Origin of the sequence: Streptomyces sp. NPDC002044, from assembly GCF_040296725.1 — a bacterium.
Taxonomy (GTDB): Bacteria; Actinomycetota; Actinomycetes; order Streptomycetales; family Streptomycetaceae; genus Streptomyces; species Streptomyces antarcticus.
The window spans coordinates 1-51,275 of sequence record NZ_JBEOXU010000038.1 but is presented as its reverse complement, the minus strand read 5'-3'; the positions used below and the strand labels follow the sequence as shown (position 1 = coordinate 51,275).

General features: G+C 73.7%; 39 protein-coding genes and 1 pseudogene. 24 read left to right on the top strand and 16 right to left on the bottom strand.

Annotated elements, in window-relative coordinates; all coding sequences use genetic code 11:
• Positions 1–47: 47 nt before the first annotated feature.
• Both ABT106_RS13010 and ABT106_RS13005 read right to left on the bottom strand, forming a co-directional pair.
• The gene (locus ABT106_RS13010; RefSeq protein ID WP_351276001.1) at positions 48–1,631 is read right to left on the bottom strand and encodes a PepSY-associated TM helix domain-containing protein; all 1,584 of its coding nucleotides are present in this window, start codon (positions 1,629–1,631) and stop codon (positions 48–50) included.
• Positions 1,632–1,715: 84 nt separating this feature from the next.
• Entirely contained in the window at positions 1,716–2,510 is a 795-nt protein-coding gene (locus ABT106_RS13005; protein ID WP_351275999.1) for a hypothetical protein, read from the bottom strand.
• Between the two features lie 87 nt (positions 2,511–2,597).
• Here ABT106_RS13005 and ABT106_RS13000 point away from each other — a divergent pair, with 87 nt between their 5' ends.
• The 8 genes from ABT106_RS13000 to ABT106_RS12965 all read left to right on the top strand — a co-directional run bounded on the left by ABT106_RS13000 (position 2,598) and on the right by ABT106_RS12965 (position 11,184).
• Positions 2,598–3,974, top strand: coding sequence for a tetratricopeptide repeat protein (locus ABT106_RS13000; RefSeq protein WP_351275997.1), 1,377 nt, complete (start codon positions 2,598–2,600; stop codon positions 3,972–3,974).
• A 111-nt stretch (positions 3,975–4,085) separates the two neighbouring features.
• Positions 4,086–4,694 (top strand): rhomboid-like protein, encoded by a 609-nt coding sequence (locus ABT106_RS12995; RefSeq protein WP_351275995.1) that lies wholly within the window; start codon positions 4,086–4,088, stop codon positions 4,692–4,694.
• 77 nt (positions 4,695–4,771) lie between these two features.
• Positions 4,772–5,566 (top strand): tyrosine-protein phosphatase, encoded by a 795-nt coding sequence (locus ABT106_RS12990; RefSeq protein ID WP_351275993.1) that lies wholly within the window; start codon positions 4,772–4,774, stop codon positions 5,564–5,566.
• 134 nt (positions 5,567–5,700) lie between these two features.
• The gene (locus tag ABT106_RS12985) at positions 5,701–7,617 is read left to right on the top strand and encodes a hypothetical protein (RefSeq protein ID WP_502979339.1); all 1,917 of its coding nucleotides are present in this window, start codon (positions 5,701–5,703) and stop codon (positions 7,615–7,617) included.
• 93 nt (positions 7,618–7,710) lie between these two features.
• Positions 7,711–8,607, top strand: coding sequence for a metal-dependent hydrolase (locus ABT106_RS12980; RefSeq protein WP_351275991.1), 897 nt, complete (start codon positions 7,711–7,713; stop codon positions 8,605–8,607).
• Positions 8,604–9,650 (top strand): PDR/VanB family oxidoreductase, encoded by a 1,047-nt coding sequence (locus ABT106_RS12975; protein ID WP_351275989.1) that lies wholly within the window; start codon positions 8,604–8,606, stop codon positions 9,648–9,650. The genes ABT106_RS12980 and ABT106_RS12975 overlap by 4 nt, the downstream gene beginning before the upstream one ends.
• A gap of 97 nt (positions 9,651–9,747) precedes the next feature.
• On the top strand, positions 9,748–10,491 hold the full coding sequence (locus ABT106_RS12970; protein WP_351275987.1) for a TetR/AcrR family transcriptional regulator: 744 nt from the start codon (positions 9,748–9,750) through the stop codon (positions 10,489–10,491).
• A 156-nt stretch (positions 10,492–10,647) separates the two neighbouring features.
• A complete protein-coding gene (locus ABT106_RS12965; RefSeq protein WP_351275985.1) occupies positions 10,648–11,184 on the top strand; it encodes a GNAT family N-acetyltransferase in 537 nt (178 codons plus the stop codon).
• 39 nt (positions 11,185–11,223) lie between these two features.
• Here ABT106_RS12965 and pulA read toward each other — a convergent pair whose 3' ends face one another.
• A complete protein-coding gene (gene pulA / locus ABT106_RS12960; RefSeq protein ID WP_351275983.1) occupies positions 11,224–16,581 on the bottom strand; it encodes a pullulanase-type alpha-1,6-glucosidase in 5,358 nt (1,785 codons plus the stop codon).
• An 89-nt stretch (positions 16,582–16,670) separates the two neighbouring features.
• Entirely contained in the window at positions 16,671–18,401 is a 1,731-nt protein-coding gene (locus ABT106_RS12955; protein WP_351275981.1) for a carbohydrate-binding module family 20 domain-containing protein, read from the bottom strand.
• Between the two features lie 230 nt (positions 18,402–18,631).
• Between ABT106_RS12955 and ABT106_RS12950 the strand changes: the two genes are divergently transcribed.
• Positions 18,632–19,087 carry a VOC family protein gene (locus ABT106_RS12950; RefSeq protein WP_502979340.1) on the top strand — a complete coding sequence of 152 codons (456 nt, stop codon included), beginning with the start codon at positions 18,632–18,634 and terminating at the stop codon, positions 19,085–19,087.
• On the opposite strand, the gene ABT106_RS12945 is transcribed toward ABT106_RS12950, so the two are convergent.
• Genes ABT106_RS12945 through ABT106_RS12930 form a run of 4 tightly spaced genes read right to left on the bottom strand, consistent with a single transcriptional unit; the run spans position 19,036 to position 23,682 of the window.
• Positions 19,036–20,163: a LacI family DNA-binding transcriptional regulator gene (locus ABT106_RS12945; RefSeq protein WP_351275977.1), complete on the bottom strand. Its 1,128-nt coding sequence runs from the start codon at positions 20,161–20,163 to the stop codon at positions 19,036–19,038. The two genes, ABT106_RS12950 and ABT106_RS12945, sit on opposite strands and share 52 nt — an antisense overlap.
• The gene (locus ABT106_RS12940) at positions 20,151–21,752 is read right to left on the bottom strand and encodes a glycoside hydrolase family 13 protein (protein ID WP_351275975.1); all 1,602 of its coding nucleotides are present in this window, start codon (positions 21,750–21,752) and stop codon (positions 20,151–20,153) included. Before ABT106_RS12940 ends, ABT106_RS12945 begins: the two co-directional genes overlap by 13 nt.
• Before the next feature lie 47 nt (positions 21,753–21,799).
• On the bottom strand, positions 21,800–22,639 hold the full coding sequence (locus ABT106_RS12935) for a sugar ABC transporter permease (RefSeq protein WP_351275973.1): 840 nt from the start codon (positions 22,637–22,639) through the stop codon (positions 21,800–21,802).
• A 2-nt stretch (positions 22,640–22,641) separates the two neighbouring features.
• The gene (locus ABT106_RS12930) at positions 22,642–23,682 is read right to left on the bottom strand and encodes a carbohydrate ABC transporter permease (protein WP_351275971.1); all 1,041 of its coding nucleotides are present in this window, start codon (positions 23,680–23,682) and stop codon (positions 22,642–22,644) included.
• Positions 23,683–23,824: 142 nt separating this feature from the next.
• Here ABT106_RS12930 and ABT106_RS12925 point away from each other — a divergent pair, with 142 nt between their 5' ends.
• On the top strand, positions 23,825–25,081 hold the full coding sequence (locus tag ABT106_RS12925) for an RNA-guided endonuclease InsQ/TnpB family protein (RefSeq protein WP_351275969.1): 1,257 nt from the start codon (positions 23,825–23,827) through the stop codon (positions 25,079–25,081).
• Here ABT106_RS12925 and ABT106_RS12920 read toward each other — a convergent pair.
• On the bottom strand, positions 25,065–26,345 hold the full coding sequence (locus tag ABT106_RS12920; protein WP_351275967.1) for an extracellular solute-binding protein: 1,281 nt from the start codon (positions 26,343–26,345) through the stop codon (positions 25,065–25,067). The genes ABT106_RS12925 and ABT106_RS12920 overlap by 17 nt on opposite strands.
• Before the next feature lie 222 nt (positions 26,346–26,567).
• Between ABT106_RS12920 and ABT106_RS12915 the strand changes: the two genes are divergently transcribed.
• From ABT106_RS12915 to ABT106_RS12905, 3 genes are all read left to right on the top strand, one after another.
• Entirely contained in the window at positions 26,568–28,265 is a 1,698-nt protein-coding gene (locus ABT106_RS12915; RefSeq protein WP_351275965.1) for a glycoside hydrolase family 13 protein, read from the top strand.
• 25 nt (positions 28,266–28,290) lie between these two features.
• Positions 28,291–29,322: a LacI family DNA-binding transcriptional regulator gene (locus ABT106_RS12910; protein WP_351275963.1), complete on the top strand. Its 1,032-nt coding sequence runs from the start codon at positions 28,291–28,293 to the stop codon at positions 29,320–29,322.
• Positions 29,323–29,429: 107 nt separating this feature from the next.
• Positions 29,430–30,320, top strand: coding sequence for a phosphatase PAP2 family protein (locus ABT106_RS12905; protein ID WP_351275961.1), 891 nt, complete (start codon positions 29,430–29,432; stop codon positions 30,318–30,320).
• Between the two features lie 49 nt (positions 30,321–30,369).
• Here the strand turns inward: ABT106_RS12905 and ABT106_RS12900 are convergent, their stop codons facing one another.
• Positions 30,370–31,959, bottom strand: coding sequence for an amidohydrolase (locus tag ABT106_RS12900; RefSeq protein WP_351275959.1), 1,590 nt, complete (start codon positions 31,957–31,959; stop codon positions 30,370–30,372).
• Positions 31,881–33,503: an APC family permease gene (locus ABT106_RS12895; protein ID WP_351275957.1), complete on the bottom strand. Its 1,623-nt coding sequence runs from the start codon at positions 33,501–33,503 to the stop codon at positions 31,881–31,883. The genes ABT106_RS12900 and ABT106_RS12895 overlap by 79 nt, the downstream gene beginning before the upstream one ends.
• A 120-nt stretch (positions 33,504–33,623) precedes the next feature.
• On the opposite strand from ABT106_RS12895, the gene ABT106_RS12890 reads away from it, so the two are divergent.
• The 3 genes from ABT106_RS12890 to ABT106_RS12880 all read left to right on the top strand — a co-directional run bounded on the left by ABT106_RS12890 (position 33,624) and on the right by ABT106_RS12880 (position 37,652).
• A complete protein-coding gene (locus tag ABT106_RS12890) occupies positions 33,624–34,241 on the top strand; it encodes a TetR/AcrR family transcriptional regulator (protein ID WP_351275955.1) in 618 nt (205 codons plus the stop codon).
• A 151-nt stretch (positions 34,242–34,392) separates the two neighbouring features.
• Positions 34,393–36,270 carry a serine/threonine-protein kinase gene (locus tag ABT106_RS12885; RefSeq protein WP_351275953.1) on the top strand — a complete coding sequence of 626 codons (1,878 nt, stop codon included), beginning with the start codon at positions 34,393–34,395 and terminating at the stop codon, positions 36,268–36,270.
• A 371-nt stretch (positions 36,271–36,641) separates the two neighbouring features.
• Positions 36,642–37,652: a helix-turn-helix domain-containing protein gene (locus ABT106_RS12880; RefSeq protein ID WP_351275951.1), complete on the top strand. Its 1,011-nt coding sequence runs from the start codon at positions 36,642–36,644 to the stop codon at positions 37,650–37,652.
• 26 nt (positions 37,653–37,678) lie between these two features.
• Here the strand turns inward: ABT106_RS12880 and ABT106_RS12875 are convergent, their stop codons facing one another.
• On the bottom strand, positions 37,679–40,666 hold the full coding sequence (locus tag ABT106_RS12875) for a bifunctional [glutamine synthetase] adenylyltransferase/[glutamine synthetase]-adenylyl-L-tyrosine phosphorylase (RefSeq protein ID WP_351275949.1): 2,988 nt from the start codon (positions 40,664–40,666) through the stop codon (positions 37,679–37,681).
• Positions 40,667–41,422: 756 nt separating this feature from the next.
• Between ABT106_RS12875 and ABT106_RS12870 the strand changes: the two genes are divergently transcribed.
• The gene (locus ABT106_RS12870) at positions 41,423–43,543 is read left to right on the top strand and encodes a PIG-L family deacetylase (RefSeq protein ID WP_351275947.1); all 2,121 of its coding nucleotides are present in this window, start codon (positions 41,423–41,425) and stop codon (positions 43,541–43,543) included.
• Positions 43,544–43,569: 26 nt separating this feature from the next.
• Here ABT106_RS12870 and ABT106_RS12865 read toward each other — a convergent pair whose 3' ends face one another.
• The gene (locus ABT106_RS12865; RefSeq protein WP_351275945.1) at positions 43,570–44,274 is read right to left on the bottom strand and encodes a class F sortase; all 705 of its coding nucleotides are present in this window, start codon (positions 44,272–44,274) and stop codon (positions 43,570–43,572) included.
• A 273-nt stretch (positions 44,275–44,547) separates the two neighbouring features.
• Entirely contained in the window at positions 44,548–45,909 is a 1,362-nt protein-coding gene (glnA2, locus tag ABT106_RS12860; RefSeq protein ID WP_073914665.1) for a gamma-glutamylpolyamine synthetase GlnA2, read from the bottom strand.
• 173 nt (positions 45,910–46,082) lie between these two features.
• Between glnA2 and ABT106_RS12855 the strand changes: the two genes are divergently transcribed.
• The 4 genes from ABT106_RS12855 to ABT106_RS12840 all read left to right on the top strand — a co-directional run bounded on the left by ABT106_RS12855 (position 46,083) and on the right by ABT106_RS12840 (position 48,472).
• Entirely contained in the window at positions 46,083–46,454 is a 372-nt protein-coding gene (locus tag ABT106_RS12855) for a hypothetical protein (protein ID WP_351275943.1), read from the top strand.
• A gap of 56 nt (positions 46,455–46,510) precedes the next feature.
• Positions 46,511–47,191 carry a thioredoxin-like domain-containing protein gene (locus ABT106_RS12850; RefSeq protein WP_351275941.1) on the top strand — a complete coding sequence of 227 codons (681 nt, stop codon included), beginning with the start codon at positions 46,511–46,513 and terminating at the stop codon, positions 47,189–47,191.
• Positions 47,188–47,904, top strand: coding sequence for a DUF305 domain-containing protein (locus tag ABT106_RS12845; protein ID WP_351275939.1), 717 nt, complete (start codon positions 47,188–47,190; stop codon positions 47,902–47,904). Before ABT106_RS12850 ends, ABT106_RS12845 begins: the two co-directional genes overlap by 4 nt.
• A gap of 148 nt (positions 47,905–48,052) precedes the next feature.
• Positions 48,053–48,472: a CBS domain-containing protein gene (locus ABT106_RS12840; RefSeq protein ID WP_351275937.1), complete on the top strand. Its 420-nt coding sequence runs from the start codon at positions 48,053–48,055 to the stop codon at positions 48,470–48,472.
• On the opposite strand, the gene ABT106_RS12835 is transcribed toward ABT106_RS12840, so the two are convergent.
• A complete protein-coding gene (locus ABT106_RS12835; protein WP_351275935.1) occupies positions 48,457–49,329 on the bottom strand; it encodes an alpha/beta fold hydrolase in 873 nt (290 codons plus the stop codon). The two genes, ABT106_RS12840 and ABT106_RS12835, sit on opposite strands and share 16 nt — an antisense overlap.
• Positions 49,326–50,027 carry a DUF998 domain-containing protein gene (locus ABT106_RS12830; RefSeq protein WP_351275933.1) on the bottom strand — a complete coding sequence of 234 codons (702 nt, stop codon included), beginning with the start codon at positions 50,025–50,027 and terminating at the stop codon, positions 49,326–49,328. Before ABT106_RS12830 ends, ABT106_RS12835 begins: the two co-directional genes overlap by 4 nt.
• A 77-nt stretch (positions 50,028–50,104) precedes the next feature.
• Between ABT106_RS12830 and ABT106_RS12825 the strand changes: the two genes are divergently transcribed.
• The 3 genes and pseudogenes from ABT106_RS12825 to ABT106_RS12815 all read left to right on the top strand — a co-directional run.
• Complete coding sequence (locus ABT106_RS12825) at positions 50,105–50,362, top strand: hypothetical protein (RefSeq protein WP_351275931.1); 258 nt, start codon at positions 50,105–50,107, stop codon at positions 50,360–50,362.
• A 62-nt stretch (positions 50,363–50,424) separates the two neighbouring features.
• The gene (locus ABT106_RS12820) at positions 50,425–50,736 is read left to right on the top strand and encodes a multicopper oxidase domain-containing protein (RefSeq protein WP_502979336.1); all 312 of its coding nucleotides are present in this window, start codon (positions 50,425–50,427) and stop codon (positions 50,734–50,736) included.
• A gap of 156 nt (positions 50,737–50,892) precedes the next feature.
• Positions 50,893–51,275 (top strand): annotated as a pseudogene (locus tag ABT106_RS12815) (hypothetical protein); the annotation flags it as partial.

Here is a 51,275-nt window from a genome sequence, read left to right as displayed (position 1 = left end):
CCTTCGGCCGTTCCGGGGCCCCCGCCCGCCGGCCGGGCCCCGGTCCGCTAGACCGTGCTCGGGGCGGCCTCCGCACCGGTGCCGGTGCCGGTGTCCGCTGCGGTCCTCGCCCGGCGTCCGGCCACGAAGCCGAGGGCCGCGTCGAGCACGAGGAAGACCAGCAGGCTGATCCCGAGCATCGGCACGAACCAGCCGACGACGGCGGTCACCGCGGCCAGCGGCAGCAGCAGGGTCACCGGCAGCTTCCGCCAGGCCCCGCGCGGCTGGGCGCGGCCCACGGACAGCGCGCGGTCCTTCGTCGGCCTGCGCAGCCACCACATCCGGTAACCCCAGAAGACCAGGAACATCACCGCGACGGCGAGCGCGGCCAGCGCGAGCTGGTTGGCGAGGCCGAAGGTCATGCCCATGTGCAGGTCGATGCCGAAGCGGGTCAGCTGGGCGAGCAGGGGATAGTCGGCGAAGCGGAGTTCGTCCATGACGCGGGCGTCGGCGGGGTCGACGGAGACGGCGTCCAGGTGCACCGGCACCAGCTTGTCCTTCTCCTTGACCACGTACCCCTTGCCCTGGGAGGGAAGCGTCACCTGGAGGGACTCGGTGACCCCGGCGGCCCGGGCGGCCTCCACCGCGCGGTCGATGCCGAGGTCCGCGGTGGGAGCGGGCGGCGCCATCTGCGTGCCGTCGGGCATGACGTGCCCCGCGTGCTCGTCGGCGCCGCCGTCCGGGCCGCCGTTCACCGAGGCGGAGACCGCGGGGGTGGCGCCGCCGAGGCGGTCCTGAAGCTGCCCGATGTTCTCGCCCGCGTACCGCGACCAGGTCAGGCCGGTGGCGGAGAGCACCACGAGGCCGGCGACGGCCCAGAGCCCGACGGCGCCGTGCCAGGACAGGGTGCGGCGGCGGCCGGTGGCCTTGCGGTCGGGTACGACCAGTTCGGACGCGCGCTTGCGGCGGCGGCCGATCCACAGGGCGAGGCCGCCGAGGGCGACCACCCACAGCCAGCTCGCGGCGAGTTCGCTGTAGTTCCGGCCGAACTCACCGAGGTGGAGGCTGGAGTGGAACTCGCTCAGCCAGGCCCGCAGCGGCAGCGCGTCACCCACGGTGGTGAGCTGCCCGCGCACCTCGGCCGTATACGGGTCGATGAAAACGGTCAGGGTCTCGCCCTCGGGCAGACCCGGGCTCTCCATGATCACGCGGGTGGTCGCCTCGGCGTCGGGCGCGGGCCAGACGGACACGACCTCCCCCCGGGGCGCGGCGTCCCGGGCCGCGGCGACCTGGGCGCTGAGGGCCAGCGGGGTGTCGCCGACGCGGTCGACGGTCAGCTCGTCGGCGTAGACGATCGCCTCGGCCTGCCAGGAGGCGGCGTAGAGCAGCCCGGTGGCGGCGGCCACGAACAGCAGCGGGGCGATGAGCAGGCCCGCGTAGAAGTGCGTGCGCAGGAGCAGCGGGCGCAGGGCGGCCCAGCCGCTGCCGGGGCGCCTGCGCGCGGCGTCGGCGGTGGCGGACTCGGTGGCGGTGGCGGACTCGGTGGCGGTGGCGGACTCGGTGGTGCTGCCGGTGGTGGCGCTGCCGGTGGTTCTGCCGGCGGCGGGGTCGGCGTCCGGGGTGCGGACGTCCTGAACCTCTTCAAGGGACATGGGGGTCCTAGGTGGTGGCGGAGACATGGGGAAACCGGCCCCAGGTCTCGCCCTCCGCCGGCGCGGGGCCGGGAGGTGCGCCGGTCAGGCGCGGGCAGGACGGCCGGGGGCCGCGGTACGCAAGGCCCGGATCCCCGGCGGCCCGCGCCGGACCACGGTGTGGGCGTGTACGGCTCCGCGCAGGCGGCGCGGTCGTATGGCCGCGGGGCGCGGCGCGGGCGGAGCCGGCACCGGCACCACCCGTGTCCGCACCAGCGCGACCGCGCGGGCGAGCGGCCGGGCGGTGTGCAGCGCGGCGGAGCCCAGGACGCGGGCCAGCCGGAACACGGCCGCCTCGCCCCGGGCCAGCCAGAGGGCGCAGAACAGCCCGGCGAGCACGTGCGCGGCCAGCATCCCGGCCCCGCCGTGCCCGGCCATCGCGACCACGCCGGCGACGGCGTCGATCGCGCCCGGGCCGTCGATCGCGCCCGGACCGGCGGCGGAGCCCCTGTGCGCCGCGCCCGCCATGTCCGCCATGCCCGCCATGTCCGCCATGCCGTCCGCAGAGCCGGCGCCGGCCACGCCGGCCGCCCCGTGGTGGCCGTGACCGCGGCCATGGGGCGCGGTCGCGGGCGGTGTCCGTGCGGCCTGGGCGGCGGTGAAGGCGAGGTGCAGGACCCCTTGCAGGGCGAGGAGCGAGGCGGTGATCCCCAGCGGGCCCCGCCGCCGCCCGGCCCCGAGCCAGGCCAGTCCGGCGGTCGCGCCGAAGGCCCCGAGGAGCCCCGCGAGCGGCACGTCCGCACCGGACATGTGCGCGTGCCCCACCGCGCCGAGGGCCACGCACACCGCCGCGAACAGCGCGGCTCGGGTGGCGCGCATCGGCGCGGGGTTCTCTGACATGGCCGGGCCATGTTCCCATGTCGTGCGCAGGGTTATGACAGTGGAGACGCAGGTTCCGTGTCAGTAGGTGCGCCTACGCTCCTGTCCATGCACATGGATGATCTTGCCTGGCAGGCGAGGAACTTCGGGGGGCTTGCACCGCGAACCGTGAACCTGCTGTTGGAGCACGGGCACCTTGAACAGGTGATCCAGGCCGCGGTGGAGCGCGGCGAGTGGTTCTGCGCGGACGGCGCGGTGAAGGAGCTGTGCCGGACAGGGGAATTCGAGCGGGCGCTGACGATCATCGAGCCATTCGCCGTGACCGGGTGGCCGACCGCCCTGTGGGCGAAGGCCGACATCCTGCTCGCGGCAGGACGGTCGCAAGAAGCGTTGGATCTGGCCTGTCCGGACCCAGCCGACGGGACCTCGAAGCACGAGGTCCACGACTTCGCCGGGCTGCTCGCCAAGGCAGGCCGCGTAGACGAGGCTGTCGAGCTGCTCGTCCCATACATCGACGGATGGTGGACCCTGTCCGTCCTGGTGGAGATCACCGAAGGCCGGGACCGTGACGAGCAGGTGCTGGAACTCATCGCCCCGCACGCCGACAGCGCACGCCACGCTCAGGGCGCACAGCGGTGGAACCATTCGTTCCCCAACGCGCAGGAACTGCAGGCCCAGGTGCTGGAGCGCGCGGGCCGTCCCGACGAAGCGATCCGGATCCTCGGTCAGGACATAGCCGCACACCGCTACCTCACCCAGAACACGCTCACGGCCTACGCCGAACTCCTCGCACGTCATCGTCGGCTCGAAGACCTGCGCGAGCTGGCCACCGGGCAGAACGCACACACGGTCCTGGGTGTCTACACCGACGCCCTTCGCGAGCGCGGCAGGGCCGATGAGGCCGAGACCGTGATGCGCGAGGCCATCGCCGCCGACGACTGGGTCGGGTACCGGGCCTGGCTCTCCGCGACCTTGCTGCAGGACGGCCGGCTGGACGACGCGATCGCCGTAGCCGAACCCGGATTCGGCTGGAGCGACTGCTCCAACCTCCTGGCGCCCTTGGCCCACTCGCTTCTCCACCACCCCGAAAAGCTGCTGTACCTGCTGGAGCACCCCAGTGTCGTACCCCACCACGACCACGAGGACTTCCGGCACTGGTGGCGGTCCCTGGCCCTGGCTGACGCCGGCCGGGTCGACGAAGCGATCGCCTTCGCCGAGGCACACCCGGACCCGTGGAGCGACCCCCGTATCGTCAAGGCCAACCTTCTCAGCGCGGCCGGCCACCTCGACGCCGCCGCTGCCGAACTGCGAGACCTCGGCACGATTGAGGCACGCAAGGAACTATGCGAGGTTCTGGTCCGGCAAGGGCTCGCGGCCGCGGCCATCGCCATCCACCCCACCGCGGCCGAACAGCAAGCTGTGCAACTGAACCCCGAGCCCCCCTCCCTGGACGAAAACGGGTACTCCTTGGAGCCCCCCTTCTAGGACGAGCGTCCCCGCTGACACAACTCTGCGCGCCACTGACATCTGCTCTGCGCACGACATCCCACGGGGCCCGGTGATGCTCGCGCGAGGGAGGTATCCGATCATGGAAGGGTGAATCCATTGCCATGGCCGTCGCCCCTGAGCACGGTGTACGCGGCCGGTGTCCAGCTCGGGGCGTACGCCGTGGAGCGCAGGGGGCCGGCCGCGCGGGAACAGCTGCTGCGCGGCTGCTCGACCAACGTCGACAACCTCGACGCCGGCCGCTGGGAAACGCTGCTGACCAGCGCCTTCGTGGTCGAGGAACCGATGCCCCTGCCGTACGCGCTGCTGCTCGTCGCCGTCCTGGGGTACGCCGAGTACGCGTACGGGGCCTGGTGGACCGCCGGGGTGTTCCTGCTCGGGCACGCCTCGGCGACGCTGCTCGTGTACGGCGTCCTGCGCAGGACGGCCGGACCGCCGACCCGGCGGGCCCTGGACGTGGGGACCAGCTACGGCTTCAACGCCGTCCTCGGGGCGCTGACCTCGGCCCTGCCGCGCGGGGCGGTGCGCACGGCGGCCCGGGCGGGGCTCCTGGTGCTCGGCGCGGCCCCGGTGGTCAAGCGGGGGCGGACCTTCACCGACGCCGGGCACCTGGCGGCGCTCGGGGTGGGGATCGGGATCTCCCTGGCCGTCGATTGTCTTTCCGCGCCGAGTCGTCGGAAAATTGCCCGAACCGCATGACACGAGTAACCCAGACCCTTCGCACCCCGCGCCGCTCATACCGCCCGCATCCCTCGCAGACCGCTGGAGCCGACACGATGACCGCCACCCCCTCCACCACCGTCGCCAACTTCCGCGACCTCGGCGGCACCCCGCTCTCCGGCGGCCGCACCGTCCGTCCCGGCCTGCTCCTGCGCTCCGGCCAGCTCGACCGGCTCGACCTCGGCGCCGACCCGGTGGTGGCCGCGCTGGGTCTGCGCACGGTCATCGACTTCCGCACCGATGCCGAGCGCGCCGACCATCCGGACCGCCTCCCGGCCGGTGCCCGGCTGCTGGTCGGCGACGTGCTCGCGGACAAGGTGAACTCCGGCGAGATGCCCGCCGCCGCGCAGCTCAAGGACCTGCTGTCCGACCCGGTGGTCGCCGAGGAGCACCTGGGCGGCGGCAAGGCGCAGGCCCTGTTCGGGGACGTCTACCGGTCCTTCGTGCGCTCCGGGTCCGCGCAGGCCGCGTACCGGATGCTGCTCACCGAGGCGGCCGACCCCGCGTCCGGCCCCCTCCTCTTCCACTGCACGGCGGGCAAGGACCGCACCGGCTGGGGCGCGACGGTGATCCTGTCGCTGCTCGGCGCGGACGACGACACCCTGATGGCCGAGTACCTTTCGGTGAACCCGGCGGTCAAGCGGGCCTTCGCCCCGATGATCGAGGGATTCACGGCGGCGGGCGGCGACCCGGACATCGCGCTCGCGCTGATCGGGGTCTTCCCCTCGTACCTGGAGGCCGCGGTGAACGAGGTCGAGACGCGCTACGGCTCCATGGAGAAGTACGTGCGCGAGGGCCTCGGCGTCTCCGACGAGACGGTCGAGGCCCTGCGGGCCCGCCTGGTGGCCTGACGGCCGGTCCGCCCCGGCGCCCCGGCGTACGCCACCCGGCCCAGCGCGGCCGCCGCGGTGCGCGACCCCCGGAGGGCCCGAACGTGTGCGCTGGGGGCGGGTGACCATCCGACGATTCGCTCGTTCTGCTGAACGTGACTGCGCCGGATACCGCCACCCGCCCCCTGTCTCCCGACGTCGAACAGGCCGAGGCCGCCATCGTCGAGCACTACCCGCGGCTGGTGCGGCTCGCCTACCTGGTGCTGCCGCCCGCCCTGGGCCGCAACCGGCGGGTGCTCACCGCCCATTCGCTCACCCAGCGGGCACTGCCCCGGGGCCGGCGGGAGACGACGGCCGCCGCCCGCGGCGGTGTCCCGGGCCAGCGCGGCGGCGGCATGGCGGACTCCGGTTACGCGTACGTACGGCTGCGCGTGCTGCGCGCCGCCCTGGAGGCCGGGGTTCCGCTGACCTTCCGCGCGTTCCCCCGGCGCGCGCAGCTGCCGCCGGCCCTCCCCCAGGTGTGGGGGCTGCGGCTGTTCCCCCGCTCGGGCGGGGCCGAGGAACTCGCCCTCGACCAGTGGCTGGCCACCCTCGGCGGGCCCGGCCGGGCCGCCTGCGTGCTGCGCGCCCTGGAGCGGCTGTCGGAGCCCGAGGTGCTCCGGGTGCTGGACGACGCCGGGGTCGCCGACCCGGCCGCCGCCGTCGCGGAGTCCGGTGACGCGGCGAACGACGCGCTGTTCGCCTCCCCCGAGTTCGACCCGTGCGTCCTCCAGGCCCGGCCCACCGACCTGCTGCGCCGGCGCCGGCTCACCCGGGCCGCCCTCGCCGCCGGGGCCGCCCTCGCCGTCTGCGGGGCGCTGCTCGCGCTGCCCGGCGGGGGCTGGGGGTCGGACGGGCCCGCCGCGCCGCCGTACGCGCTGAACGCCGCGGCCGAGCAGGCCCTGGACCCCGGCAAGCTGGTCCGGGCCGCGCCGACGCTGTGGCGGACGTCCTCCCGTACGGGCTTCTCCACCTGGCCGGCGCGCGGCGACCGCGCCGGTGACGCGGAGCTGCTGCGCCGGGCCCTGGCCGTGTGGGCCCGGCCGGGGTCCTCGGTGGTCGTCTCGGCCACCCCCGGCACCCCCACCGGGCCCGCGATGGGACCGGCCCAGCTGCTGTACGCGGGCGCCGTCGACCAGGCGGTGGTGGTCCTGCTGTACGACGGCCTGCGCGTGGTCCGGTACGCCGAACCGCGCGCCGGGACCACCGGCGCCGCCCTCGACTTCGCCCGGACCGACGGGGCGTCGGCGGACACCGCGGCGGCCCTGGTGCTGAGCCGGGTCGACAGCAACGTCCGCTATCTCACCGCCCCCTGGGTCACCGGGGCGGCGCTGCGGGACCTGCTGAAGGCGGGCGCGGCCCCGGCGGCCCTGAAACTGACCCCGCAGGGGGTGACCCCGCCGGTCGCCGGTCCCGCGCCCGGGGGCAACTGCACCGGCTGGAACGCGCTGGCCCTGACCGGCGCGGGCGCCACCCGGCTGATCACCGACCTCGGCGAACTGACCCCGGCCCGGCTGACGTCGGGCGCTCCGGGCGCCGAGCGCGACGTGACGGAGGCGGCGGAGCTCGGGGACTGGCAGCGGATCGCCTGCCTGCTGCCGTCCGTGCGCTCGCACGGGGTCCGTACGGTCAACGCCTGGACGTACGCCAAGCAGCCGCTCCCCGAGGGCGGTGGGACGGCGGCCTGGCTGTGCACCCGGGCCGAGACCTGGCAGGGCGCGGCGGACCGGGTCCAGGCGCAGTTCCTGGCCCCCGGCGCCCCGCTGGCCGCGCAGGCGGCCCGGGCGGAGGGGACCGCGGCGTGCGGGCCCCGGGAGCCCCGGGTGCTGGCGGGCGTGCTGTGGCAGTCGCGGGCGGGGCAGTGGTACGTACTCGCCGCGGGCAGCGCGCAGTTCGCCTCCCTGTCGGCGTCGGGCGGCGGGGTCAGCGGTTCGGCGAACGGCAACCGGCTGGCGGTCAAGGCGCCGGCCGGGGCACAGGTGGACCTGTCGGGCAAGCTCACGGACGGATCGAAGGCGGAGTCGCTGCGCTGATCCCGCGGGCGGCCCCGCCGTCGCGGCGGGGCCGCGTCAGGAAGTGCGTGCAGAGGGGTTCTCCTGGCTCCTACCCATCAGTACATTGACGCCATGTCTAATACGCCGCCCGCGCCCGCCCCCGTGGCGTCGGAACACATAGACCTCAAGCCCCGGAACGTGTCCTTCGGCTGGGAGGACACCCCGCTGCACTGGCTGCCCCGGGACCCCTTCGCCGGGCACATGATCAACGTGCTGCACCTGCTGCTCCCCGCGGGCGAGCGGTGGTTCGTCCACGTCTACAAGCAGGTGCTGCCGTACATCGAGGACGAGCGGCTGCGCGCGGACGTGATCGGCTTCATCGGCCAGGAGGCCATGCACGCCGCCGCCCACGACGACGTGCTGCCCCACCTGAAGCGCCTGGGTCTGGACCCGACCCCGTACACGGCCCAGGTGGACTGGCTCTTCGAGAAGCTCCTCGGCGACCGGACCCTGCCCCCGGGCCGGGCGCGGCGGTGGTGGCTGATGGAACGGGTCGCGATGATCGCGGCGATCGAGCACTACACGGCGTTCCTGGGCGACTGGGTGCTGAACGCGGACGAGCTGGACCGGCGGGGCGCCGATCCGACCATGCTGGACCTGCTGCGCTGGCACGGCGCGGAGGAGGTCGAGCACCGCTCGGTGGCCTTCGACCTGTTCATGCACGTGGACGGCAACTACCGCCGCCGGGCGCGGACCTGGGCGACGGCGTTCTCGGCCCTGGTCTTCCTGTGGCAGCGCGGGGTCCGCTTCTTCATGGAGAACGACCCCTCCCTCGTGAACGGCAGGGCCTCGCTGGGGCAGTTCCTCCGCGCCGGGCAGCAGGGCGTCCTGCCCTCCACGGGGGCGATGCTCAAGTCGATCCCCACCTACCTCTCCCGTACCTACCACCCCTCGCAGGAGGGCTCGACCGCGCAGGCGACCGCCTACCTGGCCACCTCCCCCGGCGCGAACGGCGGCGGCGCCGCATGAGGCGCGCCCTCGTGCTCACCGTCGCGGCGGGCGCCGCCTGGGCGGCCCGGCGCGCTCTGGGCCGGCGCATCGGGAACTCGCCGCTGTGGCCCCTGCCGGCCCTGGAGACCCCGGTCTCCGGCCACTCCCCGCGCCGGGCGCTGCGCGCGCTGGTCGTCTCCCGCACGGAGCCGGCCGAGGGGGTCCTGCACCTGGTCCTGGAATCGCCGGAGCTGCCCGCCTGGGCGCCGGGCGCGCACGTGGACGTCACGCTGCCGTCCGGGCTGGTCCGCCAGTACTCCCTGTGCGGGGACCCGGCGGAGAGCGGCCGGTACACGATCGCGGTCCGGCTCGTCGAGGACGGCCGCGGCGGCTCCCGGGAGGCGCACGCGCGGCTGGTCGAGGGCGCCGAGCTGGAACTGCGGCCGCCCCGCAACCGGTTCGAGCTGGTCCCGGCCGGTGCGTACGTGTTCGTCGCGGGCGGCATCGGCATCACGCCGATCCTGCCGATGCTCCGCGCGGCCACCGCCGCGGGCGCCGACTGGACCCTCCTGTACGGGGGCCGCTCGCGCGCCTCGATGCCCTTCCTGGCCGACCTCGCGGCGTACGGCGACCGGGTCTCCCTCTTCCCCCAGGACGAGGCGGGCCTCCCCGACCTGGCCCCGCTCGCCGCGGCCGGGCCCGGCACCCTGATCTACTGCTGCGGCCCGGAACCGCTGATGGACGCCGTGGTCGCGGCGGCCACCGATCCCGCGGCGGTGCGTCTGGAGCGCTTCGGCGCGGCGGCGGCGACGGGCCCGGCCCGGCCCTTCACCGTCGAGCTGCGCCGCTCGGGGCGCACCGTCGAGGTCGGCGCGGACGAGAGCGCCCTGGCCGCGGTCCGCCGGGAGCTGCCCGGCACCCCGTACTCCTGCGAGCAGGGGTTCTGTGGCACCTGCCAGCACCGGGTCCTGGCGGGCACGGTCGAGCACCGCGACACCCTCCTCACCGACCAGGAGCGGGACGACTCGATGCTGCTGTGCGTCTCCCGCGCGCGCGGCGACCGCCTGGTGCTGGATCTGTAGTGGCGGCGGCGTGACCCCGGCCGTCCGCCCCCGGCCGTCCGCCCCCGGCCGGGAACCGCGGGGGCTCCGCGGCGACCGGAGAAGTTAGGGTGGCGGCATGACAACCGGGGTGCGGCGCAGGATGGGTGTCGAGGAGCGGCGGCAACAGCTGATCGGGGTTGCCCTGGAGCTGTTCAGCAACCGGTCGCCCGACGATGTGTCGATCGACGAGATAGCGGCGGCGGCCGGGATATCGCGGCCGCTCGTCTACCACTACTTTCCCGGCAAGTTGAGCCTGTACGAGGCCGCGCTGCGGCGTGCGGCCGACGAGCTGGCGCTGCGGTTCGTGGAGCCCCGGGAAGGCCCGCTCGGGGCCCGGCTGCTGCGGGTCATGGGACGGTTCTTCTCGTTCGTCGACGAACACGGCCCCGGTTTCTCGGCGTTGATGCGGGGCGGTCCGGCCGCCGGGAGCAGCCGGGCCAACGCCATGATCGACGAGGTGCGGCAGGCGGCGTACGAGCAGATCCTCGCGCACCTGGACGTCTCCGAGCCGCCGGCGCGGCTGCAGCTGGTCGTGCGCTCGTGGGTGTCGCTCGCCGAGTCCACCGCGCTGATCTGGCTGGACGGCCGGAAGATCCCGCGGGGCGAGCTGGAGCTGCAGCTGGTGCACGACTTCGCGGCGCTGGCCGCGGTGAGCGCCGCGTACGACGCGGAGATGGCGGGGATCCTCGTACGGATCCTGGCGGACGAGCCGGCCGACGGGACGTTCGGGGAGCTGGTCGGGCGGCTCGGCGGGCTGATGGCGGGCCCGGCCCCTGACCCGCAGCCCGGCGCGGCGTCCGGCGGGTCCGGCACGGCGTAGGCCGCGGGGACCGGACGGCACGGCCCGCGGCGGGCCTGCGGGAGGCTCCTGCGGCGGCCCGGACGGGCGTCCGCCCGTACCCGGGGCGGGACTTGCGGCGGTGTGCCCGGCGGGGTGCCTGTTCCGCGGTGATCACCGCAGTGGCGATAATGCCCCGTGATCATTGACGACGGGATCTTGTTCCGGCCGGCCGCGGAGAAGGACGCCGCCACCCTGGTGCAGCTGTACGACCAGGCTGCCCGGTGGATGCAGAAGCACGGGATCCAGCAGTGGAAGCCCGGCGAGAAGGACGCCGCGCACTTCGTGGCGAAGATGCGCGAGGGCGAGGTGTGGCTCGCCGGGGACAGCGACGGGCGGATCGTCGGCGGGTACGAGCTGTGGTGGTCCGACGAGGAGGCCTGGGGGGTCCAGCCGCCCGTCGCGGGCTACGTGCACCGGCTGATGGTGGAACGTCAGGCGGCGCCCGCCGGAGCCGGGCGCCGCATGCTCGAACACGCCGAACGGCGGATCGCCCGGTCCGGGCTGGCCCGCGCGCGGCTGGACTGCGTCTCCACCAACCCCCGGCTGCTCGCGTACTACCGGGGCGCGGGCTACCGGGTGGTCGGGGAGTTCCCCCACAAGGAGGCGAAGGACGGCAGTGTCTACGGGGTGATCCTGCTGGAGAAGCGGCTGGACCGGCTCACCGTCGTGTGAGCCCCGGGTGCCTCCGGCCGGGGAGGCACCCGGGGTGCGTCACCGCCGCGCGGCGTCGCGGGTGAAGACGGCGACCGTGCGGGCCGGGGTGCGGAACTCCCCCGTCGCCGCGTCGTAGGAGGCCCGGCGGACCGTGGCGTCAAAGCCGGCGGCCTGGACCGGGTGCAGGGCGTACGCGCCGCCCGCGAGGTCGGGGACGCGCGGGGACTGGTCGGCCGGGGTGGCGTTGAAGACCACCACCAGGTCTCCCAGGGTCATCGTGATCACGCCGGGGGTCTCGTCCTTGCCCGAGAGCGGGAAGGCCAGCTGCGCCTGGACGGCCTCCGGGGTGGTGAGGGCGAAGGCCCGTTCCGTCGTACGGATGCGCTGGAGGTCGCGGAAGGCCGCGGCGGTTCCGGTGATGTCGGCGCAGGTGGGGGCGGGCAGGGTCAGCAGCGGCTTGGCGTACGTCCACTTGGAGGCGTTGTCGGCGGCCGGGGGCAGGCCGCGGCCGGAGCCGTTGCCGTCGCGGCAGTCCCAGTGGACGGCGTTGAACCAGTCGCCGCTGTCGTAGGAGTTGCGGTCCAGGGACTTGGAACGGAGCAGGTCGGAGCCCGCCTGGGAGAGGGACGGTCCCTGTGAGAGGGTGGCCGTCGCCATGGCCAGGACCTGCATGCGGGCCTTGTCGGCGGGGCTGGTGGCGGGCGGGAGCTTGTACGTGAGGGCGTCCGCGAGGGTCTCGTTGTCGTGGGCGTCCGCGTAGGCGAGGGCGTCGCCGGGGGCGGCCGCGTATCCGGCCGGGGAGCCGTTGTAGTCCACCTCGGAGCCCTTGGTGCGGCGGCCGGAGGTGTCGGTGAAGGCGTACGAGGCGAGGTTCCCCGACAGGCCGACCTTGATCAGGTCCTGGGCGTGCAGCAGCCGGGCCCTCTGCTCGGCGGGGGTGCCGTTGGCCGGGGAGCCGTTCGGCTCGGTGAACAGGCCCGAGGCGAAGCCCTGCACACGCGGGTCCTCGTCGAAGGGACCGCCGCCGCGGACCGCGTCGCGGGCCCGGTCGGAGAAGGTGGCGATGCCGGTACCGGCCATGTTCTTCTGGCTCGCCTGGACGAAGCGGGCGTCGTCGGCGACCTCGCCGAAGTTCCAGCCCTCCCCGTAGAGCACGATCTTCTTTCCGTCGACCCCGTCCTTGGCGGGGGTCAGGGCGTCCAGGGCGGCGCGGACGGCCAGGATGTTGGCCTTGGGGTGGTGTGCCATCAGGTCGAAGCGGAAGCCGTCGACCTTGTACTCCTTGGCCCAGGTGACGACCGAGTCGACGACCAGGCGGCCCATCATCGCGTGCTCGGGCGCGGTGTTGGAGCAGCAGGTGGAGTTGGCGACGGCGCCGTCGGGCAGCAGCCGCTGGTAGTAGCCGGGGACGACGCGGTCGAGGACCGACGTGTCGGACTGCCCGGAGGCGACGGTGTGGTTGTAGACCACGTCCATGACGGTGCGCAGTCCGGCCCCGTTCAGGGACTGGACCATCCTGCGGAACTCGGTGGTGCGGGCCGTGCCGTTCGGGTCGCTGGCGTAGCTGCCCTCGGGGACGGTGTAGTGCAGCGGGTCGTAGCCCCAGTTGTAGGCGTCCTTGGCGGCCGCGGCGGCCACACAGGTCTGCTGCTGGTCGGAGTCGGGGGCGTAGACCTTCAGGTCGCAGGCCGGTTCGGTGCGGCCGGCCGGCTTCTCGGGGATGGTGCCGATGTCGAAGGCGGGCAGGAGGTGGACGTAGGAGGTGCCGGAGGCGGCCAGGTCGCGCAGGTGGCGCATGCCGGCCGATGCGGTGTCGGTGAACGCCAGGTACTGGCCGGGGTGGGTGCTGGTGCGGTCGGCGACGGAGAAGTCGCGGACGTGCAGCTCCTGGATCTGGGCGGTGGTGAAGGGGACGGGCGCGGGCTTGCGCAGGTCCCGCCAGCCGGGCGGGGCGAGCTTCGGGTCGGCGAGGTCGACGGCCAGGCTGTGCGTCGAGTCGGCGGTCAGGGCGGTGGAGTAGGGGTCGGTGACCAGGTTGCGGACCACCTGACGGACGCTGGGGGCCCATACGGTGACGGCGTAGCGGTAGGGCTTGCCGGCCCAGTTGCGCTCGCCGCGGACCGACCAGACGCCGGTGGCGTCGTCGCGGCGCATGGGGACCGTGCGGCCGTCGAGTTCGAGGGCGACCTCGCGGGCGGTGGGGGCCCAGACGGAGAGGGTGGGGCGGCCGTCCTTGAAGACGGGGCCGAGGGCGGCGCCGGTCGCGTACAGGTCGTCGAGGACGCCGGCGAGCTGGACGCCGGTGGCGGCGAGGACGGCGCCGTTCGCGGCGCGGGCACTCGCGACGAGCTGGCCGCGCAGGGCTTCGCGGACCCGGTCGCGGTCGCGGGGGTCGACGGTGTACGCGGCGTACGCGGCCAGGTGCGGGAACTTCTGCTTCTGGGCGGCGGTGAGCTCGGACCGGGTCAGGCGCAGCCGGGCGGCGCCGGCCTCCTGGAGGGTGCCGTCCCGCGCGGTGATCCGGCCCTCGCGGGAGGCGAGGAGCTGGACGGAGGCGGCGGCCGCGGGGGCGTTCCAGGCGACGGTGTCGCGGTCGATCCAGACGGCCTCGGCCTTGGCGAGGTCGAGGGCGGCGGCGGAGCCGGCGGGCTGCGGGAGGAGGTACTTCTCGTGGCCGCCGAGCATCCAGACCTCGTGGCCGGTGGCCTTCAGGTCGAGGGACCGGTCGGTGGGGAGGTCCTTCTCGTCGCCCTTGTGGAGGATGTAGCTCAGGCTGGTGGCGCCGGCGGCGAGGGGGACCTCGTAGACCGCGCCGTAGGAGTCGGTGCGGACGGGCAGCAGCGGCTTGGACCAGTCGGTGGGGGTCGCGGCGCCGGTCCAGACGTGCAGGCCCCAGCCGTCGTAGGCGCCGTCGGGGCGCTGGTAGTGCAGGACGGCCTTGGCGGTGTCCTGCGGCGGGTAGGCGGGGCGTTCGGTGCGGACGGCCTCCTTGCCCTGTTCCAGCCAGACCTCACCGGTCTTGGTGACGTCGAGGGTGCGGTCGGCGACGACGTCCTTGGTGCCGTCCTTGTCGATGACGAGGTAGTTGACGGCGGAGGCGCCGGGCCTCAGCTTGACGTACGCGAAGGCGCCGTAGGCGTCGCGGCCGGTGAAGGGGTGGCCCTCGGGCCAGGGGGTCGTCTCGCCCTCGGCGACGTCGCCCCAGGCGTAGAGCCGCCAGTTCGTGTAGTCGCCGTCGGGCCGGTTGTAGTGGACGACGGCGTAGTCGCGCTGGGTCGCGGTCGGCACCTCGACGGGCGGGACCTGCCCGGCGACGGACGCGGCCGTCGCGCTCGCGGTGCGGCCGGCGGAGTCCACGACGACCGCCTTGTAGCGCAGGGCGGTGCCGGGGGCGGCCTCGACGTGCTGGGTGACCTTGTACGGGGCGTGGTCGGCGGAGCCGAGGACCTGCCACTTCCCGGTGCCGGTCTGTGCGGCGAACACGACCCGGTTCAGGCCGCCGCCGGTGACGTCGGCGCTCAGCTCGACGGTGCCGGCCGCGCCGGGGGCGGGGGCCTTGAGGGTGAGGGCGGGCTTGACGGCGGGCCGGGCCGGGGGCGCGGCGGCCTGGAGGACGACCGAGCCGTAGGCGGGCACGGTGACGGCGAGCTTGCCGGCTGCGGAGGCGCGGACCGTGGCGGAACCCCCGTACAGGGTGCGGTACCGCGCTCCGGCCGGGGCGTCGAGCTCGACGGTACGGGGCGCGGCGGCGTTGTTCGCGGCGACCAGGTACTCGGTCCGGCTGCGGGGGTCGGTGCGGGCGAAGGCGTAGACGGAGCCGTCGGCCAGGCGCTCGCTCTGGACGCCGTCGCGCAGGGCCGGGTGGGCCTTCGTCAGCTTCGAGAGAGCACTGATCTGCCGGTAGAGCGGGTGTCCCGGATCGTAGGCGTCGCTCGCGTGGGTGCGGTCGGTGCCCAGCTGGTCGTCGTCGAGGTAGTCGGCGGCCTGCGAGGCGAAGAGCGGCTGGCGGGCGTCCTTGTCGCCGCCCGCGCCCGTGAAGCCCTGCTCGTCGCCGGAGTAGACGACCGGGTTGCCCCGGGAGAGGAACATCAGCTCGTTGGCGAGCCGGTAGCGGTCCAGGAGCTCCTGCTCTCCCGCCCCCGGCCGGTCCTGCGTGAGGAAGGTGCCGAAGCGGCCCATGTCGTGGTTGCCGAGGAAGGTGACCTGCTCGTAGGCGTTGGCCTTGTCGGTGGTGTACCGGTAGTCGTCGGCCAGTACGGAGCCCAGCCGGCCGGCGCCCGCGCCCTGGGAGGCGTACGCGCGGATCGCGTCCTGGAGCGGGAAGTCGAGGGTGGAGTCGAGGCGGCCGCGCGTCACGTACGGGGAGGTGACGGCGGTGTCGGCGGAGTACACCTCGCCGAACATGAAGAAGTCGTCGCGGCCGCGCTTGGCCGCGTAGGCGTCGAGGGCGGTCGCCCACTGGGTCCAGAAGCCGGTGTTGACGTGCTTGACCGTGTCGATGCGGAAGCCGTCGATGTCGAAGTCCCGGACCCACTTCTCGTAGATCTTCTCCATCCCCTCGACGACCTCGGGACGCTCGGTCCACAGGTCGTCGAGCCCGAAGAAGTCGCCCTGCTCGGAGGACTCGCCCGCGAAGGTGGAGTCACCCCGGTTGTGGTACATCCGCGGGTCGTTGAGCCAGGACGGCACCTTGAGGTTCTTCTTCGCGTCGGGCACGAAGGGCGTCCGGGGGAAGGAGTCCGGTCCGGTCTTCGGGAACTTCCGCCCGCCGGCCGCGTAGTCGGCGTCGTCGAACGGCACCCCGTCCTCGGTGAGGTAGGGGAAGGCGCCCTTCGACAGGTAGGAGTACGAGGCTTCCCGGTAGTCGACGACGTCGGCGGTGTGGTTGGTGATGACGTCGAAGAAGACCTTCATCCCCTTGCCGTGCGCCTTGTCGATGAGCCGCTCCAAGTCGGCGTTGGTCCCGAAGTGCGGGTCGACCTGGGTGAAGTCGGTGATCCAGTAACCGTGGTAGCCGGCCGAGACGTCGTCGCCCTTGCCCTGCACCGGCTGGTTCTTGAAGATCGGCGCGAGCCAGATGGCCGTGGTGCCGAGGCCCTTGACGTAGTCGAGCCGCTCCGTCAGCCCTTTGAGGTCGCCGCCCTGGTAGAAGCCCTTGTCCGTCGGGTCCAGGCCGGTCTGGAGCCGGGAGCCGGTCAGGCCGCCCCGGTCGTTTCGCGGGTCGCCGTTGGCGAAGCGGTCCGGGAGCACGAAGTAGAACTGCTCGCGGGTCAGGTCGTGCCGGGCGGGCTCGGCGGCCAGTTTCGCGTCCGAGGGCGGGGCCGGGGGCCGCGCCGGGGCGGCGGCGGCCGGGAGGGCGGGCAGGAGCGTCACGGCCAGAGCGGCGGCGAGGACTCCTGCGGCGGGGCGTATCAAGGCGTTTCTCCTTGGGTACGGGGATGAGGGCCGCCCGGCCCGTGGCAGGGTCGGGTGGTGCCGGGCGGCCCTGGTCTGTGGGGCGGCGGTCAGCCGCGCCAGGTGTCGGTCAGCGCGACCTTGCCGGTCGCGGGGACGGTGGCGGTCCGGTTGGCCCCGCTCTCCCAGGTGACGTTCCCGGCGGCGTCCTTGCGGACGTACTTGTACGCGAGGACCGTTCCGGGCGGGAGCGGGACGTCGAGCTTCCAGACGGGGTAGGCCGCCGGGTCGAGGCGCAGGGCGCCGCCGGTGTTCCAGTTGCCGAGTTCGGCGCGGTCGCCGGTGACGTACACGCTCTGGCCGGGCACGGTCGTGGCGGTGACGGCGAAGGAGGCCCCGGTGGCGGTGGCGGGCGGCGGGGTGGTGCCGCCGGAGCAGGTGCGGGCGTTCACGTGGAGGGCGACGGCGGTGCCGGCGCCGAGGGTGGCGGTGAACTGGCCGGAGCCGCCCACGGTGACGGTGCGGCCGCTCTGCACGTCGCAGTAGTCGCCGGCCGGCAGGGAGGTCTGGAAGGTGCGCGTCAGGGCCGAGCCCTCGTGGTTGATCGCCACGTACGCCTTGGAGCCGCGGCCGAAGGCGATCTGGTCGCCGCCGTTGTCCCACCAGTGGGTGACGGCCTGGCCGCGGGCCGCGTTGCGGAAGGCGACCATGGAGGAGATCTCCCGCCAGGCGTGCTGGCACTTCCAGCCGTCGGCGTAACAGGCGTTCACCGCGCCGCCGTTGGGGGGCCCGGCGTCCTTGTCGGTCCACTCGTAGCCGGAGTGCACGTCCGGGGAGCCGTAGGGCCAGGCCAGCATGAAGACGTTGGCGAGGGTGTAGGCGGAGCCGTTCTTGTAACTGAGGGTGTCGCCGCCGCGCTCGGTGTCGTGGTTGTCGACGAAGACGCCGGACTTCCCGCCGGTCATGTACCCCCAGGGCTCGCCGAAGTTTTTCAGGTGGGCCAGGTTCTCGGACTGGAAGACCCGTTTCAGGTCGCGGGCGTAGCGGAACTCCTGCACGTCGCCGTTGCCGAGGTATTCGGCCGGTCCGACGGCCTCGCCCGCCCCGAAGATGGCCTCCTGCTTCCAGTAGGCCCCGGGGTTGGTCAGCCGGGACTTGATGTCGGCGAGGTCGGCGGAGGGCATGTGCTTGGCGGCGTCGATGCGGAAGCCGTCGACCCCGAGGGAGAGCAGGTCGTTCAGGTACCCGGCGATGCGGCCCCGCACGTACGCCTCGCCGGTGTCGAGGTCGGCCAGCTGCACCAGCTCGCAGTTCTGGACGTTGCCGCGGTCCTGGTAGTTCGAGATCGTCGCCCGGCAGTCGTCCATGTCGGCGCCGGAGTAGAGGCCGGGGTAGCCGTACTTCGTGTACGAACTCCCGCCGGTCCCGGTGCCGTCGGAGGCGGCCATGTGGTTGATGACGGAGTCCGCGACGACCTTGACGCCCGCCGCGTGGCAGGTGTCGACCATCCGCTTGAAGGCGGTGCGGTCACCGAGCCGCCCGGCGATCTTGTAACTGACGGGCTGGTACGAGGTCCACCACTGGGGGCCCTGGATGTGCTCCTGGGGAGGCGAGACCTGGACGAAGCCGTAGCCGGCCGGACCGAGGCTGTCGGTGCAGGCCGCGGCCACCGAGTCGAACTTCCACTCGAAGAGGACGGCGGTGACGTCGCGTTCCCCGGGGGCGGCGGCCGTGGCCGGGGCGGCGGGTGCGACGAGGGTGGCGGCCGCGACGGCCAGGACCGCGAGGGCGGCTCTGCGGTGGGGGGTTTGCGTACGGCGTCGGACGCGGGTGCGGGGCATGCGGGTGCCTCCTGGCGAAAGAGGTGGGGATGGCAGCGACCGTAGGGCGCACGCCCACACGCTGCAAGACTTTGCGCAAGAGATTGCAGAATTGTTTCCGGCGGGTAGCGCGCTGCGACGCCACGGCGCCGCATCGCGCGCGACCGGCCGCGTCGCCGAAGGGAGTTGTCGGCGGCGCCTGCGACCCTGCCGACATGGAGAGCGACATGGAGAGCAGCGTGGAGAGCAGCGTGGGGATGACCCTGCAACTGACCGTCGACTGCGCGGACCCGCGGCGCATGGTGGCCTTCTGGGCCGAAGCCCTGGGCTACACCCCAGAGCCGCCGCCCGGCGGGCACACCACCTGGCGTGCCTACTGGCAGGACCTGGGGGTGCCCCCGGAGGAGCTGCCCGACGGCGCCGGCGAGACCCCGGAGTCGATCGTCGACCCGGACGGCCGCAACCCGCGGATCTGGTTCCAGCAGGTCCCCGAGCCGAAGAACGGCAAGAACCGCCTCCACCTCGACCTGAAGGTCGGCGGCGGGCGCGACGTGGCCATCGGGGTCCGGACCGAGCGGGTCACCCGCACGGTGACCCGCCTCACCGCGGCCGGCGCGACCGTCCTGCGGATCATGGACGAACCGGACATGCCGTACTACGCCGTCGTGCTCCAGGACCCCGAGGGCAACGAGTTCTGCGTGGTCTGAGCCGCGCCGCCCGCCGGACCACCCACCGGGCCATCAGCCGGGCCACCCACCGGATCATCAGCCGGGCCCGGGGCCTGGGCCGTCGAGCCGCGGACCACCAGCTCCGGCTGGAACACGTACTCCGTGCGCTCGACGGGGGTGCCGCCCACCGCCTCCAGCAGCGCGCCCACGGCCGCCGTCGCCATCGCGCGCACCGGCTGGCGCACCGTCGTCAGCGGCGGATCCGTGAACGCGATCAGCGGCGAGTCGTCGAAGCCGACCACCGACACGTCCTCCGGCACCCGCAGCCCCCGCTCGCGCGCCGCCCGCACGACGCCCAGGGCCATCATGTCGCTCGCGCACACCACACCCGTACAGCCCCGGTCCAGCAGGGCGTTGCCCGCGGCGTGACCGCCCTCGACCGTGAACAGCGTGCGCTGGACCAGGCCCTCGGCGTCCGCGCCCGGCAGCGCCGCCAGGAACCCCTGCTCCTTGCGCGCCGACGGCACGTACCGCGTCGGTCCGATCGCCAGACCGATCCGCCGGTGCCCGAGGTCCTCCAGGTGCCGGACCGCCATGTCGGCCGCCGCCCGGTCGTCCGGGGACACGAAGGGCGCGCTGATCCGCTCGTTGAAGCCGTTGACGAGCACGAACGGCACCCCCCGCGCCGCCAGCCGGCGGTAGCGCGAGGGGTCGGCCGCCGAGTCCGCGTGGAGCCCCGACAGGAACACGATGCCCGTGACGCCGCGCTCCTCCAGCTGCTCCACCAGCTCGTCCTCGGTGGCCCCGCCCGGCGTCTGCGTGCACAGCACCGGCGTGTACCCGTGCCCGGCCAGCGCCTGCTCGATGACCTGGGCGAACGCCGGGAAGATCGGGTTGGTCAGCTCCGGGATGAGCAGCCCGACCAGCCCGTTGCTCCGGCGCTTGAGCCGCACCGGCCGCTCGTAGCCCAGCAGGTCGAGCGCGGCCAGCACCTTGTGCCGGGTGCCGGCCGCCACGCCCGACTTGCCGTTGAGCACCCGGCTCACCGTCGCCTCGCTGACCTCGGCCTGCGCGGCGATGTCGGTGAGCCGCAGCGGGGACGTCACCCCAGCCACCACACCGCGCTGTCGGCCGGGAGGACGTCCGGGTCGCCCGGTGCGGCGCTGGCCAGCAGCACCGCACCGGGCGCGGGCAGCCGTACGGGCGCGCCCGTGGTGTTCACCGCGCACACGAACGCCCCGCGCCGGAACGCCAGGACGCCGGCGGGCGCCTCCAGCCACTCCACCGCGTCGCCCGCGCCCAGTTCGGCCCGCTCGCGGCGGATCCGCAGCGCCGCCCGGTACAGCTCCAGCGTGGACGCCGGGTCCCCGCTCTGCGCCTCGACGCTCAGGCCCGCCCACTCGGCCGGCTGCGGCAGCCAGCTGCCGCCGTCGCCGAATCCGTACGGGGCCTGCGTGCCGGACCACGGGATCGGCACCCGGCAGCCGTCGCGGAGCCCGTCCTGCCCGTTCGCCTTGAAGAACGAGGGGTCCTGGCGCACCTCGTCGGGCAGGTCGAGGACCTCGGGCAGCCCCAGCTCCTCGCCCTGGTAGACGTACGCCGACCCGGGCAGCGCCAGCATCAGCAGCGCGGCCGCCCGCGCCCGCGCCAGACCCCGCTCCCCGCCCCCGTACCGCGTCACGTGCCGCACCACGTCGTGATTGGACAGCACCCACGTCGTCGGAGCACCCACCGGCCGCATCGCGTCGAGCGATTCGTCGATGGCGCCGCGCAGCGCCTCGGCGTCCCAGCCGGTGTTCAGATAGTGGAAGTTGAACGCCTGGTGCAGCTCGTCGGGGCGCAGGTAGAGCGCCGTGCGGTCGGCACTGGGCGTCCACGCCTCGGCGACGCCGATGCGGTCCCCGGCGTACTCGTCCAGCACGGTCCGCCAGGAGCGGTAGATCTCGTGGACCCCGTCCTGGTCGAAGAAGGGCAGTACCTGGTTGCCGAGCAGCTTGAGCTGCTCGTCGCGGCCGAGGTCGGGCAGGCCGGGGGCCTTGACCAGGCCGTGGGCGACGTCGATGCGGAAGCCGTCGGTTCCGAGGTCGAGCCAGAACCGCAGGATGGACCGGAACTCGTCCTGGACCGCGGGGTGGTCCCAGTTGAAGTCGGGCTGCTCGGGGGCGAAGAGGTGCAGGTACCACTCCCCGTCCGCGACCCGGGTCCAGGCGGGCCCGCCGAAGATGGACTCCCAGTCGTTGGGGGGCTCGGAGCCGTCCGCGCCCCGCCCCGGGCGGAAGTGGAACCGCTCGCGCAGCGGGGTGCCGGGGCCCTCGCGCAGCGCCTGCTTGAACCATTCGTGCTGGTCGGAGCAGTGGTTGGGGACGAGGTCGACGATGATGCGCAGGCCCAGGCCGTGGGCCTCGCGGATCACGGCGTCGGCGTCGTGCAGGGTGCCGAACATCGGGTCGATGGCCCGGTAGTCGGCGACGTCGTAGCCCGCGTCGGCCTGCGGGGAGGCGTAGAACGGGCTGAGCCACACGGCGTCGACGCCGAGTTCCTTCAGGTAGGGCAGGCGGCGGCGGATGCCTTCGAGGTCCCCCATGCCGTCCCCGTCGGAGTCGGCGAAGCTGCGCGGATAGACCTGGTAGATCACCGCTTCTCTCCACCATCCGGGCCGGGTGCCGGAGGGGGTGGGAAGTGCGTCGGCGAGGTGCTGGGTCATGTCGTCCTTGAAGAGATCGGGCCGGTGATGCGGAGGCAGGCGGGTGGTCAGCCCTTGGTGGCGCCTGCCGTCATCCCGGCGACGAGGTGACGCTGGGCGAAGACGAAGAAGATCGCCGCGGGGATGGCGATGAGGACCGAGGCGGCGCTCATCGCACCCCAGTTGGAGGTGTACTGCGTGACGAAGGTCTGCAGGCCGCCGGCCAGGGTGAGGTTCTCCTCGCCGACCATGAAGGCGGAGGCGTACGCGACCTCGCCCCAGGCGGTGATGAAGGCGTAGAAGCCGGTGACGGCGAGGCCGGGCTTGGCCAGCGGCAGGATCAGCCGCCAGAAGGTGCCGAAGGGGTTGAGCCCGTCGACGCGGCCGGACTCGTCGATCTCGATCGGGATCGTGTCGAAGAAGCCCTTCATCATCCAGGCGCAGAACGGCACGGCGATGGTGAGGTAGGTGATGATCAGGCCGACGGGCTGGTTGAGCAGTCCGAGGTCGCCCATCAGGTTGTAGAGCGGGACGATCAGGATCGCCATCGGGAACATCTGCGTGATCAGCAGGGTCCACATCAGCGGCTTCATTCCGGGGAACTTGAAGCGGCTGACCGCGTAGCCGGTGGTGGCGGCGATGAACACGCCGAGGACCGTGGTGACGCCGGCGACCAGGACGGAGTTCGCGAACCAGCTGAGGAAGTGGCTCGACTCCAGCAGGTACGTGTAGTTGCCGAGGGTCGGCTCCTTCACGAAGTCCGTGGTGATCGCGTGCCGCGCCGGCTTGAGCGAGGTCAGCAGGATCCACAGCACCGGGAAGACGGCGATCACGGACGCGGCGAGCAGGGTCGCGTGGAGGCCGACGGAGGCGAGCGGGGCGCGGCGGCCCCGAGTGCGGGTGGTCATGGTCACCACACCTCTCCCTGCTTGCGCAGCGAGCGCCGGTAGACCAGCGCGAAGATCATGAGCAGGGCCAGGATCAGCACGCCCCACGTCGCGGAGGCGGCGAAGTCGCGCGGGCTGGTGATGAAGGCCTCGCGGAAGGCCTGGGTGACCAGGATCTCGGTGGAGTCGCCCGGTCCGCCCCGGGTGAGCAGGAAGATCACCGGGAACATGTTGAAGGTCCAGATGGTGGAGAGCAGGATCACCGTCATGCTCACCGCGCGCAGGCCGGGCAGCGTGATGTGGCGGAACCGCTGCCAGGGGCGGGCGCCGTCCATCTCGGCGGCCTCGTAGAGCTCCCCGGGGATGGACTGCATCCCGCCGAGCAGGGCGACCATCATGAAGGGGACGCCGAGCCAGACGTTGACGGTGATGACCGCGAACTTGGCCCAGGTCGGGTCGTCGAGCCACGGGACGGCGGAGATGCCGCCGCCGTCGAGGATCTTGTTGAGGATGCCGTTGTCGCGGTTGAAGAGGAACCGCCAGGCGAAGACGGAGACGAAGCCTGGCACGGCCCAGGGCAGGATGAGCGCCATCCGGTAGGCGGCGCGGCCCTTGAAGTCCCGGTTGAGCATGGTGGCCAGGGCCAGGCCGAGCGTGAAGGTGATGGACACGCAGGCGACGGTCCACACCACCGTCCACACCAGCCGCTGCAGGAACACCGGGTCGCTGAGCACGGCCGCGTAGTTGTCGAGGCCGACGAACTCGTACGTGGCCTCGATGTGGCGGACGCCGATCGTCCGGGAGACGTTGCGCTCGTTGGCGTCGGTCAGCGACAGGTAGACGCCGCGGACCAGCGGCCAGCCGATGATCACGCCGAGTACGAGCACCACCGGGGTGACCATCGCCCAGGCGTACCAGTGGGTGGCGAGGGCGCGCCGCAGCCCGCCACGGCCTCCGGTCCTGTTCCCGCTGTCAGTCCTGCGGCTCGGGCCGCGGGCGACGTCGCCGTGCTCGACGTCGTCACCCGCGGCCTTCGCCACCGACTGGCTGGTGTGAGCAGCCATATCAGTCGGCCTGCCTTCGCGTCAGCTGCGAGTTGAACACATCGCGTCCCTGTCTCATCGTGAATGCAACTGAAGTGGTCGAATCCGACCTGTTCCGGATCTTTCGAAGAATGCGGCATGCCGGCGGCATAAACTTTCCCCCGTGAAGCTCCGTTACAACTTCCGGGTATATCCGAACCGCCTGCAGCGCAGTGCGTTGGCCCAGGCTTTCGGGTGCGCCCGGGTCGTTTGGAACGACTGCCTTCGCGCTCGCAACACCGCGCACGAGGCAGGGCTTCCGTATGTGAAGTCGGCGGACCTGTCCAAGCAGTACATCACCCGGGCGAAACGCACCCCGGAACGGTCCTGGCTCGCCGATGTTTCGGCGGTGGCGCTCCAACAGTCCTTGCGGGACCTGGACACCGCGTTCACGAACTTCTTCACTTCGGCCAGAAGCACGTCGAAGGGCCGGAAGGTCTCTCCGCCCAGGTACAAGTCCGGGAAGGATTCCCGGCAGTCGATCCGCTTGACCCGTAACGCCTTCTCGCTCACCGACGACAGTCGCCTCTACGTGCCCAAGGTCGGAGACCTGAAGGTGAAATGGTCCAGGTCGCTGCCCGCGGCACCCACATCCCTCACCGTGGTCAAAGATTCCGCGGGGCGGTACTTCGCCAGCTTCGTGGTGGACACCGAACCCGAGATCCTTCCCGGAGCAGGGGCCGAAGTCGGCCTCGATCTCGGGCTGACCTACTTCGCCATGCTCTCCGACGGCACCAGGATTTCCTCCCCGAGATTTCTTCGCCGAGCGGAGAAGAAACTGCGGCGTTCGCAGCGGGACCTTTCGCGAAAGGACAAGGGATCGAAGAACTACGCGAGAGCCCGTATCGGGCTTGCCCGGCAGCACGCCCGGGTCACCGATCAACGCCGGGACTGGCACCACAAGGTCTCCACCCGCATCATCCGCGACAACCAAGCGGTGTACGTGGAAGACCTCGCCGTTTCCGCCCTGGCGCGAACGAGGCTGGCCAAGTCCGTCCATGACGCCGGCTGGGGCGCGTTCGTGTCCATGCTGGAGTACAAGGCCGCCAAGCACGGCAGGCACTTCGGCATGATCGGCCGCTTCGTGCCTACATCCCGACGGTGCTCGGCGTGCGGACATATCGACGGACCCAAACCCCTTCATGTTCGCGACTGGACCTGCCCCCGGTGCGGGGCTGCCCACGAGCGCGACGAGAACGCCGCGATCAACACCCTGGCCGCCGGGCGGGCGGACAGGCTAAACGCCTGCGGAGCGCCGGTAGGACCGGGAGTGATCCCGGCACAGCGCGGTGAAACAGGAAGCCACCGCGTCGGCCCCCCGGCCGCACCCGGAGTCCCCGGCCGCAGAGCGGCCGGGGGGTACGTCAATTCCAGCCCTTGAGGATCTTGCGGAACTCGGCGCCGGCCGTCTTGGCCGCCTCCTCCGGGGTGGAAGCCCCGGTGATCGCCTTGGTGTACTCGACCTTCAGCGGCTCGAAGAGGGAGCCGTTCTCCGGGATCCAGGCGCGCTCGACGGCCTTGTCGACGGCCGGCTTGAAGAACTGGACCATCTCGCTGCCCTTGACGTCCGGCTGCTCGTAGGCGGCCGTGCGGGTGGGGAGCAGGCTCAGCTCCTTCGCGGACTGGACCTGGACCTCCTCGGAGGTCATGTACGCCACGAAGGCGTGTGCGGCGGCGGTGTTCTTGGAGCCGGCGTAGACCGCGAGGTCGTGGCCGCCCTGCGGGGAGCCCGCCTTGACCGAGCCGGCCGGGACCGGGGCGACGCCGAGGTTGGCCTTGTCCTTGAACTGGTCGCCCGCGTAGGTGTCGGCGACGGCCCAGGGGCCGTTGATCATCATCGCGGCCTCCCCGGACTTGAAGGCGGTCTGCATGTTCGTCCAGCCGTCGGTGGCGTTGGTGAGCGCCGCCCCGGAGGAGACCAGGTCGCGTGCGGCCTTGAACGCCTTGACGCCCGCCGCGTTGTCGACCGTGACCGTCTTGTTCTTGGCGTCGACCAGGTCGCCGCCCTCGCCGTAGATCAGCGGGAGGAACCAGTAGGAGTCGTCGCCGCGCAGGTAGAGGCCGGCCTTGCCGGTCTTGGCCTTGATGGCGGCGGCGGCGGTCTTGACCTCCTCCAGCGTGGTGGGGGGCTGGACGCCGGCGTCGGCGAGCATCTTCTTGTTGTAGAAGAGGCCGAGGGTGTCGATGACCTGCGGCACCGCGTAGGTCTTGCCCTCGTACTTGCCGCTGGCGGCGGCGGCCGGCAGGAACTCGGCGTCGACCTTCTTGACGGTCTCGGCCGGAACCTCGTCCAGGTACTGGAGGGAGGCGAAGTCGGCGACCCAGCCGACGTCGGCGCGGATCACGTCGGGGGCGTCGGAGCCGCTGCTGAACGCGTTCTTGACCTTGTTCTGCGCGTCGCCGTACGGGACATTGACGTACTTGACGGTGACCTTGGGGTGCTTCGCCGTGAACGCCTCGGCGATCTTCTGGAAGCTGGCCTTCTCGGCTTCGTTCGAGGTGTCCCACCACGTGACCGTGCCGGAGAGCTCCCCGCCCGCGTTGTCGCCGGCCGCATCCTTGCCGTCCGATGCGTCCCCGCCGCAAGCCGTCGCCGCGAGTGCCAGGGCCGCGACCAGCGCGGTGGCCGCTATGCCACGCCGCATATGAACTCCTTCGATGATCCCGGCCGCGTCCTCGCGGTCCCGAGTTGCCAGGAACGTAACAAGCCCGCAAGAAGTCCGAAAGAGCTTGCGGAAAATTTCTGCAAGACGAGCCGATCGTTACATCTGTGTGTCCGTACGGTTGCCGCAGCTTGCTGTTAGTTCGAGTCACCTTCGACCCCTCAGGCCCGCAACCAGGGGGCACGTGTACGCGTTGACCCCGATATGACCCACGAGTTGACGGCCGTCCAGCTTGCAAGCGCTTCCAGCAATGCCGACGCGCGGGGCGGCTGGTGGCGCGATGCCGTCATCTACCAGGTGTACGTACGGTCCTTCGCGGACAGTGGCGGCGACGGCGTCGGGGACCTGCGCGGGGTGCGCGAGCGTCTCCCGCACCTGGCCCGGCTCGGGGTCGACGCCGTGTGGCTCACCCCCTTCTACGTCTCCCCCCAGGCCGACGGCGGTTACGACGTCGCCGACTACCGGGCCGTCGACCCGCTCTTCGGTGACCTCGCCGACGCCGACGACCTCGTCCGGGGCGCGCACGCGCTGGGGCTGCGGGTCATCGTGGACGTGGTGCCGAACCACACCTCCGCGGAGCACCCGTGGTTCCGGGCCGCCCTCGCCGGGGACCGGGCCGCCCGCGCCCGGTACCTGTTCCGCCCGGGGCGCGGCGCGGACGGCTCCGAGCCCCCGAACGACTGGGAGTCCGTCTTCGGCGGGCCCGCCTGGACCCGGGTCGCGGACGGGGAGTGGTACCTGCACCTCTTCGCTCCCGAGCAGCCGGACCTGGACTGGGCGCATCCGGAGGTTCCGGCGGAGTTCGCCTCCGTCCTGCGGTTCTGGCTCGACCTGGGGGTCGACGGGTTCCGCGTGGACGTCGCCCACGGCATGGTGAAGGCCCCGGGGCTGCCGGACATCGGCCGCGGCGCCCAGGCCACCCTGATCGGCACCGAGCCGCTCCCCTTCTTCGACCAGGACGGGGTCCACGAGATCCACCGCTCCTGGCGCCGGCTCCTGGACTCCTACGCGGGCGACCGGATCGGGGTCGCCGAGGCGTGGGCCCCGACGTCCGAGCGGCTCGCGCTGTACGTCCGGCCCGACGAGATGCACCAGGCTTTCAACTTCCGCTTCCTGAACTGTCCGTGGGACACCACCGCGATGCGCACCGTGATCGACGAGTCCCTGGCGGCCACCGCCTCGGTGGGTGCTCCGACGACGTGGGTGCTGTCCAATCACGACGTGGTGCGGCACGTGACGCGGTACGGGGGCGGGGAGCGGGGTCTGGCGCGGGCGCGGGCGGCCGCGCTGCTGATGCTGGCGCTGCCCGGGTCGGCGTACGTCTACCAGGGCGAGGAGCTGGGGCTGCCCGAGGTCCTCGACCTGCCCGACGCCTCCCGCCGGGATCCGGCGTTCCACCGGGGCGCCGGGCAGGACGGGCTCCGCGACGGCTGCCGGGTACCGATCCCGTGGTCCGGTACGGAGCCCCCGTACGGTTTCGGGCCGGCCGGGAGCTGGCTGCCGCAGCCCGCCGGCTGGGGCGGGCTCAGCGTCGCGGCGCAGACCGGCGACCCGCACTCCACGCTGGAGCTGTACCGGGCCGCCCTGGAACTGCGCCGGGCGCTGCCGGGTCTGGGGGCGCCGGAGGGCGGGCGGTCCGGGGCGGGCGGCGACTCCGGGGACGCCGGCTGCGACGGGGACTACGGGGAATGGGAGGGCCCGGCCACCGGGATGCTGTGGCTGCCCGCGCCCGAGGGGGTCCTCCTCTTCACCCGGCCCGGGTTCGCCTGCACCCTCAACAGCCGGCCCGTTCCGGTCGAGCTCCCGGCGCCCGGCCGGCCCGTGCTCTCCAGCTCACCGGTGGGTACGGACGGCCGTACGGTGGTGCTGCCCCCGGACTCGTGCACCTGGTGGGCAATGTGACGTGCGACCGGTACAGTCCAATCCCGTGACCGCACGGCTAGCCGACATCGCAGCCCAGGCGGGGGTCAGCGAAGCCACAGTCAGCCGGGTCCTCAACGGCAAGCCCGGTGTGGCCGCAGGCACCCGCGAGTCCGTGCTGGCCGCGCTCGACGTCCTGGGCTACGAACGGCCCGTACGGCTGCGCCAGCGCAGCGCGGGCCTCGTCGGCCTGATAACTCCGGAGCTGGACAACCCCATCTTTCCGGCGCTCGCCCAGGTCATCGGGCAGGCGCTGACGCGGCAGGGGTACACGCCGGTGCTGGCCACGCAGACGCCCGGCGGGTCCACCGAGGACGAGCTGACCGAGATGCTGGTGGACCGCGGGGTCTCGGGGATCATCTTCGTCTCGGGGCTGCACGCCGACACCACGGCCGACATGGGCCGCTACGACCAGCTCCGCGGGCAGGGCGTCCCGTACGTCCTGATCAACGGGTTCTCCGACAAGGTGCGGGCCCCCTTCGTGTCGCCCGACGACCGGGCCGCGATGCAGCTGGCGGTGACGCACCTGGCCGCTCTGGGGCACACCCGGATCGGGCTGGCGGTCGGGCCGAAGCGGTTCGTGCCGGTGCTCCGCAAGATCGAGGGTTTCCGGCTCGGGATGAAGGAGCGCCTCGGGCTCGGGGAGGCGGAGGTCGAGGAGCTGGTGCAGCACTCCCTCTACACGCTGGAGGGCGGCCAGGCCGCCGCGGCCGCGCTGATCTCCCGCGGCTGCACGGCGGTGGTGTGCGCGAGCGACATGATGGCGCTCGGTGCGATCCGGGCGGCCCGGCAGCAGGGGCTGCGGGTGCCGCAGGACGTCTCGGTGGTCGGGTTCGACGACTCCCCCCTCATAGCGTTCACCGATCCGCCGCTGACCACGATCCGCCAGCCCGTGCTGGCGATGGGGCAGGCGGCGGTGCGGACGCTGCTGGAGGAGATCGGCGGTACGCCGGCCCCGCACAGCGAGTTCGTCTTCCTTCCGGAACTGGTGGTGCGCGGCTCCACCGCCTCGGGCCCGGGCCAGCACCGCAGGCCGTAGGGGCGCAGGCCGTAGGGGCGTCGTAGTCCCCAGGGCGGACCGGTGACCACCAAGACCGTCCCGAGGGATGATCGGAGCCGAGATCGCATCTGGCAGACTCTTGGCCCATGGGTGAAGCGAGCGTGACGACACTGGAAACCCGGACGGACGTCCCGGCGCCCAGCGCTGCCGGGGGGCAGGCTCCTCCGGTTCCCGAGCGCACCCTGCTGGAGCGGTTGCGGAGCCCGCGCCGCCCCCGGATCTGGTTCGAGATCCTGCTCATCGCGATCAGCTACTGGACGTACTCGCTGATCCGCAACGCCGTTCCCGAACAGAAGGCGGCGGCCCTGGCCAACGCCGACTGGATCTGGAACGTCGAGCGCGATCTCGGCATCGCCGTGGAGCAGTCCGTCAACCACGCCGTGAACTCGGTGACGTGGCTGATCGTGGGCATGAACTACTACTACGCGACGCTGCACTTCGTGGTGACCATCGGTGTGCTGGTGTGGATCTACCGTTTCCATCCCGGGCGTTACGCGGCCACCCGCATGGTCCTCTTCGCCACCACGGGCGTGGCCCTGGTCGGCTACTTCTTCTACCCGCTCGCGCCTCCCCGGCTGATGAACGGGCAGGACTTCATCGACACCGTGCTGGTCCACCACACCTGGGGCTCGATGGCCTCGGGGGACCTCAAGCACATGTCGAACCAGTACGCGGCGATGCCGTCCATGCACATAGGGTGGTCGCTCTGGTGCGGGCTGACGATCTTCGCGGTCGCCGCCGCCCCCTGGGCCCGGATCCTGGGCCTGCTCTACCCGACGGCGACCCTCGTCGTGATCGTGGCCACCGCCAACCACTTCTGGCTGGACGCCGTGGGCGGCCTGCTCTGCCTGGCCTTCGGCTACGCCGTCTCCCGCTCCTGGTACGGCGCCCTGCCGCACCGGCTGCCCCGCCACCCCGAGCACACCGACCGGCACCCGGCGGCGGCGGCGCTGCTGCACCGGTTCGGGCGCGCTTAGGGCGTCTCGTGCCGATCCTGCCGGGCCCGGCAGGCCGGCTCCTTCCCGGTCACACCTCCGCCGCGCGGTGGGTGGTCCGTCCCCCGGACATGGTGAGGCGTACGGGGGCCTCGGCCAGTTCGTCCACCCCGGCGGTGACCGGGTCGAGGGCGAAGGCCGTCAGGTCGGCCCGGCAGCCGGGCGCGATCCGGCCCGCCACCCGCTGTTCCCCCGCCGCGAGCGCGGCGTGCGAGGTCAGTCCTTCCAGCGCCATGAGCCCGGTCAGGGCGGGGCCCGCGGCGGCCGCGCCGAGGGGGCTGCGGGCGGTCACCAGGATCTGGCGGGCGTCGTAGTGGGCGATGGGCCAGTCCGAGCCGAGCGCGAGGACCGCGCCGGCGTCCCGCAGGTCCCGGCAGCGCCAGGCGTGCGAGGCCCGCTCCTCCCCCAGCCGCTTCGACCACTCGTCGGTGTGGTCGGCCCGGGTGTACGCGGTGTGCGGCGGCTGCATGGAGGCGATCACGCCGAGTTCCGCGAACCGGGCCAGCTGGTCGTCGGGGACGGTCTCGATGTGCTCGATCCGGTGCCGCGACCGGGCCGGTGCGCCGAGCGCGGCCACGGTGTCCAGGACGTGCCGGACGGCGGCGTCGCCGATGGCGTGGGTCGCGGTGCGGACGCCGGCGGCGTCCAGGACCCGTACGGCGCGGGCGTAGGCCGCGGGGTCGGGCCAGAAGGCCTCGGTGCCCTGGCCGTGGCAGTCGGCGTGATCGAGCCAGGCGGTGCCGCCCTCGACGGTGCCGTCCATGAAGAACTTCACGCCGCCGATCCGCCAGTGGCGGCCCGCGGTGCCCTGGAGGGCGATGAGTTCCGCGAGGTCGGCGTCGTCCGCGCCGGGCATGCACCAGGGGGCCAGGTTGAGGCGCAGCGGCAGGTCGCCCTCGTACTCGACGGTGGCGAGGAGGGCCGGTACGTCGCCGTCGCCGAGGTCCATGACGTGCGCGCCGGTGAGGCCGGTGGCGGCCATGGAACCGAGCAGCTCGACGAGCCGGGTCCGGCGCTCGCCGTGCGAGGGCTTGGGGACGAGGTTGCCGACGAGGGCCATCGCGGCGTGCTCGACGAGGTGGCCGGTGGGGCGGCCGTCGGCGTTGCAGACGATCTCGGAACGCTGGGCGAAGGTGCGGGGGCCGGTGATCCCGGCGGCGGTCAGGGCGGCGCCGGAGACGAGGGCGGAGTGGCCGTCGTAGAGGCGCAGGAAGGCGGGGGCTCCGGCGAGGGCCTCCTCGATCAGTGCCCGGTCGACGGGGAGCCCGCCGAAGGCGTTGTGGTCGAGCCCGTGGCCGGTGACCCAGCCGCCGGGGCCCCGGCCGGCGGTGCGCAGGGCGGCCCGGAGCTGGTCGGGGTCGCGGACGGCGGAGAGGTCGGTGCCTTCCGCCATCTCGATGCCCCAGACGGGGTGGCTGTGGGCGTCGGTGAGGCCGGGGGTGAGGGTGGCGCCGTGGAGGTCGATCACCTCGGTGGCGGGGCCGAGCCAGTCGCGTACGTCCGTCGCGTCGCCGACGGCCGTGATCTCGCCGCCGCGGACGGCTACCGCGCGGGCTTCGGGGCGGCCGGGGTCGAGGGTGCGGACGCGGGCTCCGGTGAGGACGGTGTCGGCAGCGGGCACGGCGTTTCTTCTCCTTGGGTGGCGGGGACGGCTTCGGGTTCCGCTGCGAAGCGGGCGTACACCTCGGGGCGGCGGGTCCCCAGCCACTGGGCGAGGGCGAGGCCGGCGAGGAAGACGGCGGGGACCAGGGTGACGAGGACGGTGTTGACGGTGGTGGAGGCCGCGGTGAACAGGCCGACCTTGGAGACGACCAGGCAGATCGCCACGGCGAGCAGCACGGCGGCCGTGACGGGGGCGACGGCCGTCCGCCAGGGTCCCTCGTCGTGGGGGACCCGCCGGAAGTAGACGGGTACGGCGATGGCGGTGAGCAGCATCAGGGCCATGAGGGCGATCATGCCCGGCGTGTTCACCCAGAGCAGCAGTTGCCGGTACGGGTCGGCTCCGGCGAGGGCGAAGGCCAGGACGATGGCCGCGCCGAGGACGGTCTGGACGAGGCCGGCGAGGTACGGGGAGCCGTGGCGGGGGTGGACGCGGCCGAGGGCGGCGGGCAGGACGCCCTCCTCGGAGAGGGCGAGCGCGTAGCGGTTGATGGCGTTGTGGAAGGCCAGGAGGGAGGCGAGGACGCTGGTGACGATGAAGACGTGCATCAGGTCCGCCGCCCAGGGGCCGACGTAGGTGGTGATCGCGGCGAAGAAGAGGCCGCCGGGGTCCTCGGCGGCGGCGGCGACCACGTCCTCGGCGCCGATTGCCTGGATGACGGTCCAGACGACGAAGGCGTAGAAGAGGCCGAGGAAGGCGACGGCGATGTAGGTGGCGCGCGGGACGGTGCGGTCGGGGTCGCGGGCCTCGCGGCGGTAGATGACGGTCGACTCGAAGCCGGTGAAGGCGGCGAACGCGAAGGCCAGTACGGCGGCGGTGCCGGGCACGAGGACCGCGCCGGGGGCGAAGGAGCCGGCGGAGAGGCCGTGGGCGCCGCCTTTGAGGAGGACTCCGGCGGCGAGCAGGACGAGGATCCCGGTCTCGGCGACGAGCAGCAGTCCGAGCAGCTTGGCGCCGAAGTCGATGGAACGGTAGCCGCCGTACCAGACGAGCAGGAGGCCGGCGAGGGAGACGGGCAGCCAGGGGACGTCGAGGCCGCCGAGGGCGTGGGCGGTGTCGGCGGTGGTGGTGCCGAGGAGGCCGTAGACGCCGATCTCCATGCCGTTGTAGCCGATGAGGGCGAGCAGGGCGGCGCCGATGCCCACGCGCTTGCCGAGGCCGCGGGTGATGAAGGCGTAGAAGGCGCCGCCGTTGCGGACGTGGCGGCCCATGGTGGTGAAGCCGACGGCGAAGACGGCGAGGGTGAGGCCGGCGAGGAGGTAGCCGGCGGGGGCGCCGATGCCGCCGAGGAGGATCGCGACGGGGGCGACGCCGGCCATGACGGTGAGCGGGGCGGCGGCGGAGACGACGAAGAAGGAGATGTCGGCGGTCCCGAGGGCGCCCGTGCGGAGGGCGCCGGGGGCGGAGGCGGGGGCGCCGGGGGTGCGGCCGGGTCCGGCTCCGGGTTCCGGTCCGGGTCCGGGACCGGCGGTTCTGGACACTGGTGGCTCTGGCGTTTCAGGCATGCGCACTGCACCCTTCTGCGAACGGCAGGCGGCGGGAGGACAAAACCTAAAGGCTTTCGGTTCGCGGCAATGCAGCCTCCGGTTTCGGCGTACGGGAAGACCTCACGGTGGGAGAAACCGATGGCACGGCCGCGCACCCCCCTCCTCGACCGGGAGCGGATCGCCGCGACCGCACTGCAACTGGTCGCGGAACAGGGGGAATTCAGCGTTCCGCAGATCGCCCGCGCGCTCGGCGTGCAGACCGCCTCGCTGTATCACCACGTGGACGGCCGGGCGGGCGTCGTGGAGCTGGTGCGCGAGCTGGTCAGCGAGGGGATCGCCGGCGAGGCTCTCGCCCTGACCCCCTGGGACCGGGCCCTGGAGGAGTGGGCGCGCTCCTACCGGGCCGCCTTCGCCGCCTACCCGCGGGCGATCCCGCTGCTGATGACCACGCCCGTACGGGCCCCCCGGGTGCTCGCGCACTACGAGCACGCGGTGGAACTGCTGCTGGCCGCCGGATTCCCCGTGGAACGGGTCATGCCGCTGCTCACCGGCCTGGAGAACCTGGTCCTGGGCTCGGCGCTCGACCTGGCCGCCCCGGAGGCCATGTGGGAGCCGACGCCCCAGACCCCGCTGCTGGCCGGGGCCCTGGCCGCGGGCGGCCCCGGGCGCGCGGACGCCGCCTTCGACCTGGCCCTGGCGGGCTTCCTCGCGTACGCGCGTGCCCTGCTGGGCGGAACGGAGACAGGACCGGCCTAGGGTCGTCGTCCAACTCGCTCCTGCCGTGCGGACGTACGCAACGGCCGCGACGACACCCCCGCGCGCTCAAGTCGGCGACGGCCAGGGCTCGTTGCCGTCGGGACCATCAGGTAGATTCCGACAAAATGTTTTCCATTCCGACGGGGCTGACGTGTTAGAGCTGACGGGGAGCGGGGCCGGGCCGCTGGAGGCGGGGGATCCCCGCCGGATCGGGTCGATCCCGCTGGCGGGCCGGCTCGGGGCGGGCGGGATGGGGCGGGTGTACCTCGGTGTGCGGGACGGCAGGTACGTCGCCGTCAAGCAGCTGCTGGCCTCGGTCGTCGGCGAGGACGAGGACTTCGTACGCCGCTTCGGCCACGAGCTGGACAACCTGGCCCGCCTGCCCGAGGGAGCGACGGCGCCGCTGCTCGACAGCGACCGCACGGCCCGGCCGCCGTGGTTCGCCACCGCGTACGTCCCCGGGATCACCCTGAAGGAGGCCGTCGATCTGCACCGCGGCCCGCTGCCCGCCCACGCCCTGTGGCTGCTCCTGCGGGAGGCGGCCGCGAGCCTCGCCGCGGTGCACGCGCTCGGCATGGTGCACCGGGACCTGAAGCCGTCCAACGTCATGCTGACCCTCGACGGCCTCACCCTGATCGACTTCGGTGTCGCCCGGGTCGCCGAGCAGAGCCAGCTGACCAGGACCGGCATGGTGGTGGGGACGCCCGCCTACATGGCACCGGAGCAGGCCTCGGGCAAGCGGCGGCTGAGCGGCGCCACCGACGTGTTCGCGCTGGGGTCGGTCCTCGCGTACGCGGCGTGCGGGCAGCCCCCGTTCGGCGACGAGTCGGGGCACGGCGTGCTGTACCGGATCGTCCACGAGCAGCCCGACCTGGATCCGCTGCGGGAGCTGGAGCCGGCGCTCGCCGACCTCGTGGCGACCTGCCTCGACAAGGACCCCGGAAACCGTCCCACCGCCGCCGGACTGCTGGAACGGGCCTCGCGGCTGGGCCCGTTCGCCACCCCGTTGTGGCCGGCGGCCATCACCGAGCGGCTGTCCGAGCGGGCCGCGTTCGCCGCGGACGTGCGGGAGGCCGACGTGCCGACGCTCCCGCTGGCCGCGGGGGCGCCTGAGGCGGGAGCGACGTCGGGGCCCGCGCCCGCACCCGAGGCGGCGGCCGGGCCCGTGACCGCCCGGGAGCGGCCGGAGCGCAGCCGCCGTACCCGCGTGTTCCTGGCCGTCGTACCGGTCGTCGTGGTCGCCGGCGGTACGACGCTCGCCCTCCAGCTCCTGCCGCACACGACCGAGCTGCGGTCCGGACCGCAGGGCACCGCGCCCGCCTCGGCACCCGCCGATCCGGCGGCGGCGACGGCCGCCGGCAGCCCGTCGGGGGCGGTTCCCCCGGGGCAGTCCCCGGCGGGGGCCCCGCCGGGGGATCCCGTACCGGACGGCGGTCAGGGCGGCGCGGGGACGAGCGCCGGCCCGGGCACCGCCCAGCCCCCGGCCGCCGGGGCCGCAGGCGGCGCCGGCACGAGCGCCGGCGCGGGGAACGGGGGCGGCGGCAACGGCGCCGGGAACTCCGGCACCCCCGGCGTCCCGCCGGGCGGCGGCAACCCCCCGCCCGCCAGCGCCCCGGCGCCCAAGCCCACCGGCGGCGGCGTGAAGCCGACGACCGCCCCGCCCCCCGCGTCCGGCACCCACAGCTACCGCAACGGCAACAACGGCCGGTGCATCACCCAGGTCTTCGGCTCCTCGGACCACGGCAGCTGCTCGGACTCCACCGCCCGCTGGACCGTGAAGGGCGCGTCGGGCGGCGCCTTCAAGCTGGCCAACGCCCAGACCGGCCAGTGCCTGTACTCGAACGGGCTGAACCAGGCCGTCTTCGTCGGCGACTGCGCCCAGGACATCGGCCGGCTGTGGCGTTCGGGCGCGGGCGGCACCCTGGTGAGCGGCCTCGGCGGGGGCTGCCTCGACCTGGGCATGAGCAGCGGCCTGGTCACGGCGAACTGCGGCGGCCAGGCCTCACAACGCTGGACGAGCCAGGGCTGACCCGAGGACCACCGGCACCACCGTCCCCTGCTCCGGGGCCCTGTTCACCGGGTCTGGCTTTCCGCGTTCCGGTGGACTGAACGGCGGTCGGGCACGACGTCAAACCCTTTCAACAACCTAGGGAAATGACCTCTCCCAACCAAACCCCGCTTCGCTCACTCGGTCGGGTGAACGAAGCCAACGTGGGTGGCGCATATGCCAGTTCGGGGTGCAGGCTCAGCCTCGACAACCCCAGACATGCGAACGGCCCCCGAACGGGACTGCAATCCCGCCGAGGGCCTCACCGCTCAGGAAGTAAGGGTCTTCCCGTGGCTGAACAGCAGCTTAGCGCGCCCCCGCGCGCTCCGTACGGCATTCCGAGGCCCGGTGTCATGCACGAGAAAGACCGCCACCCCGAGCGTTACGTCACGATCGGCAACCATCTCGCCCAGCACCGCGAGTTGAGCCTGACGGCGATCGGCCTGTCCGCCCACATCCAGTCCCTGCCCACCGGTGCCGACGTCTCCATCAAGGCCCTGGCGCGGCGCTTCTCGGAGGGCGAGACCCGCATCGCCGCCGCGCTGCGCGAGCTGGAGGCGCACGGCTACCTGTCCCGCACCCGGGAGCGACTGCCGTCCGGGCAGGTCGTCACCCGCACGGTGTCGTACAACAACCCGCCCGCCGCGCGGCTGAGGAAGGCGGAGGCCGCCCTCGGCCGGGGCCCCGGCCGGGAGTCGGCGCCGAGCGCGTCCCCGTCCACACCGCCGCCACCGCCGGGCCCGGTTCCGGCTTTGGCGGCTGTGGCCGCGGCTCCGCCCGCCGCGGGCCCGGCCGCCGTCCCGGCCCCTGACGCGGAACCCGAAGCGGAGCCCGAACCAGCGCCCCCGGCGGCGCACCCCCGGGCCCGGAGCGGGCCCCGCCCGGCCTTCGGGCCGGTTCCCGCCGAGCACCGGGAGGGGGCCGAGCTGCTCGTCCGGCTGCGGCTGCGGGACCCCCGGCTGCTGCTCTCGGAGCGCGACGTGGCACGGCTCGCGCCCGCCGTGACCGTCTGGCTGGAGCGCGGCGTGACCCCGGCCGCCGTCAGCGGCACCCTGGCGGGCTGCCTCCCGGCGGAGCCGATCCGTTCGCCCGCCGGGCTGCTGGCGCACCGGCTCGCGGAGCTGCGGCCGCCCCACCTGGCGCGGCACGCGCCGGGCCCCCGGCATCCGGACCGGGTGGTCCAGCCGTTCCAGACCTGCGACGGCTGCGACCGCGCGTTCCGCGGCGCGTCTCCGGGCCACTGCCCGGGCTGCACCGCCTCAGCGGCGCAAACGGCCGAAGCGGCGCAAGCGGCCGAGTCCGCCCGGGCCGCCGAGTCCGCCGGAGCCGACGCGGCCTTCCCGGCGCCGACGGCGGCGGCCTGACCCCGGCGGGCGTCCGGGGGCGCCCGTCAGCCGCTGTAGAACAGCTCGTCCACGACCGCCCGCGCCCGGCGGGTGATGCGCCGGTAGTCGTCCAGCATCTCGCCGGCCGTCCCCTCGGCGTAGCCCAGGTAGCGGCCCACCGCCCCCAGTTCGCGGGCCTCCGTGGGGAAGGTGTCCCCCGCGCGGCCGCGGACCAGCATCACGGCGTTGCGGACGCGGGTGGCCAGCACCCACGCCTCGTCGAGGATCTGCGCCTCCTCGGTGGGGATCAGCCCGGCCGCGTGGGCGGCGGCCAGCGCGTCACGGGTGCGGGTGGTGCGCAGGCCCGGTTCGGCCCAGGCGTGCCGCATCTGGATCAGCTGGACGGTCCACTCGACGTCGCTGAGGCCGCCGCGGCCGAGCTTGGTGTGCAGGGTCGAGTCGGCGCCGCGCGGCATCCGCTCCGACTCCATGCGGGCCTTGAGCCGGCGGATCTCCCGTACGGCGTCCTCCCCGAGGCCCTCCACCGGGTAGCGCAGCGGGTCGATCAGCTCGATGAAGCGGCGGCCCAGCTCCTCGTCGCCCGCGACGGGCTGGGCGCGCAGCAGAGCCTGGCTCTCCCAGGTCAGGGACCAGCGGCGGTAGTAGGCGGCGTACGAGGCGATGGTGCGGACCAGCGGCCCGGAGCGGCCTTCGGGGCGCAGGTCGGCGTCGATGAGCAGCGGCGGGTCCGCGGTGGGGAGCTGGAGCAGCCTGCGCATCTCGGAGATGACGGTCTGGGCGGCCTTCGCGGCCTCCTGCTCGTCGACGCCCGCGCGGGGTTCGTGGACGAACAGGACGTCGGCGTCGGAGCCGTAGCCGAGCTCGTGGCCGCCGAAGCGGCCGACGCCGATGACGGCGAAGCGGGTGGGGAGGGTGTCTCCCCAGTGGTCCTGGACGGCGGCGCGCAGGGCGCCGGCGATGGTCGCGGCCGTCAGGTCGGAGACGGCGCCGCCGACCCGGTCGACGAGGGCTCCGTGGTCCTCTTCGGCCGGTTTGTCCTCCGTACCGTACGAGCCGATGATGTCGGCGGCCGTGGTGCGGAACAGCTCGCGGCGCCGGACCCCGCGGGCGGCGGCGACCCCGGCCTCGGGGGTCGCGGCCCGGCCGACGGCGGCGAGCACCTCCTGCTCCAGGGCCTCGTGCGTACGGGGCTGGAGGCCCTCGTGGTCGCCGAGCAGGGCGACGGCCTCGGGCGCGCGCAGCAGCAGGTCGGGCGCGAGGCGGCCGGCGGACAGGACCCGGGCGAGGTTCTCGGCGGCGGCGCCCTCGTCGCGCAGCAGCCGCAGGTACCAGGGGGTCTTGCCGAGGGCGTCGGAGACCTTGCGGAAGTTCAGCAGGCCCGCGTCCGGGTCGGCGGAGTCGGCGAACCAGCCCAGCATCACGGGCAGCAGGGTGCGCTGGATGGCGGCCTTGCGGGTGACGCCGGAGGAGAGGGCCTCCAGGTGGCGCAGGGCCGCGACCGGGTCGGCGTACCCGAGGGCTTCGAGGCGCTGGCCGGCGGCGCGCGGGGAGAGCCGGGTCTCGCCGGGGGTGAGCTGGGCGACGGCGTCCAGCAGCGGCCGGTAGAACAGCTTCTCGTGCAGGCGGCGGACCACGGAGGCGTGCCGGCGCCACGCCTTGTTCAGCTCGGCGACGGGTTCGGTGCGCAGGCCCATGGAGCGGCCCAGGCGCCGCAGGTCGGCCTCGTCCTCGGGGACGAGGTGGGTGCGGCGCAGCCGGTAGAGCTGGATGCGGTGTTCCATGGCGCGCAGGAAGCGGTACGCGTCGTTCAGCTGGGCGGCGTCGGCGCGGCCGACGTAGCCGCCGGCGGCGAGGGCGTGCAGGGCGTCGAGGGTGGAGCCGGAGTGCAGGGTGGCGTCGCTGCGGCCGTGCACGAGCTGGAGCAGCTGGACGGCGAACTCGACGTCGCGCAGGCCGCCGGGGCCGAGCTTGAGCTCGCGGTCGACCTGGGCGGCGGGGATGTTGTCGACGACGCGGCGGCGCATCTTCTGGACGTCGGGGACGAAGTTCTCGCGTTCGGCGGCCTGCCAGACGAGGGGGCTTATGGCCTCGATGTACTCGGCGCCGAGCGTCTCGTCGCCGGCGACGGCGCGCGCCTTCAGGAGGGCCTGGAACTCCCAGGTCTTGGCCCAGCGCTGGTAGTAGGCGAGGTGGGAGGCGAGCGTGCGGACGAGCGGTCCGTTCCGGCCCTCGGGGCGGAGGTTGGCGTCGACGGGCCAGATGGTGCCCTCGACGGTGGTCTCGGAGCAGATCCGCATGAGGTGGGAGGCGAGGCGGGTGGCGGCCTGGACGGCCTTGCCCTCGTCGGCGCCGTCGGCGCTGTCCCCGACGAAGATGACGTCGACGTCGGAGACGTAGTTCAGCTCGTTGCCGCCGCACTTGCCCATCGCGATGACGGCGAGCCGGCACCGGGCCGCGTCCTCGGGGGCGGCCGCGGAGGCGATGCGCAGGGCCGCGCGGAGGGTGGCGGTGGCGAGGTCGGCCAGCTCGGCGGCGGTCTGGGCGACGTCGGTGGTGCCGCACACGTCGCGGGCGGCGATCGACAGCAGGCAGCGGCGGTAGGAGACGCGCAGCTGGACGGGGTCGTGGGCGTCGGCCAGGCCCTGCTCGAACTCGGGCAGCCCGGGGTGCAGGTCGGCGGCCTCGTACGTGACGAGCGACCGCCAGTCGCGGGGGTGGCGGGCGAGGTGGTCGCCGAGCGCCTCGGAGGCGCCGAGCACGCCGAGGAGACGGTCGCGGAGCGGCTTGGCGCTGACGAGGGTGTCGAGGAGGACGGGCCGGTCCTCCTCGGTCTGCGCCTCCGCGAGCCGGACCAGCCCGAGGAGGGCGAGGTCGGGGTCGGCGGTCGCGCCGAGGGCGTCGAGGAGGACCGGATCGGTCCGTACGGAGGCCAGCGCGTCGGCGTCGAGGAGCCGGGCCGCGGTGGAGGGGTCGGTGAAACCGCTGCGCAGCAGCCTGATGAAGGTGCTGCTCCTGCGTCCCGGGACTGTCATCCCGTGGCCTCCCGCGGTCGTCGCCGCCACTGCCCTGGCGTGCCTGTCGTGCCGGTTGTCCCTGGGGGGAGCCTATCCGGAGCAGGCGTTCGACTCACCGACTCGCCGACTCGCCGACTCACGCGGGGCGACACGGGGCGGCACCCGGTCATCCCGCGAGGTGCCGGGCGGGGCCGGGGGCCGGGGCGGCCCGTGGGGGCCACGCGGCCCCTGGGGGCCGCCGGGGACGGGGCCGCCGGAGGACGGGGCCGCCGCCGGGGCCCGGGGGGCGTCGCCGGGAGTTGTCCCAGAGTTCCGCGGACGGCCGCGGGAAGCGCACCTCGGACGGCCGGTCGTCTCGCAAGGTTTCCCGAACAGCCGCAGCCAACAGGGCTGGCGGCGAACCAAGTTCCCGATATCGGCCTCTCCCTTACTGCCGGCGGTTGCCCCCGCCCGGACCGAACCCGAGGCGTGACCATGCCGAATCCGAGGCCGACCCCGAGGCGGACACCGATGCCGAGCCCGAATCCGAGCCCGATACCCGGGCCACGGCAGATGCCCGAGCCCGGCCGGATACCCGGGCCGAGGCCGGAGCCGGTGCCCGCGCCGGGGACAGGGCCCGTACCCCGGTCGGGGCCGGAGCCCGCAGCCGGGACCGCACCGGCGCCCGGGCCGCAGCCCGCAGACACACCCGGGTCAGGTTCCGGGCCCGAGCCCGGGGCGACGCCCGCCCCCGGGGTGGTGTCCGTAGCCCGGGCGGTGTCCGTAGCCCGGGCGGTGTCCGTAGCCCGGGCGGGGCTCGGGCGGGCGGCCTCGGGCGGGGCCCGGTCGCGGGGCCCCGTACGCCGGCGCGTCCGGCTCGGCGTGGTGCTCCTCGCGCTCACCGCCGGCGCCACCGAGGTCCTCTCCGTGGCGTCCGGCCGGCAGACACCGGCCGGGGCCGCCCAGGAGCGGGGCCCGGCCGCGCTCCCCGCCAGCACCACGGGCGGCTCGGTCGTCCAGATCGTCGCCCACCCCGACGACGACCTGTTCTTCATGAACCCCGACCTGAGCCGTTCCCTGCTGGCCGGCACCCCGGTGACCACCGCGTACCTCACCTCCGGGGAGTCCGACGGCCGCAACGCGGCGAACGGCAGGCACCTCAAGGACCCCGAACAGCCCGCCGACCGCGCCCACTACGCGGAAGCCCGGCAGAACGGCATCCGTGCCGCGTACGCCCAGATGGCCACCGGCGACCGCACCGGCACGTGGCGCCGTACGGTCGTGCCCACCGACGGCGGCGGCCGGGCCGAGATCGACGTCCTCATCGCGAAACCGCAGGTCAACCTGGTGTGGCTGCAACTGCGCGAGGCCCGCAGCCCCACCGGGGACAACCCCGACAGCCTGCGCGGCCTGTGGGACGGCCGGATACCGGCGCTGGGATCCCAGCTCGCCTCCGGCACGCCCGTCCGGGAGCCGTCCGTGTACACGAAGGACCAGGCGGTGCGGGCGATAGCCGGGGTCCTGGAGCGGTACCGGCCGACGACGATACGGATGCAGGACCCGACCCCGGGCCGGTATCCGGAGACCGGCCGCTACACCGACCACCAGGACCACATGTACGGGGCGCGCTTCGCGCAGGCCGCGGCCGCCGCGTACGCGCAGCGGGTGCGGGACCGCCCGGCGTTCACGGTCCAGAACTACCTCGGCTACCACAACGGCACTCTCCCGCACGCGCTGGACCCGCAGACGGCCGCGACGAAGACCGGCTTCCTGAAGACGTACGCCTGGCTGGACCGCGAGAACCACTGCGGCAGCCCCTCCGGGTGCGGCGACCGCAAGGTCGCGGGCAGCCCCACCGGGCGCGACTGGGCCCAGTCGCTGCGCTACACCCGCGCCGACCACACCTCCTGGCTGACCGAGGGCACGCCGGGCCGCCTGTGGGCGTTCGCCACCCTGGACGGCCGGACCGCGTACTGGACCCGGTCCCCCGGCGGCGCGTGGGCCGGGCCCGTCCTCCTCCCGGGCACCGGCATCGACCCCGGGGCCACGAGCGTCCGGCTGCCCGGCGGCCGGATCGCGGTCCTGGCCACCCGTACGGACCTCGGCGCGGGCCCGGCCGGCTACCGGCGCGAGGTCGTGTACGCCGACCAGTCCGCCCCCGACGGGCCGTTCGGGCCGTGGCGCTCGCTCGGCACCCCCGAGACCGCCGACGAGGACGGCACCTCGGCGATCAGCGCGCCCGCGGCGGCCGTGGACGCCGACGGCCGCCTCACGGTCTACCTCCGCGACGCGGACCGCACCCTGCGCGCCACCGCCCAGCAGCCGGACGGCGGCTTCTCGCCGTGGCGGCGCCTGGGCGGCCGCGACCTCCAGGGCGATCCGGTGGCGGTGGCCGACTCCGCCGGGCGGCTCCACGTGTACGCCACCACCGCCACCTCCGTCACCGCCTGGACGCGGCGCACCCCGGACTCACCCCTGTCCGGCCCGTTCCCGACGGGCCTGCCCGCGACGACGGTCCCGCTGTCGGCGGCCCCGGACGGCGCGGGCGTCCGGCTCTACTTCCGCCGCCCCGACTCGGGGGTCGTCCGCAGCGCCCTGGTCACGGCGGGCCCGGCGGCGCCGCGGGTCTCCCACCTCGCGGAGGCCGGCGGGCGGGCCGGGTACGGCGCGGTGGGCGTGGCGGGCCGCCACCTGGCGGGCCGCGCCGGCACAGGCACGGCCGCCGGCACGGACCCCGGCGGCCCGCCGGCCTGGGCGGAGTCCCGGCTGCTGTACGCGGGCGCCCCGGCCGCGGTCCTGGAACCCACCGGCGCCACGACGACGGCGGTCCTCGGCCTGGACGCCCGCCTGCACGTCACGACGACCCCCGCGGGCCGCTCCCCCACCCCGCCCGCCTGGCATCCGGCGACCGGCTGAAGCGGGGGCCGGCCGCGGTCTCGGGCTCAGGCCACCAGGTCCGCGTACAGGATGATGTTGTCGGGGCGGTGGCCGTCGGTGAGGGCTCCGCCGCAGGTGATCACGCGGAGTTCGGGCCGGGCGGTGTCGCCGTAGACCTTCTCGGTCGGGAACGTCTTCTTGTCGACCTGCTCCACCTCGCGCACACGGAACTCGGCCTTCCGGCCGTCGGCGCGCTCCACCTCGACGACGTCGCCCGTGTGGACCCGGGCCACGTCCTTGAGCACCGCCGGGCCGCGCACGGTGTCGAAGTGCCCGATGAGGACGGCCGGTCCGGTCTCGCCGGGGGCCGGGCCCTTGCCGTACCAGCCGATGCGGTCGGCCTCGGGTACCGCGGGCACCTCCACGGATCCGTCGGCGTTGAGGCCGAGTTCGAGCACGGGGCCCGTGTCGACGCCCGCCGCGGGGATGCGTACGCGGACCGGCTCCGAGCGCGGCAGGGGCGCGGCGGCCGCCTCCGGTGCGGGGCGGCTGTCGGCCCGTACGTTCGGATCGGGCGCCGCGGACGTGCCGGGGGCGGACGGGCCGGCGGCGGGCGCGGCCTGCGGGGCGCAGGCCGCCGCGGTGGAGGCGGCGGTGACGGCGAGCAGAAGGGCGGCGACGGCACGGGCGGACCTGGCGGCACGGGTGCCAGGGGCGGGGCGGGTGTTACGGGCGGGGCGGGTGTTACGGGCGGGGCGGATACGCGGCATACGGGAACTCCCGCGGGAGGGGCGGAAGACCGCACCCCGCGGAGGGGGTGCGGCGTCGGCGGCGACGGGTGGGGCGGTGCTGCTGTGAACAATGTACGGATCTTGATTGCGGGAACGGTCCCCTCCCTGTCCCAGCCCTGTGACAGCCCCCCGCTCACCGGGCCGGCCGGCCCGGGGCCGACGCCCCCGGGCCGGTGAAACGCCTACGGGCCGGCGGTCGTCGACCGTCGGCCCGTAGGGGTGGAGCGTGCCCGGTGGGGTGCCGGGCTGCCGTTACAGCACCGGCATCATCTTGCGGAGTTCGAAGGCCGTGACCTCGCTCCGGTATTCCTCCCACTCCTGCTTCTTGTTGCGCAGGAAGAAGTCGAAGACGTGCTCGCCCAGGGTTTCCGCGACCAGTTCGCTGCGCTCCATCAGGGAGATGGCCTCCCCGAGGTTTTGCGGGAGGGGTTCGATGCCCATCGCGCGGCGTTCCGCGTCCGAGAGGGCCCAGACGTCGTCGTCGGCGCCCGCCGGGAGTTCGTAGCCCTCCTCGATGCCCTTCAGGCCGGCCGCCAGGAGGACGGCGTACGTCAGGTACGGGTTGGCGCCCGAGTCGATCGAGCGGACTTCCACGCGGGAGGAGCCCGTCTTGCCCGGCTTGTACATCGGGACGCGGATCAGGGCCGAGCGGTTGTTGTGGCCCCAGCAGATGTACGAGGGGGCCTCGCCGCCGGAGCCTGCGGTGCGGGAGGAGCCGCCCCAGATGCGCTTGTAGGAGTTGACCCACTGGTTGGTCACCGCGGCCGTCTCGGCGGCGTGCCGCAGCAGGCCCGCGATGAAGGAGCGGCCGACCTTGGAGAGCTGGTACTCGGCGCCCGACTCGTAGAACGCATTGCGGTCGCCCTCGAAGAGGGACAGGTGCGTGTGCATGCCCGAGCCCGGGTACTCCGAGAAGGGCTTCGGCATGAACGTGGCCTGGACGCCCTGCTCCAGGGCGACCTGCTTCATGACCAGGCGGAAGGTCATGATGTTGTCGGCCGTGGACAGCGCGTCCGCGTAGCGCAGGTCGATCTCCTGCTGGCCCGGGGCGCCCTCGTGGTGGCTGAACTCCACCGAGATGCCCATCGATTCGAGCATCGTGATCGCCTGGCGGCGGAAGTCCATGCCCACGTTCTGCGGAGTGTGGTCGAAATAGCCGGAGTTGTCAGCCGGGACCGGGCGGGAGCCGTCCAGCGGCTTGTCCTTCAGCAGGAAGAACTCGATCTCCGGGTGGGTGTAGAAGGTGAAGCCCAGGTCGGAGGTCTTGGCCAGGATGCGCTTGAGGACGTAGCGCGGGTCCGCGAAGGACGGCGAGCCGTCCGGCATGAGGATGTCGCAGAACATCCGGGCGGTCCCGGGGGCCTCCGCGCGCCACGGCAGTATCTGGAAGGTGCTCGGGTCCGGCTTGGCGATCATGTCGGACTCGTAGACCCGGGCGAAGCCCTCGATCGCGGAGCCGTCGAAACCGATGCCCTCGTCGAAGGCCTGCTCCAGTTCGGCCGGGGCGACCGCGACGGACTTCAGAAAGCCCAGTACATCGGTGAACCACAGGCGCACGAAGCGGATGTCGCGCTCCTCGAGCGTCCGGAGGACGAATTCCTGCTGCTTGTCCATGCCTTCATCCTCGCAGTTCAGACGGCCTGTGCACCACCGCCCCGGGGGCCGGGGGCACAGAGGGGCCGGCCCAGTATCGCCAGCGGTGGTTTCCGCCACATTACGCACCCGCCAAAGCCCGCGGCACCCCCGCACTGACCGTGGAGCCGTCATGAGCATTACCATCTGCGCCCATGGGGGGCCGGGAGCACACGCGGGCGGGGCGTCAGGTACGCCCCGTCCCTCGGCGTGCCTTCCTCCTGACGGCCCTGGGCCTGCTCGTCGGCGCGCTGTTCCTGTGCGCGCGCCCCGGTGAGGTGTCCGTCCCCGGGGCGGCGCCGGAGCACGGGACGCACGCCGTCTGCACCTCCCCGTACGAGCTGCCCGGCTGCTCGCCCCTCGCGCACGTCGTCCCGGCCGTACTGCCCGTGCCCCCGCCCGCCGTCGTCCTGCACGCCGGCGGGCCGCCCGCCGCGCCCGCGGCGGCCGCGCGGGGGCTGGTCAGGCCGCCGCGGGCGCTGGCGCGCGCCCCCGACCTGCATGCCCTCCAAGTGCTGCGGACCTGACGGGTCCGGTTTTCGCGTCCACCCACCCCCCTCAGCAGAAGGAACCAGGGCACACCATGGCCAGCCAGCCCCGCAGGTCCGACCGGACCTCAGAGAACCAGTCCCGCCAGGCGCGCATAGCCCAGATGCGCCGGGCCGACAAAGCGCGCGACCGGCGCAACAAGGCCATCGCGATCACCGCCTCCGCCGTCGTCGTCGTCGGACTCGTCGGCTTCGGATCGTGGGTGCTGATCGACCGGCAGGAGGCGCAGCAGCGCGCGCAGGACAAGGCCGCCGCCGCCCGCAAGGCGCCGGTCGACGGCGAGCAGACCTGGGAGGCCAAGAACCTCGGCCGCAACCACGTCGAGACCCCGGTGAAGTACGAAATGAACCCGCCGGTGGGCGGCGACCACCACCCCCGCTGGATGAACTGCAACGGCGACGTCTACAAGAACCCGCTGCCCGAGGTGAACGCCGTGCACTCGCTGGAGCACGGCGCGGTCTGGGTGACGTACAACGAGAAGGCCGCCCAGGGCGACGTGGACAAGCTCGCCGGGACGGTGGCCAAAACCCCGTACACGCTGATGAGCCCGGTCAAGGAGCAGGCCGGCGCGATCATGCTCAGCGCGTGGGGCAAGCAGCTCACGGTGGAGAAGGCGGACGACCCCCGGGTCGCGCAGTTCTTCACCAAGTACGTGCAGGGCCCGCAGACCCCCGAGCCCGGCGCCGCCTGCACGAGCGGGCTGGCGGACAAGTGAGCCGTACGCCGCGCACGTACTGGGCGGCCGGCACCGCCGTCCTGCTCGCGCTGCTGTTCGCGGCGGCGGCCACGGTGGCCGCCGCGAGCGGTGACCCGGATCCGGCGGACCGTACGCCGGCGCTGCACTCGGCGGACGCCGGTTTCGCCCGGGACATGGCGGTGCACCACCAGCAGGCGGTGGAGATGTCCTTCGTCGTCCGGGACCGCACCCAGGACGAGGCGGTGCGCAGCCTCGCCTACGACATCGCCAACACGCAGGCCAACCAGCGGGGCATGCTCCTGGGCTGGCTCGACCTGTGGGGGCTGCCGAAGGTGGTGGCGGGCGAGCCGCCGATGAGCTGGATGGCGCCGTCCGAGGGCTCGGACGGGCACGACCGGCACGGCGGAAGCGACGCCGGGGGCACCGGGGACGCCGCGGGCGGCAGCGGCGGGCACGCGGCGGCCAAGCCCGGCGCCCTGATGTCCGGCATGGCCACGAAGGAGGAGATCGCGCGGCTGGGCGCCGCCTCGGGGCGGGACGCCGAGGTGCTCTACCTCCAGCTGATGACCGACCACCACGTGGGCGGCGTCGCGATGGCCCGGGGGTGCGCCGAGCAGTGCGTGACCCCGGCCGAGCGGGACCTGGCCCGGGGCATGGTCGAGGCACAGCAGTCCGAGCTCACCCTGATGGCGGACATGCTGAAGCAGCGCGGGGCCGCGCCGCGCGGGTGACGGGACACGCCCGTACGGTGAGGAGAGGGCGTCCTGCCCCCCGTACGGGCGTACGCGCGCACACCGCACACCGCCCCCGGGGGTGCCCGGGCGGGCGCGCCCGCGCCCGGCCGGTCACGCGCCCAGCGGCGCACTCAGGAGGTACGCGATGACCACCGCCGGAGAGATCATGCACCCCGGGGCCCAGTGGATCCCCGCCACCGAGACCCTGGACCGGGCCGCTCAGCTGATGGACCGGCTGGGCGTGGGCGCGCTGCCCATCAGCGACACGGAACAGCGGCTCTGCGGCATCCTGACCGACCGCGACATCGTGGTCGGCTGTGTGGCCCTGGGCCACGACCCGGCGAAGGTGACCGCGGGCGACATGGCCAAGGGCACCCCGCGCTGGATCGACTCGGGCGCCGACGTCTCCGAGGTGCTGGAGGAGATGCAGAGCCACCAGATCAAGCGGCTGCCGGTGATCGAGGACAAGAAGCTGGTCGGCATGATCAGCGAGGCCGATCTGGCCAGGCACCTGAGCGACGCGCAGATCGCGGGCTGGGCGGAGAAGGTCTACGCCCGCGGCTGAGCGGCGGCGTACCGGACCGCCCGGGCCACCTGGTCCGGGCGGTCCAGCATGACCAGGTGCCCCGACGGCTCGGCGACCTCGAAGCGGGCGCCGATCCGGTCGGCGAGCGCTGCCTGCCGGGACAGCCAGCCGAGCGCGCCCCGGCCCGCGGAGCCGTCGTGGCCGACGAGCACGGTGGCGGGCGCGGTCAGCGGGTGCGCTGCGCGCAGGGCGGGGAGTTCGGCGGCCATGTCCCGGTAGCGGGAGTTCTCCAGCAGGGCCCCGCGCCACACGCGGCCGGTGCGATAGCAGCGGCGTACGAGGTCCCGCGCGGCCGGGTCGCCGCCGCCGGTACGCGAGAGCCGTACGGTGGCCCGCCGGGCGGCGGGCCCCAGCGCGGCGGGCAGTCCGGCGGCGGTCACGGCCCGGCCGAGCACGCGGGCGGCGCCGGTGCGCAGGGCGGCGGGCAGCACGGTGCGGGGGTCCTCCTCGACGCTGGCGTCGACCAGCACCAGGGCCGCGGTACGGGCGGGGTGGAGCCGGGCGAACGCCTCGGCGTGGAACCCGGCGAGGGAGTGCCCGACGACGGTGACGGGGCCGGGCAGGTCCAGCGCGTCCAGCAGGGCGGCGATCCGGTGGGCCTCCCCGGCGGCGGTCGGCGCGGTGCGCGCCGGGCCGCTCAGGCCGTGCCCGGGGCGGTCGAAGCGGACGACGGTGCGGCCTGCGGCGGCCAGCGGGGCGGCGACCGGGTCCCAGTCGAACCAGGCCATGGCGAGGCCGGCGCTGAGCACGCAGACGGGTCCCCGGCCCTCGACGACCACGTGCAGCGGGACCCCGTCCACCCGGACGAAGCGGCCGTTTCGCGCGGGGCCGCTCACGTGCGGCGCTCCTGGTGGACGGAGTACGCGAGCAGTCCCAGCCAGAGGGCCACCAGCAGCACCTGGAGGCGCTGTCCGGCGCCGAGGGCCCAGGTCCCGTGCCCGGCGGTGAACATCGCGATGGAGGTCAGGGTCCAGGCGGTGGCGAGCAGTTCGAGGGCGACGAGCGCCGGCCCGTAGCGGGCGAGCGGGGCGAACCAGCCGTAGCGGCGCGCGGCGACGGTGAGGGCGACGATCCCGGCGAGGGCGCCGCACATGGCGAGGCTGCTGCTGATGGCGTGGGCCTGATGGGTGGCGGGGACCAGCCCGGCGGTCTCGCGGGCGGCGCACTCGGGGTCGACGGTGGGCGTGCAGCTCAGCGGCAGCCAGGCGTCGGCGGCGGTGGCCGCGCCGAACAGGGTGATCCCGGCCCAGCCGACGACGGCCCACGGGCGGCGGGACTCCGCGTACCGCACCAGCCGGAGCAGGGCGAGCAGGCCGCCGGCGAACGCGAGCAGGCCGGCGACGAAGTCGGTGGCCCGGAAGAGGCCGCCGAGCGGCTGGTTCTGGGCGGCCAGCTCGCTGACGTAGGTCTCGATGGGGTTGAGACCGGTGGAGAGGACGACTTCGAGGACCCACGCGGTGTAGGCCGCGGCGCCGAGTCCGATGAGCAGGGCGACCGGCCAGGCGGTCCGCCGAGAGAGGCCGTGTGGGGGCATCGTGTGACTGATTCCTCTGCAGACGCGGGGTCGGTCGGTCCTATGACCGGATACCCACCCCGGGCAGGGTTCCGATCATGAAGCGTGGAGCCCGGCGAGCCGCCCCCTGGCGCCGCCTGCTGCTGCTCGCCTCGCTGCTGCTCGGCATCGTCACCATGCACACCCTGGGTCATCCGGCTGAGTCCCACGTCATGGAAGACGGCCCCGCGGCCCACTCCGTTGCCCCGGCGGCCCCATCCGGCCCGTCCGGCCACCGTGAGCCTCACCACTCCGAGCCGGCGCCTGGGCCCTGGCCCGCCGCGGTGTCCCGGCCGGCCGGGACGGACCGGCGCTGACCGCGGGGGCGTTGAAGGCCGCCGGGTCCGTCGCGCCGGCTCCGCGTCAGCCGGACCGCACGGTGCAGATCCGGCTGACGGGCTCCACGAACCGGTACGACCGGGCCTTCGACGGCAAGCCGTACACACCGGACCGGCGGCACCCGGTGACGGCGGGCGAGCGGGTCCGGCCGGAGTTCAACGACTCCACAACGATGTGGCACCCGGTGCACCCGCACGGCCACCCCTTCGCCCTGGGCGGCGGGGCGGGCGGAGCCCGCAAGGACACGGCGATCGTCCTGCCGCGCGGGTGGCTGACGGTGGACCTCGACGCGGACAACCCGGGGCTGTGGATGATGCATTGCCACAACGCCCACCACTTCGAGTCCGGATGATGACGGTGCTCGGCCACCAGCTCTGACGCCGGCCGTACGGTACCGGTCCGGCTCCCGCCGGGCCGCTGCCGTACGGAAATCACCCGGACGCGGCGCGGCGGCGTGGGACTCTTACCGAGATCACGACAGCCGCGACAGAAGGACGCCTCCGCCGGTATGAGCACTCCGCCGAATCCGCCCAGCAACCCGACCGGCCCGGCGACGGAGCCGGACGGTACGCCGATACCCGAGGCCGCCTCGATACCGGCACCGCCCGCGCGGACGCTGTCGTTCGACAAGACCCCGTCCCGGGAGCAGGCCCCGGCCGCGCCCGGAACCCCGGCGGACGCCGCCCCGGCCGGCACCCCCGCCCCGGACGACGCCCCCTCCGAAGCCCCGGACGACGCCCTCGCCGCACCGCCCGCACCCTGCGCACCGCACGCCCAGGACGCGCCGCCCGCCCAGGCTCAGGCACTCGACGGGAGTGCTGCGGTCCACCCCCCGCGGGTCGAAGGACACCATGTCGTACTGGGCGCGGACCGGCGCCGGGTAGCCGATGC

Excerpts from the sequence above, each read along its gene's own strand:
- ABT106_RS12880 (WP_351275951.1), top strand. The coding sequence starts at position 36,642 with ATGCACGAGAAAGACCGCCACCCCGAGCGTTACGTCACGATCGGCAAC.
- ABT106_RS12875 (WP_351275949.1), bottom strand. The coding sequence starts at position 40,666 with ATGACAGTCCCGGGACGCAGGAGCAGCACCTTCATCAGGCTGCTGCGC.
- ABT106_RS12935 (WP_351275973.1), bottom strand. The coding sequence starts at position 22,639 with ATGACCACCCGCACTCGGGGCCGCCGCGCCCCGCTCGCCTCCGTCGGC.
- ABT106_RS12865 (WP_351275945.1), bottom strand. The coding sequence starts at position 44,274 with ATGCCGCGTATCCGCCCCGCCCGTAACACCCGCCCCGCCCGTAACACC.
- glnA2 (WP_073914665.1), bottom strand. The coding sequence starts at position 45,909 with ATGGACAAGCAGCAGGAATTCGTCCTCCGGACGCTCGAGGAGCGCGAC.
- ABT106_RS12980 (WP_351275991.1), top strand. The coding sequence starts at position 7,711 with ATGTCTAATACGCCGCCCGCGCCCGCCCCCGTGGCGTCGGAACACATA.
- ABT106_RS12975 (WP_351275989.1), top strand. The coding sequence starts at position 8,604 with ATGAGGCGCGCCCTCGTGCTCACCGTCGCGGCGGGCGCCGCCTGGGCG.
- ABT106_RS12920 (WP_351275967.1), bottom strand. The coding sequence starts at position 26,345 with ATGCGGCGTGGCATAGCGGCCACCGCGCTGGTCGCGGCCCTGGCACTC.
- ABT106_RS13000 (WP_351275997.1), top strand. The coding sequence starts at position 2,598 with ATGCACATGGATGATCTTGCCTGGCAGGCGAGGAACTTCGGGGGGCTT.
- ABT106_RS12895 (WP_351275957.1), bottom strand. The coding sequence starts at position 33,503 with ATGCCTGAAACGCCAGAGCCACCAGTGTCCAGAACCGCCGGTCCCGGA.
- ABT106_RS13010 (WP_351276001.1), bottom strand. The coding sequence starts at position 1,631 with ATGTCCCTTGAAGAGGTTCAGGACGTCCGCACCCCGGACGCCGACCCC.
- ABT106_RS12890 (WP_351275955.1), top strand. The coding sequence starts at position 33,624 with ATGGCACGGCCGCGCACCCCCCTCCTCGACCGGGAGCGGATCGCCGCG.
- ABT106_RS12855 (WP_351275943.1), top strand. The coding sequence starts at position 46,083 with ATGGGGGGCCGGGAGCACACGCGGGCGGGGCGTCAGGTACGCCCCGTC.
- ABT106_RS12830 (WP_351275933.1), bottom strand. The coding sequence starts at position 50,027 with ATGCCCCCACACGGCCTCTCTCGGCGGACCGCCTGGCCGGTCGCCCTG.
- ABT106_RS12955 (WP_351275981.1), bottom strand. The coding sequence starts at position 18,401 with ATGCCCCGCACCCGCGTCCGACGCCGTACGCAAACCCCCCACCGCAGA.
- ABT106_RS12825 (WP_351275931.1), top strand. The coding sequence starts at position 50,105 with ATGAAGCGTGGAGCCCGGCGAGCCGCCCCCTGGCGCCGCCTGCTGCTG.
- ABT106_RS12970 (WP_351275987.1), top strand. The coding sequence starts at position 9,748 with ATGACAACCGGGGTGCGGCGCAGGATGGGTGTCGAGGAGCGGCGGCAA.
- ABT106_RS12940 (WP_351275975.1), bottom strand. The coding sequence starts at position 21,752 with ATGACCCAGCACCTCGCCGACGCACTTCCCACCCCCTCCGGCACCCGG.
- ABT106_RS12930 (WP_351275971.1), bottom strand. The coding sequence starts at position 23,682 with ATGGCTGCTCACACCAGCCAGTCGGTGGCGAAGGCCGCGGGTGACGAC.
- ABT106_RS12990 (WP_351275993.1), top strand. The coding sequence starts at position 4,772 with ATGACCGCCACCCCCTCCACCACCGTCGCCAACTTCCGCGACCTCGGC.
- ABT106_RS12905 (WP_351275961.1), top strand. The coding sequence starts at position 29,430 with ATGGGTGAAGCGAGCGTGACGACACTGGAAACCCGGACGGACGTCCCG.
- ABT106_RS12915 (WP_351275965.1), top strand. The coding sequence starts at position 26,568 with ATGACCCACGAGTTGACGGCCGTCCAGCTTGCAAGCGCTTCCAGCAAT.
- ABT106_RS12850 (WP_351275941.1), top strand. The coding sequence starts at position 46,511 with ATGGCCAGCCAGCCCCGCAGGTCCGACCGGACCTCAGAGAACCAGTCC.
- ABT106_RS12840 (WP_351275937.1), top strand. The coding sequence starts at position 48,053 with ATGACCACCGCCGGAGAGATCATGCACCCCGGGGCCCAGTGGATCCCC.
- ABT106_RS13005 (WP_351275999.1), bottom strand. The coding sequence starts at position 2,510 with ATGTCAGAGAACCCCGCGCCGATGCGCGCCACCCGAGCCGCGCTGTTC.